We start from the raw sequence: 53474 nt of genomic DNA, 5'->3' as shown, positions 1-53474 counted from the left end.
TTTAAATTCTCTGTGATATTTGGACATAAAAAGACCCCCAGTAATTGGAATGTCCAACTATTGGGGGTCAGTTCATATACGGGGCTTTCAAGGATATTTTTTTACATTTTACTTTTTGTCTTTGGTTAGAACGGAATGTCGTCGTCGAAGTCGTCAAAGTTTGGCGCTTGTTGTGGCTTTTGCTGCTGCGGCGCTTTTTGTTGCGGAGCCTGTTGAGGTTGGTTGCCCCAGCTACCGAAAGATTGTGGCTGCGCTTGTTGTTGCGGAGCTTGTTGGTGTTGCTGAGGTTGTTGACCATAACCACCCTGCGCTGGCTGCTGGTTAAAGCCGCCCTGTGGCGCACGCTGTTGAGGTGCTTGTTATGGCTGCTGAGGTGCTTGGTTGAAGCCACCTTGTGGCGCTTGCTGCTGAGGTTGCTGACCGTAGCCACCACCTTGACCTTGCATGCTGTCGTAGCCGCCTGCAGAAGGGCTGCGCCCGTCTAGCAATTGCATTTCACTGGCGATGATTTCTGTGGTGTAACGCTTAATCACGCCTTTTCCCACTCACGGGTGCACAATGATCTTTCTATTTAGACTTTAGAGCCTTTTCCGCTTGCTGACTCAATTGAAATAAAGTCAGAGAGCGAGCAATAAAAAAACCGCTAAAGACACCATATAAAAATGACAAACTAGCAATCGCTTCAGGTTGTTCCAATACGGGGTTATGCATAGCCGTCATGACACCAACCGTATATTTGGTGATGAAGATCCCCATGATGATCAATAAGGGCACCCAACTGCCAGCAATATGAAATGTGTTATTGACCGTATCATAGCTTGCGCTCTGAAAGGGAAAGATCAGCTTACACAACAGCAAGGTACAGACCAAGCCCGCTCCCCAGAACAATACAGGTTCACTGCCGCTAGAGAAGCTTGACATCGCACCATGTAAAGAGAGCAGCACCATAATGATAGGGACTAATAGTACTCGTTTCTTAGGAACGTCTCGATCACGGCTTTGCTTCCATCCCAAGTAAACTAAGCCGGCAAACAAAACCCATACCCAAACGGGAGTGCCTGCCAAAATAGACAAAAACATACTCTTATACTCCTTCTTCTAAAAGATCAAACTATGGGTAAATACACGTCAGTAATCAGTTCATGTTCAGCTACTTCTGGGAAGTGGTTGTGGTGCTGCAAAAAACAGGGAGCATCTCGTAGCTCTTCACCACTATCTGGTAACCATTCGCCATATAAGAAGTACAGGCAGCGACTGATGTTGTGATAAGGGCCTAAATGACGAACCACGGCGTAGCGGCCACCAGCCAAAGTGCCATTAATCACACCATAATCGTTATCAGCCACCTCACTCTTAACTTCTGTCGCAATATCACAGCGAAAATCCTCAGGCATCACCTCCGTAGGATCCTCATAGATAATGTTGAACCTTCTACTTTTCGTGATTGGCAATAACCCCGTTGCCTTTCGCCACTCTCTGAATGTTGAGACCGATTCCATAATCCGGTCAGGGGAAGCTCGGTGTTTTAATAATGCTATTTTTGTCGTCTCAAAATGAACGACATCAACCTTCATGTGGCTCTCCAGCTGATTGTCAAACTTATGAAAATTCAGGCCCAATTTCTGTAAATCGGGCTGACGACGAAACTCACTAGGGGATTGTGAAAAGGCCTTCTTGAAGGCTCTGGAGAAGGACTCAGGGAATTCAAATTTTGCATCTATAGCAATATCGGTAATACGTTTTTCAGGCTGGAACACTAACTCATAAGCAGCACGTTTTAAGCGCAGTTGCTGAATAAATTTGAATACATTTTGCCCCATGTAAAGGGAAAACTGGCGGTGAAAATGATACTTAGAAAAGTGAGCGATTTGGCTAAGATCCTCAACCCTGAGATCATCATCAAGGTGCGCATATATATAGTCGCATACCACCTGCATTCGCTTTTTATAGTACTGTTTAGCGCCCACGTTTTAGTGCCCTTTCATGCTTAGTATTCGAGGAAGCTTCAGTATGACATTGATAGACACAAAAGCCTGACCAATATTGCTGATACCTCAAACCGACCAGAGTGACATTAAAGCCTCTCCATTACATCAGCATGCCTCAAAGTCCCCCACTCACCAAACAAAAAGCCCCGCATGTGCGAGGCTTTCTGGTCTATCTGACTGAACAACAAATTTTCCTCAGAACGGAATGTCGTCGTCGAAGTCGTCAAAGTTTGGCGCTTGTTGTGGCTTCTGTTGCTGCGGCGCTTTTTGTTGTGGCGCTTGCTGCTGAGGAGCCTGTTGCTGTGGCGCATTGCCCCAGCTGCCAAAAGACTGTGGTTGAGCCTGTGGTGCTTGCTGTTGTGGTGCCGCTGGTTGCTGAGGCTGTTGACCGTAGCCACCTTGAGCTGGTTGCTGGTTAAAGCCACCTTGTGGTGCTTGTTGTGGCGCGGCTTGTTGTGGTGCTTGGTTGAAGCCACCTTGTGGCGCTTGCTGCTGAGGTTGCTGACCGTAGCCGCCACCTTGACCTTGCATGCTGTCGTAGCCGCCTGCAGAAGGGGCTGCACCATCGTTGCGGCCGTCTAGCAACTGCATTTCGCTGGCGATGATTTCTGTGGTGTAACGCTTAATGCCGTCTTTTTCCCACTCACGAGTACGCAATGACCCTTCGACATAGACTTTTGAGCCTTTTTTGATGAAGTCACCGGCGATTTGACCTAGACGGTAGTTACCACGGTCCATGAAAGACACTCGGTGCCATTCGGTACGTTCTTGCATCTGGCCTGTTTGCTTGTCACGCCAGCTTTCGGTTGTCGCCAAGCTCACGTTTGCCACAGCGCCACCAGACGGCATGAAACGCACTTCGGCATCGTTGCCTGCGTTACCCACTAAAATTACTTTGTTTACTCCACGTGCCATGACGTTCTCCAACTAAAATAAGTTCTTTCTTTATACATTAGCTTGTGGCGCAAGTTGCACCAGGGCTGCTTTGTCTAATTGCTTTTTATCCACTTTGAGATAAGCGGTTTGTTCATCTTCGAATATTTGCATGCCTTCCACTCCTTGGACGTTTGCAAGTTGTTCGGCCAGCTCAGTGACTTCTGCGCTGGTCATATTAGGTAAACTGAAAGCCAAGCTGGTCAATTGACGTGGCGCGGGTTGCACCATACAAACCAAAGACCAAGCCAAAAAAATCGCACCCACGACAAAAAACACACCTTCATTTGCATGGTGCTGTAGTAGCCATCCACCGCCCACACCGCCAATAAAGGAACCGATAAATTGGTGGGTGGAAAATACGCCCATGGCCGTGCCGCGATAACCGACTGGGGCAAGTTTGCTAACGAGTGAGGGCAATACCGCTTCCATGGCATTAAAACCAATAAAGTAGCCCCACAGTAACACAGCAAACAACCAAAACAAGGATGCTCCTTGCAGACCAATGGAACAGATACCAAGCAAAATAAAGACGCCGATCAGCACTTCTTTCATCTTGCCTTTCGCTTCCGCGATAATCACCAATGGTAACATACCCACAAAGGCAAAACCCATGATTGCTAAGTAAAACCAACTATGTTGTGACAAGGCAAGATCAAACTCATTGATCAAGCGCCCTGGCACTACCACAAAGATGGCAGTTAAGCTGGCATGAACAAATAATACGCTAATATTCAGGAAGCGCAGGCGAGCGTTTTTCATCACCGAACCGAGTGCGGTGAGGCTCGGAGTGGTATCTCGTCGAAAGGTATGTTGTACGCTATTCGGCACCGCAAACAAAATAAGTGCAATGCCGACAAAGGACAAGGCCAACGAGAGGTAGAACAAGCCAGACAAGCCAACCAGTGCAAATAGCCAAGGTCCGAAGACCAGCGATAACATAAACGAGGCACCAATACTGATGCCCACACTGGCCATGGCTTTGGTACGATTTTGCTCTCGCGTGACGTCACTTAATAACGCCATTAAAGTACTGGCAATGGCGCCTGCTCCTTGCACGGCTCGCCCAATGATCAGCGTGTTAATGTCGTCGGCGTTAGCACAAATGAGACTACCCAACGCAAACAACAATAAACCAATGACAATCACACGTTTACGGCCGATTTTATCGGACCACATGCCCATAGGAATCTGCAGACAGGCTTGCGTTAATCCGTAAATCCCGATCGCGGTTCCAATTAACGCCGCATCGGCTCCCGTTAGGCCATCTGCTGCCACACTTATAACAGGCATGATGAGGAACAAACCCAACATGCGGAACAAATAAATCAGTGCTAGAGCAATAACTGAACGTCGTTCGAGTAGATCCATAAGGAGGTCACAACCACTTAACGTTGGGGGTTAAGAAAAAAAGATGCTAATTTTACCGAATTTACCGTTGAAGCTCCATTTCAACTACTGTAAAAATAGACAGTTATTTTATTAAATGCAGATTTACTTCTGTCGATCCGTTTTTATTGGAGACCCATGGATACTATTACCATACGCGGGGCCCGCACCCACAACCTGAAAAATGTGGATTTAGACATTCCAAGAGACAAGCTTGTGGTCATCACGGGGCTATCAGGCTCTGGTAAATCTTCTCTCGCTTTTGACACCTTGTATGCTGAAGGACAACGTCGCTACGTTGAATCTTTATCAACCTACGCGAGACAGTTTTTGTCCATGATGGAAAAGCCCGACATTGATCACATTGAAGGTTTGTCACCCGCCATTTCCATTGAACAAAAGTCCACGTCTCATAACCCAAGATCAACGGTCGGCACGATCACCGAAATCTACGATTATTTGCGTTTGCTGTTTGCCCGTGCTGGTCAACCTCGTTGTCCAGACCATGGCGAACCATTAGAAGCACAAACCATCTCGCAGATGGTGGATAAAGTCATTTCCTTGCCTGAAGACACTAAAATGATGTTGCTAGCGCCCATCGTTAAAGATCGTAAAGGTGAGCACTTACATACTATCAGTGACCTATTATCAAAAGGCTTTATTCGCGCTCGTATTGACGGCATTGTGGTCGACCTAGACGATGCGCCAGCGCTGGAAAAAAACAAAAAACACACCATTGAAGTGGTCATCGACCGCTTTAAAGTGCGTGCCGATTTACAGCTGCGTTTGGCGGAGTCTTTCGAAACCTGTTTGGAGCTGTCGGATGGCATTGCCAAAGCCATTAATATGGACGAGCCGGAGGAGGAATACATTTTTTCCAGTAAATTTGCTTGTCCTGTTTGTGGTTACAGCTTAACGGAACTGGAGCCTCGCCTGTTCTCATTCAACAACCCAAACGGCGCTTGTCAGACGTGTGATGGCTTAGGCACGCATCAGATGTTTGATCCTGAGCGTATTATTCAGGATGACACCCTAACCTTGGCAGAAGGCGCCATTCGCGGTTGGGGACGACGCAGTATTTTCTACTATCAACAGCTGACGGCAATGGCGAATCACTACGGCTTTGATATCGAAGCGCCTTACAAAGACATTCCTGACCATTTTAAAAAGCGCATTTTAAATGGCTCAGGCAGCGATAAGATCAGCTTCGTTTACATTAATGAGCGTGGCGATAAGATGACGCGCTCACACGCGTTTGAAGGTGTGATTCCGAATCTGCAACGCCGCTACCATGAAACTGAATCCGATAGTGTGCGTGATGACTTATCTCAATACATCAGTGTACAACCTTGTCCTGATTGTCACGGTTCACGCTTGAACCGTTCAGCACGCAATGTCTTTATTCAAGAACAAACCTTGCCTGAAATCGTCACCTATTCTATCTCTGACTGTTTGAATTACTTTGAGAACTTGCAGCTAACTGGCGCGAAAGGCGAAATCGCATCAAAAATCCTAAAAGAGATCCGTGACCGTCTGACCTTCTTAGTAAATGTGGGTTTAGAATACCTCACCCTAGATCGTAAGGCGGACTCCTTATCCGGTGGTGAGGCACAACGTATTCGATTAGCAAGCCAAATTGGCGCAGGCTTGGTCGGCGTTATGTACATTCTCGATGAACCTTCTATTGGCCTGCACCAACGAGATAATGAACGCCTTATTGCCACACTCACCCGTTTGCGAGATTTGGGCAATACCGTCATTGTGGTAGAACACGATGAAGATGCAATACGCATTGCCGACCACGTTGTGGACATTGGCCCCGGTGCTGGTGTGCACGGTGGACAAGTGATTGCCAGCGGCACACCACAAGACATTATGGATTGTGAATCGTCCATTACCGGCAAATTCCTAACCGGTGAACGCAAGATTGAAGTACCCGCGGTGCGCCATCCAGCAAAGGATGGCAAACACCTGAAACTCTTGGGGGCCACTGGCAATAATCTAAACAATGTGGATTTGAGCATTCCCCTTGGCGTCATGACCTGTGTCACTGGGGTGTCTGGGTCAGGTAAATCCACTTTAATCAATGGCACACTTTATCCATTGGCGGCGACGGCATTAAACGGTGCAACGACCTTAAAGCCAGCGCCACACAGTAAAGTGGAAGGCATGGACGAGTTTGACAAATGTGTTGATATTGACCAAAGCCCTATTGGTCGTACTCCGCGCTCTAACCCAGCGACTTACACGGGCATTTTCACGCCAATGCGGGAACTGTTCTCGGCCACTCAAGAAGCGCGCTCACGGGGTTATAAGCCAGGTCGTTTCAGCTTTAACGTCAAAGGCGGCCGCTGTGAAGCCTGTCAGGGTGATGGGGTGATCAAGGTGGAAATGCATTTCTTACCCGATGTGTATGTGCCTTGTGATGTGTGTAAAGGCAAACGCTATAACCGTGAAACCTTAGAAATTCATTACAAAGGTAAGAACATTCACCAATGCTTGGAAATGACCATTGAAGACGCACGCGAATTCTTTGACCCCGTTCCATCCATCGCTCGTAAACTGCAAACCTTAATTGATGTGGGTTTAGGCTATATTCGCTTGGGTCAAGCCGCCACGACCTTGTCTGGCGGTGAAGCACAGCGCGTTAAACTGGCCAAAGAGCTATCTAAGCGTGATACAGGTAAAACCTTGTATATTCTCGATGAGCCAACAACCGGATTGCACTTTGCCGACATTGAGCAACTATTAAAAGTACTGCATCGCTTACGTGACCACGGTAATACCATAGTGGTGATCGAGCATAATTTAGATGTGATCAAAACAGCAGATTGGATCGTCGATCTTGGCCCAGAAGGCGGCAGCGGTGGTGGCTACATCATTGCCGAAGGGACGCCGGAAGAAGTTGCTAAGAAAGACAACTCTCATACAGCACGCTTCCTAAAAATCATGCTTTGATAAAGACATAGTTATTGTTAAAAAAGCGCTAAGCAGGTATCTGCTTAGCGCTTTTTTTTTGTGGACAAGTCAGTTACTTATCCACTGTTTAAAACCATTGAAAGCCTGTCACTGTAAGCAACCGTGCTTTGATGGCACAAAAAAACCGGACTCAAGAGTCCGGTTTTTTTATTACATACTGATATTACTCAGCGGCTTCAGTTTCTGGTCGATCGACCAATTCCACGTAAGCCATAGGTGCGTTGTCACCTGTACGGAATCCACATTTCAAAATGCGAATGTAACCGCCAGGACGAGCTTGGTAACGAGGACCAAGTTCTGAGAACAATTTACCTACTGCGTCTTTGCTACGAGTACGAGCAAAGGCTAGGCGACGATTCGCTACGGAATCGATTTTCGCCAATGTGATCAAAGGCTCTGCAACACGGCGCAATTCTTTTGCTTTAGGCAACGTTGTTTTAATAACTTCGTGCTCAAACAAAGAAGCAGCCATATTTTTGAACATCGCTTTACGATGCGAGCTAGTACGGTTTAAGTGACGTCCACTCTTACGATGACGCATTATACATTCCTTACCAAACTACGGTGGTCAGGGAACAATGACCTAGCGAGCTAGAACTTTGCTATCGTCTTTCAAACTAGCTGGTGGCCAGTTTTCTAGACGCATTCCCAAAGACAAACCACGCTGTGCTAAAACATCTTTGATTTCAGTTAACGACTTCTTACCTAGGTTAGGCGTCTTAAGAAGCTCAACCTCAGTACGTTGAATCAAATCACCGATGTAATAAATGTTCTCTGCTTTTAAACAGTTAGCACTGCGAACGGTCAATTCAAGATCATCAACCGGGCGTAGCAAAATTGGATCAATCTCATCCTCTTCTTCTTCAACTGGTGCTTCGCTTTCGCTTTCAAGCGCAACGAATACCGCAATTTGTTGTTGAAGAATAGTCGCTGCACGACGAATCGCTTCTTCAGGATCGATCGTACCGTTGGATTCGATGTCTAGCACCAATTTATCCAAGTCTGTACGTTGCTCTACACGAGCATTATCGACACTGTAAGCCACACGACGAACAGGGCTGAATGAGGCATCCAGTTGCAAGCGACCAATTGGACGAGTCTCATCGTCGCCAGCAACACGAGCATCAGCAGGCTCATAACCACGGCCACGAGCGACTTTGATCTGCATAGTTAACTCTGCAGTATCATCCAAGTGCGCAATAACGTGATCCGGGTTAGCGATCTCTGCGTCAGCAACTAACTGGATGTCCCCAGCCGTTACGACACCAGGACCTTTTTTACTTAGAGTAAGAGTTGCTTCATCTTGCCCGTGTAGAGCGATCGCAACTCCTTTCAGGTTAAGAAGAATTTCAATTACATCTTCTTTAACCCCTTCGATTGCACTGTATTCGTGTAATACACCGTCGATTTCGACTTCAACAATCGCACAACCTGGCATAGAAGATAAAAGAATGCGACGCAACGCATTACCCAAAGTATGACCAAAACCACGTTCTAGCGGTTGTAGTGTAACTTTAGCGCGCGTTTTGCCTAATTCCTGAACTTCAATGTTGCGTGGGGTTAACAATTCGCTCACTGAACGCTGCATAGATCCACCTATTTCTTAATCCCAATCACCGACTTACTTAGAGTAAAGTTCGACGATCAGGTTCTCATTAATTTCAGCTGATAAATCGGCACGTTCTGGAGCAGCTTTGAAAGTTGCTTCCAATTTAGTTGCATCAACTTCGATCCAATGGATCGGCGCGCGATTTTTAGATAGCTCTAGTGCGCTTTGTACACGCAATTGCTTCTTAGCTTTTTCACGGATAGACACAACATCACCAGCTTTCACTTGGTAAGATGGAATGTTAACCGTTGCACCGTTTACTAGAATGCCTTTATGACCTACTAGCTGACGAGCTTCCGCACGTGTAGAACCAAAACCTGCGCGGTAAACAACGTTATCTAAACGTGATTCCAAAAGTTGCAAAAGGTTTTCGCCAGTTGCGCCTTTTAGACGAGCTGCAGATTTGTAGTAGTTACGGAATTGTTTTTCAAGAACACCGTACATACGACGTACTTTTTGTTTCTCACGTAATTGCAAGCCGTAATCAGAAAGACGTCCGCGACGTGCACCGTGCACACCAGGAACTGTTTCTGCTTTACATTTAGACTCAAGAGCGCGTGAACCGCTCTTCAATTGCAAGTCGGTACCTTCACGACGAGACAACTTACAAGTTGGACCTATATAACGAGCCATATGTCTGTCTCCTCAATTAAACGCGACGTTTCTTAGGTGGACGGCAACCGTTGTGCGGGATTGGCGTCACATCTGTGATGTTATTGATACGCAAGCCCAATGCATTCAATGCACGAACTGCGGACTCACGACCAGGACCAGGGCCCTTGATCATTACGTCTACGTTTTTAAGGCCGAATTCTTGTGCGACAGCACCGGCACGTTCCGCTGCTACTTGAGCTGCGAATGGTGTACTTTTTCGAGAACCGCGAAAACCAGAACCACCGGCAGTCGCCCAAGACAATGCATTGCCTTGACGGTCGGTGATAGTCACGATCGTGTTGTTAAATGACGCGTGTACATGAGCAACACCGTCGACAACCGTCTTTTTGACTTTTTTCTTGGTATTGCGCGTAGCTGGCTTAGCCATATTGCACTTTCCTATTTAATGCTCAGCTCTAGCGATTTTTTCAGCTAGAGCGAAACGCGTTTATATTACTTACGAATAGGCTTACGAGGGCCTTTTCGTGTACGAGCGTTCGTTTTGGTACGTTGACCACGAACTGGTAGGTTGCGGCGATGACGAATCCCGCGATTACAACCTAGGTCCATCAAACGTTTGATAGACATACTGACTTCACGACGTAAGTCACCCTCTACAGTATACTTAGCAACTTCGCCACGAAGTTCATCAAGGATATCATCACTTAATGAACCAATTTTCGCAGTTTCCGCAACACCTGTAGCGGCGCAAATAGCGCGCGAACGTGTGCGACCAATTCCGAAGATGTAAGTCAGAGAAATGACCGCATGTTTATTGTCAGGAATATTGACACCGGCTATACGAGCCATTCACTTTACTCCGTTGTTATTGATGATTAATTCATCACTTTACTTTCATGAGGGCGGCTGATTATGCCTACATTTGTAGGATAAATCAACCACCCATTCCCATCGTCGAGAAATCTCGTTATTAGCCTTGACGCTGCTTGTGACGAGGCTCAACACAAATCACTCGAACTGAACCGTTACGACGAACGATTTTGCAGTTACGACAGATTTTCTTTACAGATGCACGTACTTTCATGTTCAACTCCAACCTACGCTTAACGCATTAGGCCATTTGGACCATAACCAGTCAGATTAGACTTCTTCATTAATGATTCGTATTGCTGACTCATCAAATGACTTTGTACTTGCGACATAAAGTCCATAACAACCACCACTACGATTAACATAGAGGTGCCGCCAAAGTAGAACGGAACGTTCCACGCAACAACAAAGAATTGAGGCATCAGAGACACTAGCGTGATGTATAAAGCACCAAACAGTGTCAAACGAGTCATTACTCCATCAATATATCGAGCAGTATGATCGCCTGGACGAATACCCGGTAAAAAAGCACCGGATTTTTTCAAGTTATCTGCCACATCTTTAGGGTTGAACACTAGGGCTGTATAGAAAAAGCAAAAGAAAACAATTGCGATCGCAAACAACAGCACATAGAGCGGTTGCCCAGGAGCCAGTGCCAAAGAAATATTTTGCAACCATTCCATGCCTTCACCTTGACCGAACCATTGGCCGATCGAAGCTGGGAACAACAGAATACTGGAAGCAAAGATTGGCGGGATAACACCAGCCATATTTACTTTAAGAGGCAAATGACTCTTTTGTGCAGCAAACACCTTTTTGCCTTGCTGACGCTTAGCATAGTTAACCGTAATACGACGCTGACCACGTTCGATGAAAACAACGAATGCAATAGTCGCAATAGCTAAGATACCAATTAGCAACAAAGCCAATATATTAATATCGCCTTGACGAGCCGACTCAAATGAGCGACCTAGAGCAGAAGGCAGACCAGCAACGATACCAGCAAAGATCAGAATGGAAATACCATTACCAATGCCTTTTTCAGTAACTTGCTCACCTAACCACATTAAGAAAACTGTACCAGCGACCAAGGTCACAACAGCAACCGCATAGAATTCCATGCCAGTACTGAATGAGATGCCTTGACTCGCTAAGCCAACCGCCATAGAGGCTGATTGGACCAAAGCAAGTAATACGGTACCGTAACGGGTGTACTGGGTAATCTTACGACGACCCGCTTCACCTTCTTTCTTTAATTGCTCTAGCTGCGGACTCACGACCGTCAATAACTGCATAATAATTGAGGCAGAAATATAAGGCAGGATCCCAAGCGCGAAAATACTCATACGCTCAAGAGCGCCACCTGAGAATACGTTAAATAAACTCAGTATTGTGCCTTCATTTTGATCAAACAGTGCTGACAATCTATCTGGGTTAATACCCGGAACCGGAATGTGTGCACCAATTCGATATACAATAATTGCCAAGAACACAAAGCGGATGCGAGCCCAAAGCTCGCTCAATCCATTTTGCATACCGGCAGGTAGTGAGCCACGCTTTGCCATTTATTCCTCGACTTTTCCGCCAGCTGCTTCGATAGCGGCACGAGCACCTTTAGTCACTTTAAGACCACGTACGGTAATCGCTTTGTCGATAGAACCAGACAAGATTACACGAGCAGTTTTAATCTGATGACCTAGAATGTCGGCGCTTTTCAGAGCAGCCAAATCTACAACTTCAGCATTTACAGCAGCAAGCTCGTTTAAACGAACCTCAGCAACATACTTTGCCTGACGCGAAGTGAAACCAAATTTTGGCAGACGCTTCTGCAAAGGCATTTGACCGCCTTCAAAACCAGGTTTTACTGAGCCACCGGAGCGAGACTTAAGACCTTTATGGCCACGTCCACCCGTTTTGCCCAAGCCGCTACCAATGCCGCGACCTACACGTTTAGGAGCATGCTTGCTACCTTCGCCAGGACGAAGTGTATTTAAGAACATGTTACTCTCCTACCACTTTAACCATGTAATAAACTTTATTAACCATGCCACGTACAGATGGAGTATCTTCCAACTCACGTGTTTGGCCAACTTTACGCAAACCCAAGCCTTTAACTGTTTCACGGTGCTTTGGAAGACGACCGATCGGGCTACGGGTTAGTTGAACTGTGATGGTTTTATTCGCCATGACACATTACCCCAAAATTTGATCGACAGACTTGCCGCGTTTAGCCGCAATTTGCTCAGGCGCTTTCATGTCCTGCAGACCTTTAATCGTAGCGCGAACTACGTTTACTGGGTTTGTAGAACCGTAACATTTCGCCAATACGTTGTGTACGCCAGCAATTTCAAGAACCGCACGCATAGCACCACCGGCGATGATACCTGTACCTTGAGAAGCAGGTTGCATGTATACATTTGAAGAACCATGCGTTGCTTTCACAGGATACTGAAGAGTATCGCCATTTAATTTAACAGAAACCATGTTGCGGCGAGCCTGCTCCATTGCTTTCTGAATAGCTTGAGGCACTTCGCGCGCTTTACCGCGACCGAAGCCAACCTTGCCATTTCCATCACCAACGACTGTCAAAGCTGTGAAAGAGAAGATACGACCACCCTTTACAACTTTAGCAACGCGGTTTACTTGAACTAGCTTCTCTTGGAGGTCGCTAGTTTGTTGATCATTAACTGCCATTTGCTACCCCTTAGAACTCTAGACCGGCTTCACGTGCAGCATCAGCAAGAGCTTGAACGCGGCCATGGTATTTGAAGCCAGAACGGTCAAATGCGACCGAAGTGACGCCTGCTTCTTTAGCGCGAGTAGCAATCAAAGTACCAACTTGTGTAGCTGCTTCTTTGTTACCAGTCGCTGTAGCACGTAGAGTTTCTTCCACTGTAGAAGCGCTTGCTAGCACTTTAGTTCCACAAGGAGAAATTACTTGAGCATACATATGGCGTGGTGTGCGATGTACAGTAAGACGATTCGCACCTAATTCACGAATATGCAAACGCGCACGACGTGCACGACGAATTCGAGATTGTTTTTTAGTGTTCATGAATGCCTACCTACTTCTTCTTAGCTTCTTTACGACGAATAATTTCGTCAGCATAGCGAACACCTTTACCTTTATAAGGCTCAGGCGGACGGAAACCGCGAACTTCTGCAGCTACCTGACCAACGGCTTGTTTATCAATACCTTTGATCACGATTTCTGTTTGCGAAGCACATTCAGCTGTTACGCCTTCAGGTAGTTCATAATCTACTGGGTGAGAAAAACCCAAAGACAGGTTAAGTACTTTACCTTTTAGGGCAGCACGGTAACCAACACCTTGAAGAATCAATCGTTTCTCGAAACCTTGGCTTACACCAACAACCATGTTGTTAACCAGAGCACGAGTCGTACCAGCTAGGGCACGGCTTTGTTTAGCACCATCGCGTGCAGCGAAAGTGATAACGTTATCTTCTTTAGACACTTGTACGCTTGTGTGAACGTTAAACTCTAGAGAACCTTTACCGCCTTTTACAACAACGTTTTGGCCATTTAGAGTCAAATCTACACCACTAGGAAGCGTCACCGGACTATTAGCAACTCGAGACATACTAACTCCTAGAATACTGTGCAGATTACTTCGCCGCCGATACCAGCAGCACGGGCTGCACGATCTGTCATCACACCTTTAGAAGTAGAGATGATCGCAACACCAAGACCAGCTTCTACCTTAGGTAGGTTGCTAGTAGCTTTGTATTGACGCAAGCTTGGACGAGAAGCGCGTTTAATTTGTTCGATAACTGGCTTACCTTCGTAGTATTTCAACTCGATTGTAAGCGTTGGCTTAACTGCCTCATCTACTGAGAAGTTACCAACGTAACCTTCTTCGCGTAGAACTGCAGCAATTGATGCCTTCATTTTTGATGAAGGCATGCTCACAGATGTTTTTGAAGCCATCTGTGCATTACGAATACGTGTAAACATATCCGCAAGGGTATCTTGCATACTCATTTAAGAGCTCCTAATTAAAAAAACCATTGTGCAGCAAATAGAGCTCGCGCATAGTACACAGCAGCGAGCGGAATGTCCAGCTTTTAGACACCCCACTCACTGCCATGTATTATGATCGTGCTCTACTTGCTTACCAACTAGCTTTCTTCAAGCCTGGTACGTCGCCACGCATCGCTGCTTCACGCAACTTGATACGAGACAAACCGAAACGACGGTAAACACCGTGTGGACGGCCTGTTACTTGGCAACGATTACGCTGGCGAGAAGAAGATGAATCGCGTGGAAGCGCTTGCAATTTAAGCGTTGCTTCCCACTTTTCATCGTCCGATGCATTAACGTCGCTAATGATCGCCTTTAGAGCAGCACGCTTTTCAGCGTACTTAGCTACTAATTTGGTGCGTTTTGCTTCGCGCTGAACCATTGAAACTTTTGCCATGATTCCTACCTCTTATTTCTTGAAAGGGAAATTAAAGGCGGCTAACAAAGCACGACCTTCTTCGTCGGTACGAGCCGTTGTTGTGATAGTGATATCTAAACCACGCACACGATCAACTTTATCGTAATCGATCTCAGGGAAGATGATCTGCTCTTTAACACCCATGCTATAGTTACCACGACCGTCGAAAGACTTAGGGTTAAGTCCACGGAAGTCACGGATACGTGGGATAGCAACATCAACCAAACGGTCGAAGAAATCCCACATACGCTCACCACGTAGTGTCACTTTACAACCGATCGGGTAACCGTCACGGATTTTAAAGCCTGCTACTGATTTACGCGCCTTAGTCACTACAACTTTTTGGCCGCTAAGTGCTTGAAGATCATTTACCGCATGCTCAAGAAGTTTCTTGTCTGCGATAGCTTCACCAACACCCATATTTAAAGTGATTTTAGTGATTTTAGGCACTTCCATCACGTTACCGTAACTAAACTCTTCAGTTAGTTTTGCTACGACCTGATCTTTATAAACTTGCTTAAGTCTCGCCATGGCTATAATTCTCGCTCTTAGGCGTCGATCGCTTCACTGTTTGATTTAAAGATACGTACCTTAGTACCGTCTTCATTCAATTTAAAGCCGACGCGATCCGCTTTACCTGTAGCATTGTTAAAAATGGCTACGTTAGAAACCTGGATAGGTGCTTCTTTTTCAACGATGCCGCCAGTTGAACCCTTCATAGGGTTTGGTTTTTCGTGTTTCTTGACCATGTTAATGCCAGAAACAAGAACTCGGCTCTCGTCTAATACCTTAACAACTGTACCGCGCTTACCTTTGTCTTTACCGGCAATTACGATTACTTCGTCGTCACGTTTGATCTTACGCATAAATGTCCCCTCCCTCTTACAGCACTTCAGGTGCAAGAGAAACAATTTTCATGAATTGCTCAGTACGCAACTCACGTGTTACAGGGCCAAAGATACGAGTACCAATAGGCTGCCCAGACGCATTCAGTAGAACCGCAGAGTTTACATCAAAACGGATTACAGAACCATCAGGACGACGAACACCTTTCTTAGTTCTAACGACAACAGCGTTTAGAACCTGCCCTTTTTTAACACGACCGCGAGGGATCGCTTCTTTCACTGTGACCTTAATAATGTCACCGATAGCAGCATAACGACGATGTGAGCCACCCAGTACTTTAATACACTGAACACGCTTAGCGCCGCTGTTATCTGCTACATCAAGCATCGATTCCGTTTGAATCATTACTGCTCTCCAATCAAATTAGATAACAAGTCTCACGATGGAAGGAGCAGCTTAAACAGCTGCTGCTTTCTCAACAACCTGAACCAGATTCCAAGTCTTAGACTTAGAGTAAGGGCGTGTTTCTACGACCTTAACGGTATCACCGATCTGACACTCATTGTTTTCATCGTGAGCGTGTAATTTTGTTGAACGACGTACAAACTTACCGTATAGAGGGTGTTTTTCTGTACGCTCAACAAGTACTGTAATGGTTTTATCCATCTTATCGCTTACTACTTTACCAGTAGCTGTACGCGCTTTTGTTTCTGCCATCTTAGTTACCTGCCTTATCATTTAGCACGGTTTTCACACGTGCGATATTGCGGCGAACTTGCGAGAGCAAATGAGTTTGCGCTAACTGACCAGTGGCTTTCTGCATGCGCAGATTAAATTGCTCACGTAGTAGTTCGATCAAGGTCGCTTGTAGCTCAGCTACAGACTTTTCTTGCAGTTCTTTTGCTTTCATCTACATCACCGTACGCGTTACGAAAGTTGTGGACAGAGGAAGCTTAGCCGCGGCCAATGCAAATGCTTCGCGAGCCAACTGCTCAGAAACACCCTCAACTTCATAAAGCATCTTGCCAGGTTGAATTTGAGCAACCCAGTATTCTACGCTACCCTTACCTTTACCCTGACGAACCTCAAGAGGTTTCTGAGTAATCGGCTTATCAGGGAACACACGAATCCAAATCTTACCACCACGTTTGATGTGACGAGTCATTGCACGACGCGCCGCTTCAATTTGACGAGCAGTAATACGACCACGCTCGGTCGATTTCAATCCGAATTCACCAAAGCTAACCTGGTTGCCGCGAAGAGCAAGACCGCGGTTACGACCTTTTTGCATCTTACGGAACTTAGTACGTTTCGGCTGTAACATGACTTACCCCCTACTTAGACTTCTTCTTTTGTGCGCCTTTATCAGCACGCACTTGCTCAATACCGCCCAAGATTTCGCCTTTGAAGATCCACACTTTGACACCGATGATGCCGTAAGTTGTGCTTGCTTCATAAGTAGCGTAGTCAATGTCTGCGCGTAGAGTGTGAAGAGGTACACGACCTTCACGGTACCACTCAGCACGTGCGATTTCAGCACCGCCTAGACGACCACTCACCTGAACCTTGATACCTTTCGCGCCGGCACGCATAGCGTTTTGTACTGCACGCTTCATTGCACGACGGAACATAACACGACGCTCTAGTTGGCTTGCAATGTTTGCAGCAACCAATTTCGCGTCCATTTCAGGCTTACGAATTTCTTCGATGTTGATGTGAACAGGAACGCCCATCATCTCAGAAACTGCATTACGTAGTTTCTCAACATCTTCACCTTTCTTACCAATCACAATGCCCGGACGAGCTGTGTGAATCGTAATACGAGCTGTTTGAGCAGGACGCTGAATCTCAATACGAGAAACAGAAGCCTGAACCAATTTTTTCTCCAAGTACTCACGTACCTGAAGATCATTTAATAGCAGCTTAGAGTAGTTTTGATTGTTCGCATACCAAGTAGAAGTATGATCTTTAACTATCCCTAGGCGTATACCAGTTGGATGAACCTTCTGACCCATTGGGTTTCTCCTAATTAGTCAGCGACTTTAACTGTAATATGGCAACCGCGTTTTAAAATACGGTCAGCACGGCCTTTGGCACGTGGCATAATACGTTTCAGAGTCATAGCCTCGTCAACATACGCCGTAGATACACGCAAGTCATCGATATCAGCACCTTCGTTATGCTCTGCATTCGCAATAGCAGACTCAAGTACTTTCTTGACAATTACTGCCGCCTTCTTAGGACTGAACGTTAAGATGTTCAGTGCTTCGCTAACAGATTTGCCGCGGATTTGATCTATAACCAAACGGGCCTTCTGCGCAGAGAGGCGAGCACCCTTTAATGAAGCGCTTACTTCACTCATGTTAATACCCCTTATTACCGTTTGGCTTTCTTGTCCGCAGCATGACCACGATATGTACGGGTCGGAGCGAACTCACCCAATTTATGACCGACCATGTCTTCAGTTACTAGAACTGGAACATGTTGGCGACCATTATGGACAGCGATAGTCAACCCTACAAAATCAGGGAAGATAGTAGAACGGCGTGACCAAGTCTTAATTGGACGGCGTTCTTTTTTCTCTACCGCAGCCTCTACCTTTTTCAACAAATGAAGGTCGATAAAAGGACCTTTTTTTAGTGAACGTGGCACAGTCTATTCCTCTTATTACTTAGTACGACGACGTACAATAAGTTTATCAGTACGCTTGTTACTGCGTGTTTTGTAGCCTTTAGTTGGCACACCCCAAGGCGTAACTGGGTGACGACCACCTTTACTACGACCTTCACCACCACCATGTGGGTGATCAACTGGGTTCATCGCCGCACCGCGAACGGTAGGACGAATACCACGCCAACGCGTAGCACCAGCTTTACCAAGAACTCGCAAGCTATGCTCAGAGTTTGATACTTCACCCAAAGTAGCGCGACACTCAGTTAGGATCTTACGCATCTCACCTGAACGTAGGCGAAGAGTAACGTAACGACCTTCACGAGCGACTAGTTGAGCAGAGGCACCAGCTGAACGTGCAATTTGTGCACCTTTGCCTGGCTTAAGCTCAACACAGTGAACTGTGCTACCTACAGGAATATTTTGCAGTGGCAAAGTATTACCTGCTTTGATTGGCGCGTCAGCACCACTAAAGACAACATTGCCTGCCGCCATACCTTTGGAAGCGATAATGTAACGACGCTCACCATCAGCATATTTAATCAATGCAATATTTGCAGAACGGTTTGGATCATATTCCAAACGCTCAACTACCGCTGGAATTCCATCTTTGTTACGACGGAAGTCAACCATACGGTAATGCTGCTTATGACCACCACCTACGTGACGCGTAGTGATGCGTCCGTTATTGTTACGTCCACCAGATTTGCTTTTCTTATCAAGCAAAGGTGCATATGGTGCGCCTTTGTGCAAATCGTTGTTAGTAACTTTAACAACGTGACGACGGCCTGCAGACGTTGGCTTACTTTTTACAACAGCCATTGACCTATCTCCCCTTATTCAGCGACCATGAAATCAATGTCTTGACCTTCAGCCAAACGAACGTACGCTTTTTTCACGTCGCTACGCTTGCCAAGACCACGAACTGTACGCTTAGTTTTACCTTTATGGTTCAACGTGCGAACAGACTCAACTTTGACTTCAAATAGTGCTTCGATAGCTTGTTTGATTTCAGGTTTTGTTGCATCACCAGCTACACGAAAAACGTACTGACCATTACCTTCGGCAACGATAGTCGCTTTTTCAGAGATGTGTGGACCCAACAGAACTTTATAAATACGTTCGCCGATCATGCTAGTGTCTCCTCAACTTGTTTCAGAGCACCAACTGTCACCAACACTTTGTCGTAAGCAATCAAGCTAACAGGATCGATAGACGCTGCATCACGTACATCCACGTTAGGGATATTACGAGCTGCTAAAAACAGATTGTCGTCCAATTCGTGAGAAACAACCAAAACGTTTTCAACATTCAATTCTGCCATTTTTGCCGTGAAGAGCTTAGTTTTTGGAGCTTCCAATTTAAGTTCTTCAACTACAACAAGACGGTCTTGACGTACTAGTTCAGACCAGATGGTGCGCATTGCTGCACGGTACATCTTCTTGTTCACTTTCTGAGAGTGATCTTGTGGCTTAGCTGCAAACGTTACACCACCAGAGCGCCATAGAGGGCTACGGATAGTACCTGCACGCGCGCGACCAGAACCTTTCTGTTTCCAAGGTTTGCGTCCGCCACCGGCTACTTCAGAGCGTGTTTTCTGAGCACGAGAACCCTGACGAGCACCAGCCAAGTAAGATGTTACTACTTGGTGAACTAGCGCTTCGTTGTATTCACGAGCAAAGGCTACATCAGAAACTTCTACCGTTCCCTCTGCGCCTGTAAGATTCAAGTTCATTGTCTACCCCTCTTAGCGAGCTTTAACAGCTGATTGAAGAATAACATCACCGTTTACTGCACCAGGAACCGCACCTTTCACAAGGATAAGGTTACGTTCAGTATCAACACGAACCACTTCTAGTGATTGAGTTGTTACTTGAGCAGCGCCCATGTGGCCAGCCATTTTTTTGCCTTTCCAAACACGACCAGGTGTTTGACATTGGCCAATGGAACCAGGAGCACGGTGAGACAATGAGTTACCATGTGTTGCGTCTTGCGTACGGAAATTATGACGCTTAACGGCACCTTGAAACCCTTTACCCTTTGATTGACCAGTTACATCAACCATTTGGATAGATTCGAAATCAGCAACAGTTAGCTCATCACCAACATTGATTTCTTTTTCATCACCAGACAGGCGGAACTCCCACAAACCACGACCCGCTTCAACGTTCGCTTTTGCATAGTGTCCAGCAGCAGCTTTGTTTACACGGTTTGAACGGCGAGAGCCAACAGTAACCTGAACAGCTTGATAGCCATCAGTTTCTGCAGTTTTCACCTGAGTAACGCGGTTCGGTTCAACCTCGATGACGGTTACTGGCACGGATACACCGTCTTCATTGAAGATACGTGTCATTCCGGCTTTACGTCCGACTAATTGAATAGTCATTTTCTACCTCATTTGCCAGTTGTGTATGGGGCTATCACCCGCTACGGCTGACCATTCCAGATCATTCCACTAATGTGCATAAGCCGACTGATAACCAGCCGGTTCTCGCACCCCAAACTTTGAGCTATTAACCCAAAGAAATTTGTACTTCCACGCCTGCCGCAAGGTCTAGCTTCATTAGAGCATCAACAGTTTTTTCTGTTGGCTCAACGATGTCTAGAACGCGTTTATGTGTACGGATTTCATATTGATCACGCGCATCTTTGTTTACGTGTGGAGAAATCAATACTGTATAACGCTCTTTGCGAGTAGGAAGTGGAATCGGTCCACGCACTTGCGCACCTGTACGTTTCGCTGTGTCCACAATTTCTTGTGTTGAAGCATCAATCAGACGGTGATCAAACGCTTTCAGACGAATACGGATTTTTTGGCTTTGCATTTCCAACTCCAAATACAATGTTGTCATGACTTAACTGTACATTTATTAAGCCACAATCCTTTTTTAAGGACGGCGAATATTAGCCACTCCAAAACTGGTTGTCAAGTAACCAATTTCAAAGTAGTTAAATTAACCGCAAAATAAAAAGGCTGCCTGAAACAGACAGCCTTTTTCAAAAAGTAAGATTTAAAAATCGATTACTTGATGATTTTAGCTACAACGCCCGCACCAACTGTACGACCACCTTCACGGATCGCGAAACGTAGACCTTCGTCCATCGCGATTGGGTGAATTAGTTCAACAGTCATTTGGATGTTGTCACCAGGCATAACCATCTCAACACCTTCAGGTAGTGAACAAGCACCAGTTACGTCAGTTGTACGGAAGTAGAACTGTGGACGGTAACCTTTGAAGAAAGGAGTGTGACGACCACCTTCATCTTTACCTAGTACGTATACTTCGGCTTCGAATTCAGTGTGAGGTGTGATAGAGCCAGGCTTAGCCAATACTTGACCACGCTGAACGTCTTCACGCTTAGTACCACGTAGCAAGATACCACAGTTCTCACCAGCACGACCTTCGTCAAGAAGTTTACGGAACATCTCAACACCAGTACAAGTTGTTTTAGTAGTATCAACGATACCAACGATTTCAACTTCTTCTTGCACCTTGATGATACCGCGCTCAACACGACCAGTTACAACCGTACCACGACCTTGGATAGAGAATACGTCCTCGATAGGCATGATGAATGCACCGTCGATTGCACGCTCTGGCTCAGGAATGTACTCGTCTAGAGTTTCAACAAGCTTCTTAACCGCTGTTGTACCCATTTCGTTGTCGTCTTGACCGTTCAATGCCATCAAAGCAGAACCTGGGATGATTGGTGTATCATCACCCGGGAAGTCGTACTCAGATAGAAGGTCACGCAATTCCATCTCAACCAACTCTAGCATTTCAGCGTATTCTTCAGAATCCGCACCGCCACAGTCTTCAGCAAGAAGGTCAGCTTTGTTTAGGAAAACAACGATGTATGGTACACCTACCTGACGAGAAAGAAGGATGTGCTCACGAGTCTGAGGCATAGGACCGTCAGTCGCACCACATACTAGGATAGCGCCGTCCATTTGAGCCGCACCAGTGATCATGTTTTTAACATAATCCGCGTGTCCTGGGCAGTCTACGTGTGCGTAGTGACGAACGGTAGAATCATACTCAACGTGAGAAGTTGAGATAGTGATACCACGCTCACGCTCTTCAGGAGCGTTATCGATACCGTCGAAAGCAACGGCTTCACCGCCAAATACTTCTGCACATACGCGAGTCAGTGCTGCAGTTAGAGTTGTTTTACCGTGGTCAACGTGACCGATAGTACCAACGTTTACGTGTGGTTTATTACGTTCGAACTTTTCTTTTGCCATGATACATACACCTTAAGTATTAGTAAGTATGATGATTAATCTTCATTTTTGATGATCGCGTCTGCCACACTAGCTGGTGCTTCAGCGTATTTCTCAAACTCCATTGCATAACTTGCACGCCCTTGCGACAAGCTACGCACGTCAGTTGCATATCCGAACATCTCCCCGAGAGGAACTTCAGCACGAATAATCTTCCCTGACGGGGAATCGTCCATCCCCTGAACAATACCACGACGACGATTCAGGTCACCCATCACATCACCCATGTACTCTTCAGGAGTTACAACTTCCACTTTCATCACAGGCTCAAGAACGCAAGGGTCAGCATCTGCCGCACCTTTTCTCAAGCCTTGAGAAGCTGCAATTTTAAAGGCCATTTCATTAGAGTCAACATCATGGTATGAACCATCGAACAATACCACCTTCATACCCAACAAAGGGTAACCAGCGATAACACCGTTCTTCATTTGCTCTGAAACACCCTTTTCTACTGCAGGGATGTATTCTTTAGGAATAACACCACCAACAATCTCGTTGACGAACTCAAGCCCATCTTTATCCGATGGAATTAATTTCATCACGACGTGACCGTATTGACCACGACCACCAGATTGACGCACAAATTTGTGGTTAATCACCACTTCTTTGCGAATTTTTTCACGGTAAGACACTTGTGGCTTACCGATATTTGCATCCACCTTAAACTCACGCTTCATACGATCCACGAGAATATCAAGGTGCAGCTCGCCCATTCCGGAAATAATGGTTTGCCCTGTCTCTTCATGCGTTTCCACACGAAAAGAGGGGTCTTCTTGAGCTAATTTCCCTAGCGCCACAGCCATCTTTTCTTGGTCGGCTTGAGACTTAGGCTCAACCGCAACGGAAATAACCGGCTCTGGAAACTCCATCCGCTCTAGAACAACAACATCATTCATATCGCAAAGCGTATCACCCGTTGTCACGTATTTCATACCGACCGCAGCCGCTATGTCACCCGCCAACACCTCTTTGATCTCTTCGCGATTATTAGCATGCATCTGCACCATTCGACCAACACGCTCACGCTTCTGTTTAACAGAATTATAGACGGCATCACCCGATTTTAATGTACCCGAATACACACGAATAAAAGTTAATGTCCCAACAAATGGGTCTGTCGCTATTTTAAAAGCCAATGCCGAAAACGGTGCATCATCATTTGCTTCACGAGCAACGACTGTCTCACCATCTTCAAGCGTACCTTCAATCGCCTTTACTTCCAGCGGTGAAGGCATGTATTCAACAACGGCATCAAGTACCGCCTGAACACCTTTATTTTTAAAAGCAGAACCACACGTCACTAACACCACTTCATTATTTAGGGTGCGCGCTCGCAAACCTGCTTTTACATCCTCAACGGACAAATCCCCTTCTTCAAGGTATTTATCCATCAATTCTTCATTCGCCTCTGCTGCGGCTTCCAACATCTGCTCACGCCATTCTGTGGCGACATCAACAAGATCGGCAGGAATGTCTTCCAAACGGTAAGTCATCCCTTGATCTTCTTCATTCCACATGATGGCTTTCATCAGCACCAAATCCACCACGCCTTTGAAATCTTCTTCAGCGCCGATGTTAATTTGGATTGGAACAGCATTAGCCCCCAAACGAGACTTTAATTGCTCAACAACAGAAAAATAATCAGCCCCCGTACGGTCCATCTTGTTGACGAACACCATACGCGGCACTTCATATTTATTTGCCTGACGCCAAACTGTCTCAGTTTGAGGCTGAACGCCAGAAGAACCACAAAGCACAACGACCGCACCATCTAACACACGCAATGAACGCTCTACTTCAATCGTAAAGTCTACGTGCCCAGGCGTATCAATAATATTGATACGGTGCTGATCAAACTGCTGACTCATCCCACTCCAGAAGCAAGTTGTTGCTGCGGAAGTAATCGTAATACCGCGCTCTTGCTCTTGCTCCATCCAATCCATCGTTGCTGCACCATCGTGCACTTCACCGATTTTATGAGACAGACCCGTATAGAAAAGAACGCGTTCAGTCGTCGTCGTTTTACCTGCATCAACGTGCGCACAGATACCGATATTTCGGTAGCGGTTGATCGGGGTTTTACGTGCCACTGTGTATACTTCTCCGGACGATTAGAAACGGTAGTGAGAGAATGCTTTGTTCGCTTCTGCCATACGGTGAACGTCTTCACGTTTCTTAACAGCAGAACCTTTATTCTCAGCAGCATCTAGGATCTCGCCTGCTAGACGTAGAGCCATTGATTTTTCACCGCGCTTACGAGAAGACTCAACCAACCAACGCATAGACAATGCTGCACGACGAGCTGGACGAACTTCTACAGGTACTTGGTAGGTAGCACCACCAACACGGCGAGATTTAACCTCAACCATTGGCTGGATAGACTCTAACGCTTTTTCGAAGATAGCCATTGGCTCTTCAGTTTTAGCGCGCTCTGCTACAGTATTTAGGGCACTGTATACAATGTGCTCTGCAACAGATTTCTTGCCACTAACCATGACGTGGTTAATGAATTTTGCAAGTAACTGACTTCCATGCTTAGGATCTGGAAGTACTTCACGCTTAGCGACGACGCGTCTTCTAGGCATTTTTATATCCTCTTCAGGTTAGCCCGAGACAATAGGATTACTGCTCGGCCTTACTGTATTAAAAAATTGTGTCTAAACGATGAACTAAGTAATGAAACTTACTTAGGACGTTTAGTACCGTACTTAGAACGGCCTTGCTTACGATTTTGTACGCCTGAAGTATCCAAGCTACCACGAACTGTGTGATAACGAACACCTGGAAGGTCTTTTACACGACCGCCACGAATCAGCACGACGCTGTGTTCTTGCAGGTTGTGACCTTCACCACCGATGTAGGAAGTTACTTCGAAGCCGTTGGTCAAACGAACACGACATACTTTACGCAAAGCTGAGTTAGGCTTTTTAGGCGTAGTAGTATATACGCGTGTGCAGACACCGCGGCGTTGCGGACAAGCTTGTAACGCAGGAACGTCACTCTTTGCCACTTTACGTTTACGTGGTTTACGAACCAACTGGTTAACGGTTGCCATTAGACAAGCTCCAAAAATCCAATTCTTATGACGGAAATCGCCAAAATTAAGGAGGCGCAAGTTTAATTTGCGCCTATAAAACAGTCAATAGGGAGGCGACTAAAAAATCACCTCCCTATCGATTTAAAGCAAAGAATTAGTCTTTTAGTGCGGCACTTAATGCTTCTTCCACATCAGATGCACTTACTGTAGGACTTCCTTCATTTGCCATTTGCGCAGAATCTTTCTTCTTCTTACGCTCACTGTGGTAAGCCAAACCTGTACCCGCTGGGATCAGACGACCTACTACAACGTTTTCTTTCAAGCCACGCAAGTGGTCTTTCTTACCTGTTACCGCACCTTCGGTCAAGACACGAGTTGTCTCTTGGAAAGAGGCCGCAGAGATGAAGGACTCAGTTGCCAAAGAAGCTTTCGTGATACCTAGAAGCACACGCTCAAACTTAGCAGGGAATTTGCCTTCTGCTTCCGCTTTCTCGTTTGCATCTAGCAGTTGAGTCAACTCAACTTGGTCACCTTGGATCAGATCTGTATCACCAGACTCACCCACTTCTACTTTACGTAGCATTTGACGAACGATAACTTCAATGTGCTTATCGTTAATCACAACACCCTGTAAACGATATACTTCTTGCACTTCGTTAGTGATGTAGTCAGCCAGAGCCTCTACACCTTGAAGACGCAAGATATCGTGTGGGCTTAGAGGACCGTCGGCGATGATCTCACCTTTAGCCACTTCCTCACCATCGAAGATGTTGATTTGACGCCATTTCGGGATCAAAGTCTCGATTGGATCACTGCCATCTTGTGGTGTGATAACCAAACGAATCTTGCCCTTAGTTTCTTTACCGAAGCTCACCACACCAGTCGCTTCTGCCATCACAGCAGGGTCTTTAGGACGACGCGCTTCAAATAGATCAGCCACTCGTGGCAGACCACCGGTGATATCCTTGTTACCTTGCGATTCTTGCGGAATACGCGCCAGAACTTCACCAGACTTAACCGTTGCACCGTGATCCAAGCTCAATAACGCTTTTTCAGGCAACATGTACTGCACTGGAGAGTCGGTACCAGGGATGTGCACTGGGTTACCATCCGCATCAACAACAGAAATCATAGGACGAAGATCTTTACCTGCCGAAGGACGGTCTTTCACTTCCATGACTTCAATGGTAGTCAAGCCTGTCATTTCATCAGATTGGCGACGAATGGTAACATTCTCTTCCATTCCGCTGAATTCCAGGCGACCTTTCATCTCTGAAACGATTGGGTGAGTGTGTGGATCCCAGTTCGCAACGATCTGGCCAGCTTCAACAGCATCACCTTCACGCACGCTCAACACTGCACCATAAGGCAGTTTGTAACGCTCTTTCTCACGACCTGCTTCATCAGCAATCGCCAATTCAGAAGAACGAGATGCTACAACCAAATGACCCGTATCACGCTCGATACTCTTCATTTTGTGGAAACGAACGGTACCAGCACTCTTCACCTGCACACTATCAACGGCAGACGCTCGAGACGCCGCACCACCAATGTGGAAGGTACGCATGGTTAACTGTGTACCAGGCTCACCAATCGATTGTGCTGCAACAACACCGATTGCCTCACCAATGTTTACTTGATGTCCACGAGCCAAATCACGACCATAACACTTCGCACACACACCATGGCGGGTATCACAAGTGATAACAGAACGGATAAGCATCTCATCAACACCCGCAGCCTCGATATCGCGCACATCGTGCTCATCAATCAAAGTACCAGCAGCAAGCACTAGGTTACCTTTAGAATCATTTACATCTTGTGCAACCACACGACCAAGAACACGCTGACCTAGAGGGACAACAACATCGCCACCCTCGATCATTGCATTCACGACGATACCATTGGTTGATCCACAATCGACTTCCGTGATAACCAAATCCTGCGCAACATCAACAAGACGACGAGTTAGGTAACCCGAGTTAGCTGTTTTCAATGCGGTATCGGCTAGACCCTTACGAGCACCGTGAGTAGAGGTAAAGTACTGAAGTACAGATAGCCCCTCACGGAAGTTCGCTGTAATAGGTGTCTCGATGATGGAACCATCTGGTTTCGCCATCAGACCACGCATACCACCTAGCTGACGCATCTGAGCTACACTACCACGGGCGCCGGAGTCGGCCATCATGTAGACAGAGTTGAAAGATTGTTGCTCAACCTCTTCACCGTCTTTATTGATGGTGGTCTCTTTTGCCAAATTATCCATCATGGCTTCAGTCACGGTTTCGTTAGTACGAGACCACAAGTCAATAACCTTGTTGTATTTCTCGCCCTGCGTTACCAAACCATCAGCGTACTGATATTCAATTTCTTTAACTTCTTCTTCCGCTTTCGCAATGATTTCTGCTTTTTCTGGCGGAATTACGAAGTCATCCACACCAACAGAGGAACCGGATGCTGTTGCATACGCGAAGCCTGTGTACATCAACTGATCAGCAAAGATACAGCTCTCTTTCAAGCCCACTTTACGGTAACACTCGTTGATCAGGTTAGAGATCGCCTTTTTCTTCATTGGTTGGTTAACCACTGAGAACGGTAGGCCATCTGGCACGATATCAAACAACAACGCACGACCAACAGTGGTATCTGCAATGAAAGTAGAAGCGACTTTCTCGCCTTCTAGCGTGGTATCAACTTGGTTAATACGTACTTTTACTTTGGCATGCAAATCAACTTGTTTCGCGCCGTATGCACGGTGTACTTCTTTGATGTCAGAAAACGCCATGCCTTCACCTTTGGCATTGATTTTCTCACGAGTCATGTAGTACAAACCCAATACCACGTCCTGAGAAGGCACGATAATCGGCTCACCGTTTGCTGGTGATAAAATATTGTTCGTTGACATCATCAAAGCACGTGCTTCAAGCTGCGCTTCAATCGTCAAAGGAACGTGAACCGCCATTTGGTCACCGTCAAAGTCAGCGTTGTACGCCGCACAAACTAACGGATGCAATTGGATCGCTTTACCTTCAATCAACATAGGCTCAAACGCCTGGATACCCAAACGGTGAAGTGTTGGTGCACGGTTAAGCATTACTGGGTGTTCGCGGATAACTTCATCAAGAATATCCCACACCTCAGGTGTTTCACGCTCTACCATTTTCTTCGCTGCTTTGATGGTTGTCGCCATACCGCGCAACTCAAGCTTAGAGAAGATAAATGGTTTGAATAGTTCCAATGCCATCTTCTTAGGAAGACCACACTGATGTAGACGCAAGGACGGACCTACTGTGATTACAGAACGACCAGAGTAGTCTACACGCTTACCAAGTAGGTTCTGACGGAAACGACCTTGCTTACCTTTGATCATGTCTGCCAAAGATTTCAATGGACGCTTGTTAGAGCCTGTGATGGCACGACCACGACGACCGTTATCAAGCAAAGCATCAACAGACTCTTGCAACATACGTTTTTCGTTACGTACGATGATGTCTGGAGCCGATAGCTCTAGTAGACGCTTCAAACGGTTGTTACGGTTGATGACTCGACGGTACAAATCGTTCAAGTCAGATGTCGCAAAACGACCACCTTCTAGTGGCACCAATGGGCGCAAATCTGGTGGTAGAACGGGCAATACATCAAGCACCATCCACTCTGGGTTGTTACCCGAATGATAGAAAGCTTCAACCAATTTCAGACGCTTAGACAGCTTCTTGATACGAGTTTCAGAATTTGTGCTATTTAACTCTTCACGCATTCTGTTGATTTCTTCTGGCATGTCCAAATCGCGTAGTAGCATCTGAACCGCTTCAGCACCCATACGGGCATCAAACTCGTCACCAAACTCTTCCAGTGCTTCAAAGTACTGTTCGTCGTTTAGCAATTGGCCTTTTTCAAGCGTTGTCATACCTGGATCAATCACGATGAAAGATTCAAAGTACAAAACACGCTCAATATCACGCAAGGTCATATCCATGATAAGACCAATACGAGATGGCAAAGATTTCAGGAACCAAATGTGAGCCACTGGCGATGCAAGCTCGATATGCCCCATGCGTTCACGACGCACTTTAGACAGAGCCACTTCAACGCCACACTTCTCACAAATAACACCACGGTGTTTCAAACGCTTGTATTTACCACACAAGCACTCATAGTCCTTAATAGGACCAAAGATTTTGGCACAGAACAAACCGTCACGCTCAGGCTTGAACGTACGGTAGTTGATGGTCTCAGGCTTTTTAACTTCACCGTAAGACCATGAACGAATCATATCTGGTGATGCCAAGCCAATGCGGATCGCATCAAACTCGTCAGATTGTCCTTGTGATTTTAGAAGACCTAATAAGTCTTTCATGGATATTCGCCCCACTCATAAGGCTGGGGAAGTGTCTTCCCCAGCAGGTCAAATGTGATTCGTGCTTATTCGTTTTCCAACTCAATGTCGATACCAAGAGAACGGATCTCTTTTACCAACACGTTGAAGGACTCAGGCATGCCTGGTTCCATGCGGTGGTCGCCGTCTACGATGTTCTTATACATCTTAGTACGACCATTCACATCATCCGACTTAACCGTCAACATTTCTTGTAGCGTGTATGCTGCACCGTATGCTTCTAGTGCCCATACCTCCATCTCACCGAAACGCTGACCACCGAATTGCGCTTTACCACCCAGCGGCTGCTGAGTAACCAAGCTGTAAGAACCAGTAGAACGTGCGTGCATCTTGTCATCAACCAAGTGGTTCAATTTCAACATGTACATGTAACCAACCGTTACCGGACGCTCGAAAGCATCACCAGTACGACCGTTGTACAGAGTTACCTGACCACTTTCGTTCAAGCCAGCTAGACGCAACATACGTTTAATTTCTGCCTCTTTCGCACCATCAAAGGCACCAGACGCCATTGGAACACCACCTTTAAGGTTGGCTGCCAAGGTTAGAATTTCTTCGTCTGTAAAGCTGTCCAGATCTTCCGTACGCGCACATTGCAGATCACCTTCATAGCCATTGTAGATTTCATTTAAGAATCCACGTAGCTCAGTCACTGCTTCTGCTTTTTCACGCTCTGCCGCAAGCATTTCGTTGATCTTACGACCTAAACCTTTCGACGCCGCACCTAAGTGAGTCTCAAGAACCTGACCAACGTTCATACGTGAAGGAACACCTAGCGGGTTCAACACGATGTCCACAGGATCACCATTCTCATCGTATGGCATGTCTTCTACCGGCATGATTTTAGAGATTACACCCTTGTTACCATGACGGCCGGCCATTTTATCACCAGGCTGAATACGACGCTTAATCGCCACGTAAACTTTTACGATCTTAAGAACGCCAGGTGCTAAATCATCACCTGTTTGTAATTTACGTTTCTTGTCTTCAAATTTCGCATCTAGTTCTTTACGACGCTCGATCAAAGCCGCTTGCGCTTTCTCAAGCTGCTCACTTGCTTCTTCGTTTGCCACACGAATTTTGAACCACTCAGGGTGATCAAGATTCGCTAGGTAATCTTCAGTGATCACCGCATTACGCGCTAACCCTGGACCACCTTCGGCTTGCTGACCCACTAGGGCTTCAGCCAAACGTTCGAAAGTCGCTTTTTCAACAATACGGAACTCTTCGTTCAAATCTTTACGCACTTGATCCAATTGAGATTTCTCAATGGACTTCGCACGCTCATCTTTCTCGATACCATCACGAGTGAAGACTTGTACGTCAATTACCGTACCGCGAGTACCTGTTTTAACTCGCTGAGACGTATCTTTAACGTCTGATGCTTTTTCGCCGAAGATGGCACGCAACAGCTTCTCTTCAGGCGTCAGTTGAGTTTCACCTTTAGGGGTTACTTTACCAACCAAAATATCACCAGGCTCTACTTCAGCACCGATGTAAACGATACCGGAGGAATCCAGTTTAGACAGCGCACCTTCACCAACGTTTGGAATATCAGCGGTAATCTCTTCAGGCCCAAGCTTAGTATCACGAGCCACACACGTTAGCTCTTGAATGTGGATAGAAGTGAAGCGATCCTCTTCTACAACACGCTCAGATACAAGGATGGAATCCTCGAAGTTAAAACCATTCCAAGGCATGAAAGCGATACGCATGTTTTGGCCAAGTGCTAAGTCACCCATATCAACAGAAGGACCGTCCGCCATGATATCGCCAGACGCTACCTTTTCACCTTTCATCACCAAAGTACGCTGGTTAATACAGGTATTTTGGTTAGAACGAACGTATTTCGTTAAGCTGTAGATATCAACACCGGCTTCACCTGCTATCGTTTCTTCCGAGTTCACTCGAACAACGATGCGGCTGGCATCAACCGATTCAATTTCACCACCACGACGAGCAACGATACAAACGCCAGAGTCTTTCGCGACGTTTTTCTCCATACCGGTACCAACCACTGGCTTATCAGCCTTAAGCGTTGGTACGGCCTGACGTTGCATGTTCGATCCCATCAAAGCACGGTTGGCATCATCGTGCTCAAGGAACGGAATCAAAGACGCCGCAACCGATACAACCTGACGAGGTGATACATCCATCAAGTTTACTTTTTCTTTTGGAATCAGAGTGGTTTCGTGCATGTGACGAACCTGCACCAACTCGTCAACCAAACGCCCTTCTTCATCTACGTTTGCAGACGCTTGGGCAATAACATATTTCGCTTCATCAATCGCCGAAACGTAAACTGTTTCATCAGTGATCTTGCCATCAATTACCTTACGATAAGGCGTCTCTAAGAAACCGTAGCTGTTTGTACGAGCATAGGTAGACAAAGAGTTGATCAAACCGATGTTTGGACCTTCCGGTGTTTCGATAGGACAAACGCGACCGTAGTGAGTAGCGTGTACGTCACGTACCTCAAAGCCAGCACGTTCACGAGTCAGACCACCGGGCCCTAATGCAGAAACACGACGCTTGTGCGTGACCTCTGACAACGGGTTGTTTTGGTCCATGAACTGTGACAATTGGCTAGAACCGAAGAACTCTTTGATAGCAGCCGCAACAGGCTTAGCATTCAACAAATCCTGTGGCATTAGGCCATCTGCTTCTGCCATAGACAGACGCTCTTTAACCGCACGTTCAACACGTACTAAGCCAACACGGAATTGGTTTTCAGCCATTTCACCAACAGAACGAACACGACGGTTACCAAGGTGGTCGATGTCATCTACCATGCCGTTACCGTTACGGATATCCAGCAAGGTTTTTAGTACAGCAACGATGTCTTCGTTATCCAGAACGCCAGAACCCGTATCTTCATCACGACCAAGACGACGGTTGAACTTCATACGACCAACAGATGACAAGTCGTAACGATCTTCAGAGAAGAACAAGCCTTGGAATAGACCTTCAGCAGACTCTTTGGTTGGTGGCTCGCCTGGACGCATCATGCGATAGATCTCAACCAACGCCTCTAACTGATTGCTGGTCGGATCAATGCGTAATGTATCGGAAATGAATGGACCATTATCCAAGTCATTTGTATACAGGGTTTCCACTTCAGTAATGCCTGAAGAAACCAAAGCTTCTAGAAGATCAACAGACAACTCAGTGTTGGCTTCTGCGATCAATTCACCCGTTGATGGATGAACTAGGTTCTTCGCCGTAACTTTACCAAGCATGTATTCTAGTGGCACAGAAAGACGATCCAAACCGGCCTTCTCAAGAATACGAATGTGCTTAGCTGTAATACGACGGCCCTCTTCAACAATGACTTCGCCATTGCCGTCAGCAATATCAAACAATGCGGTATCACCACGAAGGCGATTCGCAATCAACTCCATTTCAAAACCATCACGATTCAAATAGAAACGTGTTGTTTCAAAGAAAGTATCTAGAATTTGCTCAGTACCATAGCCCAACGCACGCAACAAGATAGTTGCAGGCAATTTACGACGACGGTCAATACGAACAAAGACACAATCTTTTGGATCAAACTCGAAATCCAACCATGAACCACGGTATGGAATTACGCGAGCTGAATGTAGCAATTTACCTGAAGAGTGTGTCTTACCACGATCGTGATCGAAGAACACACCAGGAGAACGATGCAATTGAGAAACAATTACACGCTCAGTTCCGTTGATAACAAAAGTACCATTGTCTGTCATGAGCGGAATTTCGCCCATGTAAACTTCTTGCTCGCGGATGTCTTTGATGGCCTTGTTAGAGGACTCTTTATCATAAATGATGAGTCGAACTCGAACACGCAAAGGTGCCGCGTAGGTAACACCACGCAACTGACACTCTTTAACATCAAATACTGGCTTGCCTAAACGGTAATCGACGTATTCTAGCGCCGCATTGCCGGAAAAACTGACCATTGGAAAGACAGATTTAAAGGCCCCATGCAGACCTAATTCCCCACGCTCTGCAATCGCTTTACCTTCTTGCAGAAAATTGCGATAGGATTCAAGCTGAATTGCCAGCAAGTATGGCACATCCAAAACGGGCGGCAGTTTACCGAAATCCTTACGGATACGTTTTTTCTCAGTGTATGAGTAAGCCATCAGCATTCCCCAGCTTGTGCACATTGACGCAAAAGGCCCAAATCAGGCCTTACCATTGAATGAGAGAAAACTCTCTCATTTTAAAAAATTCTTTTCGGTTTATTTGAGTTTCAGAAACCCAAAAAGGCCGGTGACAATAATGTCACCAGCCATTTCGACTAGCGGTCGAAATCTGGAAATGCAAGTATCATTACTTGATTTCGACAGATGCACCAGCTTCTTCAAGAGCCGCTTTAAGTGCATCAGCGTCTTCTTTAGAAACGCCTTCTTTAACAGTCGCTGGAGCGCCGTCAACCATACCTTTAGCTTCTTTCAAGCCAAGACCAGTTGCTGCACGAACAGCTTTGATTACGTTAACTTTCTTATCGCCTGCAGCAGTAAGAACAACGTCAAATTCAGTTTGAGCTTCAGCAGAAGCACCCGCTTCAGCCGCTGGGCCAGCAGCAACAGCAGCTGCCGCAGTTACACCGAATTTTTCTTCCATTGCTTCAATCAGTTCAACAACGTCCATTACAGACATTTCTGCTACTGCATTGATGATATCTTCTTTAGTTAGAGCCATGACTCAGATTCCTAGCATTCTTTATAATCACCCGTAGGTGATAAAACAAAATATTTATCAAGAAGGGATACGGTAAATCGTATTAAGCCGCTTCTTGCTCTTTTTGATCGCGTACTGCTGCAAGAGTACGTACAAACTTGCTGGTTGCGCCCTGCATAACACTCATCAGTTTCGCAATCGCTTCGTCGTATGTAGGCAATGATGCCAAACGATCAATGTCGCCTGCCGCGATCAACTCACCGTTGAACGCCAATGCTTTCACTTCAAACTTGTCGTTTTGTTTCGCGAAAGATTTCAACAAACGAGCCGCCGCACCTGGGTGTTCGTTTGAGAAAGCAATCAACGTTGGACCAACAAAGCTCTCAGTTAAGCACTCGAAGTCAGTACCTTCAACTGCACGGCGAGCCAAAGTGTTACGTACGACACGTACGAATACACCTGCTTCACGCGCTTCTTTACGAAGTGCAGTCATGCTGCTCACGGTAACACCGCGAGAATCAGCAACTACCGCAGACAACGCAGTTTTAGCTACTTCACTAACTTCGGCGACAATGGCTTTTTTGTCTTCTAGACCTAATGCCACTGGTTTTCTCCTGGATTAGCAGGGAACGAATTCCCCTATTTTTACCAACTCTCCGATAAATCGAAGTACTTGCTGGTGAGTTAGATCCAGTATATCTGAATCGGGCCACACCATCTGCGCAGGACAAATATTTTTCAACATTTGATTAAACGTTTCGTTCCTGCGGTCTTTGACGGCCTGCTCAGTAAACGAATACTAGGCAGACCCCAAAGCGCATGATCTAGAAGCTTACTTAGCTGAGCTAAGTGCACCTAAATCAATTTGTAAACCTGGTCCCATTGTAGAAGACAAGGTTACTTTTTTCAGGTAAACACCTTTAGCAGACGCTGGTTTAGCACGACGTAAGTCCGCCAATAGCGCCTCTAAATTACCTTTGATAGCATCCGCTGCGAACTCAATAGAGCCAACACCTGTGTGGATGATACCATTTTTATCAGTACGGTAACGAGCTTGACCTGCTTTAGCGTTCTTAACCGCTGTTGCAACATCAGGCGTTACAGTGCCAACTTTCGGGTTAGGCATTAGACCGCGAGGACCAAGCACCTGACCTAGTTGACCAACGATGCGCATTGCGTCTGGAGAAGCAATAACCACATCAAAATCTAGGTTGCCAGCTTTAACTTGCTCAGCCAAATCTTCAAAACCTACAACGTCAGCACCCGCTTCTTTTGCAGCTTCAGCATTTGCACCTTGAGCAAATACAGCAACACGTACATCTTTACCTGCACCGTGCGGCAATACTGTAGAACCACGTACAACCTGATCAGATTTACGAGGATCAACACCTAGATTAACAGAGACATCAACTGACTCTTTGAATTTAACAGTAGATAACTCAGACAAAAGAGCAACAGCTTCTTCTACAGAGTACAACTTAGTTGCATCTACTTTTTCTGCGATCAAGCGAGCGCGTTTAGTTAACTTAGCCATTAGTTCACACCCTCAACATCTAGACCCATAGCGCGTGCACTACCAGCAATAGTACGAACTGCCGCATCCATATCTGAAGCAGTCAAATCTTCCTGCTTAGCATTAACGATCTCTTCTAGTTGAGCACGAGTAACCGTACCCACTTTCTGAGTGTTAGGACGTGGAGAACCGCTCTTGATGCCAGCCGCTTTCTTAAGAAGCACTGCAGCAGGAGTAGATTTAGTTTCAAATGTAAAACTACGGTCGTTGTAAACAGTAATAATTACAGGTGTTGGAAGACCAGGCTCAACGCTTTGAGTTTTTGCGTTGAATGCTTTACAGAATTCCATGATGTTCACACCGTGCTGACCCAATGCAGGACCAACTGGTGGACTTGGGTTCGCTTGACCCGCTTTAACTTGTAGCTTGATATAAGCTTCGACTTTCTTAGCCATTTTTAAACTCCAGATGGGTCACAGCCCCGAAGGCTACCCGTTTATAAAATCAGGCCTTTTCAACCTGACTAAATTCCAAATCAACTGGTGTAGAACGCCCAAAAATAAGCACCGCCACTTTGATTCGACTTTTATCGTAATCCACCTCTTCGACCACACCATTAAAGTCAGCGAATGGGCCTTCGTTAACACGAACCACTTCACCCACTTCGAACAATGTTTTCGGACGAGGCTTATCGACACCGTCGTTAACGCGCTGCAAGATTGCATCCGCTTCACGATCAGTAATTGGTGATGGCTTATCCGCTGTACCGCCAATAAAACCAAGTACACGAGACGTACCTTTCACCAAATGCCAAGAGTCGTCATTCATATCCATCTGCACTAAAACGTACCCTGGATAGAACTTTCTTTCGCTCTTGCGCTTTTTGCCATCTCGAATTTCAACCACTTCTTCAGTTGGAACCAAGATATCGCCAAAATTTTCTTCCTGCCCCATAACCTGCACTCGCTCTGTTAGCGAACGCATTACGTGCTTTTCGTACCCTGAGTACGCTTGTACTACATACCATCGTTTGGTCACGAGTAACTCCTAACTAATTACCGAGGACACAATCCAACTAAGGAGCGAGTCCACTCCCCATAGCACGAGGGACATAAAAACAACCACCGCTAATACTATCAAGGTTGTTTGAACTGTCTCTTGCCTAGTTGGCCACACTACCCTACGAATCTCAGTCTTAGCTTCTTTCGCCAAAGTGAAAAAAGCCTTACCTTTCGCAGTCTGAAGCGCGACAAAACCAGCAACAACAGCCAACACCAAAATAGCAATTAAGCGATACAATAGTGATTCGGTCGCATAATAATTATTACCAATTACGCCAACCGCAACCAACAAAACAACAATCGCCCACTTAAACACGTCTCCGCGAGACGCTTGAGCTTCAGCACTCGAACTCATACTTTAGGTGATCCCTAACTAAGAAATAGGATACGATTAATGGCAGGCCAAGAGGGACTCGAACCCCCAACAGCCGGTTTTGGAAACCGGTGCTCTACCAATTGAACTATTGGCCTACATTCGTATGGGCGGAGGATGATACCTAAACAAGCTTGATTAAGCAAGGGTATCTGCCCAAAAAACAGACAATAAAAAAGGCGGTCAAACCACCCATCTTTTGCGAAGAACTGGAGCTCATGAGCAGACTTGAACTGCCGACCTCACCCTTACCAAGGGTGTGCTCTACCAACTGAGCTACATGAGCATTGGAGCGGGTAGCGGGAATCGAACCCGCCTCTTCAGCTTGGAAGGCTGAGGTAATAGCCACTATACCATACCCGCAAATGGTGGAGGGAGGTGGATTCGAACCACCGAAACTTTCGTGGCAGATTTACAATCTGCTCCCTTTGGCCACTCGGGAACCCCTCCACTTACTCAGTGCTATAACGCAACACCCCAAAAGGTGGGAGCCATTATATGAATCACTTTGCTAATTGCAAGTACTAACAAGGATTTTTTTCTATTTTTATCATCATCTTGCTTAAATCAAAGCGTGAGATGAAAACTTGCCAATCTGCCGGCCTAACCGGCTGCTTAATATCAATTTGATGCAAAGGCACATTACGAAGATGTTCATAAGTATCGACCGAATACCCCGTCAGCTGCTCAATACGCTGACTCGCTTGCTCCGCTCGAGCTTGTGAAGAATACAATCCAAGCGAAATACGATTTTTCATTTCCGCTCGATTAATCACAAAACTGTCAATCGATTTACCAGCAAGGTCTTTTACAATTGCACTGGCTTTCTCCGGTGTTTCTGGTGCCGCGATGTATAACCAAAACTTAGGGCGCTTGCCCGTAATTTCATCATCATCATAAGACCAGCCCATCTCAGCTAACCCTGCTACGACCTCTTTCAGACTCGACTGGTGCTCTATTTCCATACGAGGACACAAAAGCGCCTCTTTTGCTTTCGTGTTGTTCTCTACAACCTTGTTTAACGCATCAACCAAATCGTCATTTGACATCACGCCGGCATTATAATCCTCTTCCGTTACCGCAGGTGCTTCTGACAAGAGGTGAATTTTCTCGCTGACAGGCGGGCCATAAACACTTTCCCTGTTTTGTTCAGGCTTATCCTGAACAAAACTATGCCAACTTAGAAAAGCGGCATTAAGTAATACAACAAATAGAAAAAGCCACTTCATTTACTGCCTCTTTATTAACTCATCACCAACTCGTTTAGCCCCTAGAGCCACTAAGTTTGGCTGATATTCCATTTCAATCTGCAAAGAATCCAGTAAAGCTCTACTGTCGCCTCCCGTCGCCACCCATTTAAAACCTGGATGCTGACGATTCATTCGCTCAACAAATGCCAGCGCCATCTCATGCACGCCTTCCGTCACCGCACGAGCCGTCGAATCCGGCAAACCTTGCGCCTCAATCACTTCCTTAGCGTCATAGCGAATGCGTGCTGTGTTTGCCAGCAACGCCGATTCCATCATATTCAAACCAGGCGTAATGTACCCACCAAGGTGGACACCTTTGCCATTAATAAAGTCGACTTTAATTGCCGTACCGGCATCTAATACCATGACATCACCCAGTTCCAGATGATAAGCCCCCACCACAGCCAGCCAACGATCCACACCTAAACGTTCAGGCTCATGATATGCATTGGTTACACCACATACTTGCGAAACACTCGCCAAAGTTAACCATTGGGCATTCGGATAAGCCGCCTGAATATCAGCATGCAACAATGCGCTTTGTTCTTTCGAACGCACACTGGCGAAATAAATTTGCTGTGGCTGAAACGCGTTATCCAATGGCGCACTTTCTCCGCGCTCAACCCACAACACTTGATCGCCTGCAAAAGCAGTAAATTTAATGCTGGTATTACCGGCATCGACCACCAGCAAATTAGACTCGTCGGACACTGACTTCCCCTCCATGCAAGGTCACCAGCTCACCACCCTCTTCCTCCATAAGCAAGGCTCCCTTCTCATCAATGCCTTTCGCAATACCTTGTCTTTGTTGCGAGACAGACATCACGTTAATAGCCTGATTATAGAGCACATCATAGGCTTGCCAATGAGACTGAAAATGTTTCATACCATTACCATCTGCGAACAACTCACAGACGCCAACTAACTCTTTTGTCAATTCCGCTAGAATAACATTTCGACTGGGACGCTGAGACAACCTTGATACCAAGTCGGTCCAGGGTTGGTCAACACTGGTCATAAAGCTTTCTTCCATTTCGACATTGAGACCAATGCCAATAATGACGTCACAAACATCTTGATCCGCCACCATTTCTAACAAAATGCCGCAGACTTTTTGACCATCGATTTGCGCATCATTTGGCCACTTCAAACCTGGGTTAGGAATCCCTATCTTTTTCAAAACGCGGGCCACCGCAACACCGGCAGCCAAGCTCAACCCTTCTACCACACTCGGGCCATTTTCGAAGCGCCAAACAAAGGAGAAGGTCAAATTCTTAGCCACACCCGATTCCCATTGACGGCCACGACGGCCACGACCATTGGTTTGTCGCTCTACCGAAAACAGTGCCGGTAACTGCCCCCCTTGTGCAATATAAGCTTTCGCGTCACCATTAGTAGACTCCGTCTCAAAGTCGAGGGCAATGCTAACCTGCTGGGGTACGCCATGATCTCGTAATGCTTGTTCTGACAGAAGCTCTAGAGGGCTTGGTAAACGATAACCTCGCCCCTTAACGGAATGCACTCTCACGCCAATCGACTCAAGTTTCTTTAGCTTTTTCCATACCGCCGCACGAGTCACACCTAACGCAGCGCCTAATTCTTCACCCGAGTGGAATTCATTATCACTAAGCAAGGCCAATACCGCTTGCATCTACGAACCTCTATTTAGTCTTTTCTGTATTAAGCCATTTTTTGAAAGGCAGGAAAGTTGTTACCAACACTTGGCTGAAGCCAATTCACCTCAGGGTAATCACATGCATTATCGACCGCGTGCACCGCATAAGCATGACGCGATTGCGTCGAACGGTTTGCATAACTCAAGTGTGGAAACTCACCGTTTAACAAAACTAATGACCCTTTTGGTACAGGCAAGGCAACCAATTCCTCTGCCTGCCACTGATGCTCTTTCAAAGTTACCATTTTGGTCTCTATCGATCCTACAGCATTTCTTTCAAAACGTTTTAACAAGCCTGTTGAGTGCCCCTTCGGCACCCCCCACAAGCAACCGTTTTCAAGCGTGGCATCCTCGATCGCAAACCATAATCCGATCACACTCATTGGATTGGTATACAAAAAGGTACTGTCTTGATGGCAATTCACCTCACCGCCAATGCTAGGCTGCTTGAAAATATACATGGATTGAGCCGCTCTTGGCTCTCGCATTCCCAGTTGTCGAAGCATACTCCCCCACACGGCCGATAATGAAAAATCACGAAACACATCATCCTGCGTATGCAAACCGTGGCCGACTTTATTAATAGACAAATCAAGGGACTGTTTTAATTCCCCTTTATCATCAAAAGCCTCCTCTTCAAAGAAAAACGATATTTTACCTGCCGAATCTATAAAATACTGATCGGTATGACGTGACTGCTCATTAGTGGTAAAAATACTACGATACTCGCTTGGGTCAAACGATGACAATAAAGACGACATTCTTGCCTTTAAAGCATCACAGATCGCCTCTGACACGAGCGACTCTAGGACCAAATAGCCGTCTGTATGATACTGCTCCACTTGCTGTTTTGTTAAAACAACAGAAGGTAATTCAATCGACATCCTCTTCACCTCATTTAACAAATTCAGGTTACGCTAATTCGCATTAGCCTGAAGAAAAAAGGCCACTTCTTTCATCAAAGACAAAAAATTAGGATTCCAAGACACTCTTGCGGCATGCAGACTTTTTTTAGTTAATTCATCAGAACCTTCACCAAACCAGTTGTCGGAATCATTTCGGCAGGTTTGGTAGCGTTCAGGGTCAGACAAGTACCAACCACAAATGCGATATTCACCGTGCGCACCATAATACGGGTTTTCAGGGCTGCCATGAACTGCCATATGCGAAAGGCCCAAAATATTACTTTCCGGCCAACGGGTATTATAAATCTTTAATCTATCGGTATTGGTACTTCTTTGATCCTTACTATAAAGCACCATTTGGCTTTTAGGACTAATCATCGCTTTTTGAAAAATAGCTTGTGTAACCTCCGAATCAACCGTTTGGTCCTCTGCTGATAACGCAATAAAGACAGGCAACTCCTTTGGGTTGTCAGAGACGTACTTACGCACTTCTTTTGCCAATTTGTACACCTCTGCTATGGCAGGAACAGGTATCGAGGCGTATTTAGCAAAGTCATCACTCGGATAATTATCTAGCCAATCTTTAAAAGGTGCTAACAATGGCGCGACCCAATCAATCGAACTATTTACTTTAAACAAGGGCGAAAACAACACCACACCTGCGACACTGTCGGCGTGTTGCCATGCATACTCAATGGCTAACGCTCCCCCTGTTGAAAATCCACCAACATAAAGTACATCAACCTCTTGTTGAAAGGCATCTGCAGCATGCCGAAAAGAGTCTCGCCATGTTTGTCTTGAAATAGGAATTAAATCCGCAGACTGAGTGCCATGCCCCGCCAACAAAACCACTCGAACTTGATAACAAGCTTGTTGTAATGCCCACGCTGGATCTCTCATGGAAAAAGGTGAGTCAGACAAGCCATGAGACAATAAAATCCCTATTTTTTCTGTACCACTACACTCCTGATCATCAGGCATCAATTCAAACGGAAGAACTGCCTGTAACTCTCGATCCTGTTGGCTCTCATCAACCCAAACTTTATGCTGCCTGACATAGTCTTTGGCGCGCTCAACATACTGTTGAAATGGCTCACTTTGTCGGTATTCTAGCTCAACTTCACTGCCAGCAGCCCAGATAGGACATAACCAACAACAAAAACCGAACATTAGAACTTTAGGCCACATTCTCATCCCCTTGAATTGTGTATTTGCATTATTCACCCGCTAGTCATAGCACATTATGCTAAAATGAGATATCCATCAGCCAACTAATAACTGTTATGCTACCACCATTTCCGAACGCTGAACTTGTCCCATCGTTATGGTTTCCATTAGTCAAAAAATTCTATCAAGCCCATTATCCGAGCGGCAAACCGAATAAAGCCGACCCAATTTGGGCCATTAAAGAACATGGCGTCATATTAGCCGCAGCTCGACTCAAGCAAATAGACAACCACCAGTTACTGACCGGTATGGTGACCACGCCGAACAAACGAAACACAGGGATAGGACAGCATCTTCTCCGCAATTTACAGCCCATCTTAAAACAAAAAAGCAGCTACTGCTTTGCCCTCGACCATCTAACTCATTTTTATCAACGCGCTCATTTTCAGGTGATTAACGAAAACGACTTACCAGATATTTTAAGAACCCGTTTTAGAACCTATCGATCGCAAGGGCGAAATATTACTCCTATGCAGTATTTTTCTCCTTAAAATGCGCTTAAATAATCTTAAATCACTAAATACAATCTCGCCATATTGACCTATTTCAACCCACTCCAGTACCTTAGTCCGCACCCAGAAATTACTTAATAACACTATAGACACTCGAGGTTCTCATGACCATCAACCTTCCCAAACATTCTAAAATGCTTGCGCCAGATTTTACCTTTGGCGTGGCGACGGCCTCTTTCCAAATTGAAGGAGCCAATACTACAGATGGTCGTTTAACCAGCATTTGGGATACCTTTTGCGCCACCCCTGGCAAAGTTTTGAATGGTGATGACGGCGCTATTGCCTGCGACCACTATCATCGTTGGGAAGAAGATATTGAATTAATCAACCATCTTGGAGTGGACGCATACCGACTGTCCATTGCTTGGCCAAGACTGATGGATGAAAAGGGGCAAGCTAATGAAAAGGGGTTGGCTTTTTACCGACAACTACTAACAGCATTAAAAGCCAAAGGGCTTAAAACGTTTGTGACGCTCTATCACTGGGATTTACCGCAATACCTTGAAGATCGTGGCGGCTGGGTAAACCGAGAAACCGCTTACCGTTTCATAGAATACGTAGAACTGGCAACTAAAGAATTAGGCGAATGGGTAGATTCTTGGGCCACCTTCAACGAGCCTTTCTGCGCCGCTATTCTAGGCTATGAGTATGGCATTCATGCGCCCGGGTTAACGTCACCACGATTTGGACGCCAAGCGGCGCACCATATATTACTGGCACACGGCTTAGCACTGCCAGTCATTCGCAAGAATAGCCCTAATAGCCAAGTAGGTATCGTACTCAATATGAATCAAACCTACCCCGCATCAATGAAAGCGGAAGATCAGTTTGCGGCGTTAGTGCGTGAATCTTTAGACAACCAGTTTTTCATCGAACCTCTGCTATCTGGCCAATACCCCAAATTATTAGAGAAAGTCTTACCCGACCACCTGCCCACCGTCTTACCGGGTGATTTAGACATCATCTCTCGACCAATCGATTTTTTAGGAATGAACTTCTACACCTGCAATCACAATGAGTACGATGACAAAACATTGTTCCGTGATGTCAAAAACACACAAAAAGTGGAATATACCGACATAGGATGGGAGATTGCCCCGCAGGCGTTTAGTGAACTGCTTATCAATTTAAACAAGCAGTATGATTTACCGCCTATGTACATTACTGAAAATGGTGCCGCCTGCGCGGATATCATGGAGAATGGTGAAGTCAATGATGAACAGCGTGTGCGCTACTTAAACGGCCACATTAACGCCGTTAATGATGCTATCGAAGCCGGTGTAGACATTCGCGGCTACTTTGCTTGGAGCCTAATGGATAACTTCGAATGGGCCGAAGGGTACAGCAAACGCTTTGGCTTGTATTATGTCGACTATGATACTCAAAAACGTACGATCAAACGCAGTGGCCATGCCTATAAAGCCTTACTAGCTAGCCGCTAATAAACCAGATAGACAAAATGACAATGCCTGCCATAGATTTACTCGGCAGGTAATGTCATGCCAAACATCACAAAATTCATCTATTACCGCCACCATTACGATCTTCGAATACGAAGCAATCATTAAGTTTTATTAACTCTATTGCAAATTAACACCCAAACCTGTAATTATTAATGATAAGCATTATCAATTGGGATTTACAGGCATGAACGCAAGTACTCAACTTGAGATTTCCGAGCTTTATAAATTGCACAAGAATTGGCTGAATCATTTTCTTCAAAAGCGATTAAATTGTTCACACAAAGCCGCAGATTTAGTGCAAGACACTTATTTAAGAATTCTAATTAATGGCACGCCTCCGCCGAAAGAATACGCACGTCAGTACCTAACCAAGATCGCCAAAGGACTTGTCATTGATCAATATCGGCGCTGGCGAGTCGAGCAGGCATATTTGGAGTCTCTAAAGGAATTACCGGAACAATTTGCCTCCTCTCCAGAAAGTCAGCAAGAGGTTGTCGAGACATTATTGTATTTAGATCGCCTCTTGTACAACCTCTCGAGTAAAGCTCGTCAAGCCTTTCTATTACGACGTATCGACGGACTTTCCTATCGCGACATTGCGATACAGCTCAACGTTTCCATATCTTCTGTTGAAAAATACATCGCCAAAGCATTACAAACCTGTGCCCTTGTAAGATTACAGGAGCTTTAAGTCATGCAGAGAAAACAAATTGAGATAGAACGAATCCAACAAGCGGCCACTTTAATGGCAAAACTTTGGGCCGATTCGCCCTCATCACAAGACCACAAACGTTCTGAAACTTGGCGCGCGGCTGACCCAGCCAATGAAAAGGCTTGGCAATGTTTAATCGAAGCGCAAAGTCAATTTGATGATGCACCAACAAAAACCACCAGCATCATCACGCACAGTGATAAATTAAAACGTCGACAATTTTTAAGTCTTATCGCGTTATCCGCAGGCGGCATCTTCCTTTTTAACAATGACACGATCAATAACTTAATATCCCAATCTGAACAACAAAAAATAGCCACTACAACAGGTGAAATAAAACACATTAAACTAGATGAACACACTCAGTTATCACTCAACACGAATACTGAAGTTAACTTTTTAACAGAGCGGCATCTGGTTATAGAAAGTGGCGGTGAATGCTATTTAAGCGCAACGAAAAAACACCCTTTCCACCTCACCACACCCAATGGAAAAATTCTCTTCACTCAAGGTGAAATGAACATTCGGTGTACGAATGATGTCACCAAAATAAGCGTATTTTCTGGCCAAGAAATACAGTATATGGGGCAAAAAATGCTCAATTTCATAGCCCTTTCCGCCGGCAACAGTGTGTCCTTTAACCACCAAAACGCCTCTCAAATAACCCACTCCAACATCAACTCGATAGGCTGGTTAACAGGAAGACTCATGGCTCAGAATATGCCTCTCGGTGACTTCTTATATGAGCTTAATCGCTATCGAAAAGGCCTAATGCGCATCTCACCGGAACTAAATACGCTGAACGTTTCTGGTGTTTTTTCACTAAACGAACCCGACATCATCTTGCAACAATTAGCAGCGACCTTTCCTATCAAAGTGCAGTTTTTCACACCTTTTTTAGCCAATATTTCGATTTCCTAAAAACAAACAGAAATAGTTTTCATTTTTATTTGAGGGTTTTGGCGTTCTGTTCGGTATTGAAGTTAGACACAACATTTATCGAGCAGTAACCATGACAGCAAAACACATTTTAAAACCCTTATTATTCACGATTCCAATCAGCCTCGTTAGCTTACCTTTTAGCCAAACCATTTTGGCTGAGGAAATCAGTAGCCGAACTCAGACACAGTCTTATTCGATACCAGCAGGCAGCTTGGATAGTGTGCTTAATCAATTTGCCATCACTGCTGGCGTTTCTTTGTCCATTGATGCCTCCGCGACTTCTGGGAAGCAGAGCAATGGATTAAAAGGCGAATACACCACTGACGAGGCCCTAAACCAGATACTAGCCACATCGAATTTGGTGTCGCAACAAATACAAAATGACAATTACATCGTAAAGTCACAGCTAGACAATGATGGTATTAACCTTTCCACCATTACCATAGAAGACAACACCGCGATATCAGACATGAGCGCCCGTGATCAAAAGGGCTACGATGACGTTTATGACAAGGACACATCCACTACCTTTATTGGTAAAACAGAAGTAGAACGCTATAAGGGCACCACGCCATCCGATTTACTGCAAGGTGTGCCCGGTGTATTCAGCGGTGAAGCTCGTAATTCAGGGGCACTTGATCTGAATATTCGCGGGGTTCAAGGCCCTGGCCGTGTTCCGGTAACAATAGATGGCACAGAACAAGCCCTCACTGTTTGGCGTGGCTACAATGGCGCCACCAATCGTAATTACATCGACCCGAACCTGATTGGCAACGTGCAAATTTACAAGGGTGCCACCAATGAGCGTGACGTACACAGTGGCGTTGGTGGTGCCATGGTGGTCAAAACCCTTTCCCCTGATGATTTAATACGTGACGGTGAAACCTTTGGTGCAGAATTTAAAATAGAAGGCAGCAGTAACGCCGTTGGCGAGCGAGTCCCCGCTCTTTCTACGGGTGAAAATTACAATGATGTGCCAGGCTACCCGACCAATAGTGATTCTAGCCCTAGTATTTATCCCTATGGCGACCCAACCTTGCGCGTCAATTTAAAAAGCAAATCCGCCAGTGACGACAACCCATTAAATGGTGGCGACTATGCCTACCGAGTCGCGGCGGCCAAAAAAAGTGAACACTTCGATGTGCTCGCTGCCTATGCCTACCGCGAACGTGGCAACTATTATTCAGGCACCAACAACACAGAGTACTACAACAACCCCAGCGCAGATGACACCCGAGACTACATTACCTCCCTCGCCCAATACTGGCAGCCCGGCGACGAAGTGACCAATACCTCCAGCTTAATGGAGTCTTGGTTATTCAAAACCACATGGCACATTGATGATGACCAAAAAATTAGCTTCAATTTCCGCCAATCTGATTCGACGTATGGCGAAATCATGCCATCCAGAATCAATAACCAAAGCGACCGCAGTGCCATCCAATGGCCACTCAGTGACGTCACGGCAAAGGCCTATAATATTGAATACAACCACAACCCCATAGATAACCGCTGGATCGATTTTAATGCTAACCTTTGGCGGACCGACACCGTCAGTGACACCTATACATCCGGTGGCTTCCCTAACCAAACATTGCCTGATGACACTTCTGGTATTCTTTATAACAATGCCATTGCCAACGCCAACAGCACCCGCGACGGTATCACCCTTAGTAACAAAATGAACCTTACCGATACTCTAGACCTAACACTGGGTGGGCGCTTCCAGCATGAAAAGCTCACTTCCGATGACGAATATGATGAAGCGGCCAGTGCTGGCTGGCGAATGCTACCCCGTGCTGGTCGACGGGAAGAATGGGAAACCAACTTTGATTTTGCTTGGCGACCTACCGATAAGCTTAAACTCAATGCTGGCATGACCTATTCCGCTTATTGGGCGTTTGATGACTTCCTCGCAGCTCACCCAGGTGAGTTTAGCCAAAGTACTACTGATTATTACAACATAAGCTATAGAACGGAAGAAACCATTACTAGAACAGAAGCTGAAATACAAGCAGAACGTGATGACCTCATTCAGAATGCAATAGATATTGCCGCTTTATTTGCAATGTTCAATCCAGCTTTTGCTCCAGGCGGTAGTGAATATAACACCTTAGTTAATAATGCGACCAATCAAGTAATAGAGCCCACTTATGTCGTATCTAACACTTTCGATGCAGGCACCTGGGAGCCAGATGCCGATGGCAATTACGACCGTGCTGACAACCCTTGTCTAAATGGTGAATTGGCTGATGAAAATATTGCTTCATGTAATACTAGCCGAGTAGCCAGTATAACGACGGCGGAGGCAGAAAAAGTAAAGGACCATGGTTGGGTGCCCCATGCTGGTGTCAGTTATCAATTCACCGATTACAGCCGAGCTTATCTAACCTATGCAGAAACCTTGCGCTACCCAAGCATGTTTGAAAGCACCATGGCCTTTTCGGCATCTCAAAATCCTTATGGCGTCAAACCAGAACACGCCCATAACTGGGAGCTGGCTTATGTACATGACCTCACCCAATGGTTTACCAGTGCCGAACATGCCGACATCAAAATAGCTTATTACGATAACCTCACTAAAGACGTTATCGAACGAGACAACAATTTTAAATTTAACAATGTTGACGAGCAAAAAATTCGAGGTATAGAACTCAGTGCCCGTTATGACAATGGTCGATTTTTCACCGGTTTAGGCGTGAATTACACCTTGCAAAATGAAATCTGTGATGAAGACACCGCGGCGATTCTGTCCACCAATGATATAGCACGAGCTGTTGATAATCCGATTCCTCGCTGTTTCAAATACGGTTTTCCTAATGGTTACCAACTCGCCCAAGCCACCCCAGAGCTTTCCGCCAACTTATCACTAGGAGGCCGTTTTATGGAGCGTCGTTTAGAAATCGGCGGACGAGCCACCTATTATAAAGGCTACGAAAACAGCGACTTAGATTGGTATATAGAGAATGCTGTTGGCTATGGTGGCAACACCCAAGGCTATGTTTATTTCTATAACACGCCTTATAGCTGGGGCGACACGCTCATCTTCGACGCCTACGTACGCTACAAAATTAATGACTTCTTTGATGCGGAGCTCACCGGTTCAAATCTAAGCGATCAATACTATGTCGACCCCGCAACTCGATCCGCCGTGGCCGCGCCGGGACGTACCTTTAAACTGGGTTTAACAGGCCGCTTCTAGCGACCCGTTAGCAAGGATGGCGTCGCATAAGCGACGTCATAGCAACCGTGTTTTCATTGGGAAAACACACAATACAATGGAGTAATACAATGAAAAAGTTACAACTAGTAAGCGCAATGTCTCTCGCTCTTGGCACTTTCGCATTCTCTGGTATGGCAAGTGCAGCCGTTGTTGGTGAATCCAGCAATACGAACTATGTAAAAGTAGGGACAGCCACCGTCAATGGTGGTCCTCATACCTCTGGCGGCGCCGGTATTGGTGTGAATGCAACCGGTATTGACAATCTAGTGAACTTTCAAGGTTTAACCGTCTACGGAGCAGAAGATGCTCAAGGTGTTTACAACTTGAACTTCCCTTACACTGGCTCACCTACCAGCCACGATAACCTCGGAGTATTCAACTTCGCTCAAGTAGGTACCAGTGATGTATGGGTCGGTGAATGGTCTGCTTATGGCACAAGCGGCGATTCGACTCGTACCGTTTATTATTCAGGAGCAAATGCGGATACGTCTGTACCAACCTCTGGCACGGCCACTTATACGGTCGTGGGTATCAATAACTACGATGGCACAGCAGCAAGCTTGCTAAACGGTACATTAACCGCTGACTTTGGCGCGGCAACCTTAACTGGAGCAATGACTAATAGTTCCTTCAGTAAAATCGTCAGTATTGGAACTGCCAATATCAACAGTGATGCTTCAGTTACTGGCTCTAATGCAGCCGGTATCTTTAACGGCACAAATGTCTCTGAAGGTACTGTCTCTGCTCAGTTCTACAATGGCCAAGCGGATCTAGCGGGGTTGGTAGACTTTGCTGGAACGGAATACGACACCGCATTTGGTGGTACACAAGACTAAATCATTTTGATGATTTGATCTTAGTCGAGCATGGTGATCATGCTCGACTACCCTCTTTACCACCAATAACGAGCGATTCACATGGGTTTCTCTAACGACAGACATCGAAATACTCTCAATTGCGTTACTTTCGGATTGACCACGCTGTTTCTGCTCCCATTCTCTGCACAAGCAGACGATCACGACCTAGACACACAATTACGTTTAAACCAAAGCATAGAACAACAAAACAATTCAAAGGAAAGTGAATTACTCAAAGATGAAGATTACTTGCCAGGAAAACGCCCAGAGTTGATTCTTGATGGCAAGGCTTATCCTGTCGGGCACAATGCTAATGATTTAGGGCGTGCGCTCTACGTTTCCATTAAACAAAAACAATGGAGTGCCGTTGTTTATTTTCTCGATGAATATCAAACACTCCCTGATGCTGACCCACTTTTACTGGCTTATGCGAAAGGTGCATTGGCTCGAATCCAAGGAAACATGGCGCAAGCTGCAATCGAATATCAGCAGCTCCTAGACCTGAACCCTGATTTTTTACCTGGTCAATTAGAGCTGGCGAGGGTCTTATTTGAAGACCATCAAGACAAAGAAGCTGAGATAATTTTTACGCAAATATCGGCAAAGCTTGATCCAGATAACGCGCAACAAGCGGGCGTAAACCGCACGGTAGAAAGTTTTTTAACCGCACTAGATCAACGCAATGATTGGTCTGTTTCTGTCGCGCTTGGTGCGGTATGGAATGATAACCTTAACCAATCTTCAGAAAGCAGAACGTGCTTACTTCTCTACCAAGGCCAATGTATTTATGAACGTAACATCCCCGACGCCATTTCAGCAACAGGGCTTGATTACGAACTGACACTCAACAAGTACACACCTATTTCTGGTCATAATGGACTGTATTCTCGCGCTTTGCTGTACGGTAAAAGTTATGACGATTACCCTGATTACAATGAAAGCACACTAGTAACGCAATTAGGTTATCGCTATCAAGACCTCGATGATCAAATACAATTTTCGCCTTCTTTTGAGTTTTCTGCCTATGGAAATAAAGCCATGTACAGTGCCTTAGGCCTGCATGGCGAATGGACTCGTCGCTTTTCTAATAAGCAAATGCTCAAACTCCAAGGCGATTACAAAGAACTGCGCTATAAAAAGCAAAACTACGAACGTTATAACGGGCCATCCTACTCAGCAAACGCGACCATGTGGCACGTCTTACCAAACAGCTGGACGTTATTTGGAGGCATCGATGGGTTAGATAGACAAGCGGATGATAAACCCTATGGTTATTTACAACTTGGCGTAAGGCTGGGTGTATCAAAATCATTTTCTGACACTCTAAATGCAACCTTTTTCACCTCTTTCCGCGAACAGACCTACAAAGCCTACAGCAACATTCTTGGCGCAAAACGCAATGATCATGAAAGTAGCTACACACTGATTTTGAAATCACCAACACTGTCCATATTAGGCTTTACCCCAAACCTAACCATCAAACACACCAACATAAACAGCAATGTAGATTGGCTGTATAGCCGTGAAAGCAACCAAGTCAGCCTAAAACTGGAGAAAAACTTCTAACATGAAAAAACTGCATCACTTAGCCACTTTTGTCACTCTTTGCGCCCTATTATTCAGCTCTGTGTCTTTGGCGGCAGGTAACTGGCAATACTACCAAGATAAAGCCATGGCACTTTACCAAAAAGGCGATTACATCAAGGCAGAAAAGAGCGCCAAATATGCCCTTAAGTTTGCAAAAAAAGCCGACAACGGTACCGCGTTTCGTGCCAGCAGTCTTAACCTATTGGCTTTTATCCAAATTGCAAAAGGCGAACCTGACACGGCACTTCTATCAATCAATCGCGCTATCGAACTAACGAAAAACGCCTACAATGACGAACACCCTCAAGTAGCCACTCTGCTATTTAATAAAGGTAATTTTCTTGAGCAGATAGGTCAGCCTCAACATGCTATTGACGCTTATTCCCAAGCTTGGCAAATACAACAATTTGAGCATGTTCAAGCGAATGACGTTTTAAAAACCGTAAACGCGTTAACTCGTCTTTATAATGAATCGAAGAATTATGCCGAAACCATATCCATCGTCGAAACCTTGCTAAAAAGCAAAGGCCAGCAAGAATTCAGTGATCTGTTTCGTCACATAAATTATGCTTTGGCTGATGCGCACATACAACAAAACCAAGCAGAAGCTGCGCAACGTACATTAGAAAAAGAACTCGAACGAGAACAAAACACATTAGAAAACAATGATGTTCGTCTCGCTGAAACACTGGAACACCTCGCTGCGCTTTACGATGAACAAGGCCTACAAAATTTAGCCATATCCTCTCGTGAACAAGCACTGAATATTCGAGAAAAATCAGGACATTCATCACTCGCCAACGTAATGAATTTAAATGAATTAGCTCTGAACAGCCAACAAAAAAAAGACTATAGAAAAGCAGAAGCGCTTTACCAAAAAGCGTTAGTGGGGTTGCGTGAACTGAATCAAGACAAAGGTATAGAACAAGCCCTTATTCTGGGTAATTTAGGTAGCCTGGAAGATGAGCAAGGCAATACAAAAAAAGCCCTAACACTTTATCAACAGAGTCTAACACTTCATGGCAAGATCCCAACACAGCCATTACAAGCCGCTTATACTGCAGCAAGGGCGGGGGCTATTTTCTATGGTGAAAGAGACTACCTACAAGCAGAGCCTCTCTTTCTGCAATCACTATCCTTAATGGAAAAAGCACAAGCACCAGCAGCATCCAAAAAAATTGCATTGGAAAATCTGATAGCGCTCTACGACGCTTGGAATAAAAGCAGAGAAAAATCGAAGTTCCTAAGGCAATTAAAGGCATTAAATGAGTAATTAAAGCAAACTGCTTATAGCCATCTGCTACGCTATCTATACTTCACCTGAAGACATAAGAGGTAGAAAAACCCTAATGCACGCCACCTTGGCATTGGAGTCGTGCTGACGCGTTGAACTTGCGAAACAGGCGCAAGCGAAGGCAATGGTAAGATGGCA

The 53474-nt window shown here is 45.7% G+C and carries 57 protein-coding genes, 4 tRNA genes and 2 pseudogenes; 9 read left to right on the top strand and 54 right to left on the bottom strand.

The genetic code is table 11. The features are described 5' to 3' along the window. Positions 1-125 precede the first annotated feature (125 nt). The 5 genes and pseudogenes from ACHUFM_RS16880 to ACHUFM_RS16860 all read right to left on the bottom strand — a co-directional run. A pseudogene (locus tag ACHUFM_RS16880) lies at positions 126-589 on the bottom strand (single-stranded DNA-binding protein); the annotation flags it as partial. Between the two features lie 17 nt (positions 590-606). Then, a pseudogene (locus tag ACHUFM_RS16875) lies at positions 607-1080 on the bottom strand (DUF6622 family protein); the annotation flags it as partial. Between the two features lie 26 nt (positions 1081-1106). After that, on the bottom strand, positions 1107-1967 hold the full coding sequence (locus ACHUFM_RS16870; RefSeq protein ID WP_394183694.1) for an AraC family transcriptional regulator: 861 nt from the start codon (positions 1965-1967) through the stop codon (positions 1107-1109). 216 nt (positions 1968-2183) lie between these two features. Next, complete coding sequence (gene ssb, locus ACHUFM_RS16865; RefSeq protein WP_394183692.1) at positions 2184-2903, bottom strand: single-stranded DNA-binding protein; 720 nt, start codon at positions 2901-2903, stop codon at positions 2184-2186. Between the two features lie 30 nt (positions 2904-2933). Continuing rightward, complete coding sequence (locus tag ACHUFM_RS16860; protein ID WP_394183690.1) at positions 2934-4292, bottom strand: MFS transporter; 1359 nt, start codon at positions 4290-4292, stop codon at positions 2934-2936. Between the two features lie 156 nt (positions 4293-4448). On the opposite strand from ACHUFM_RS16860, the gene uvrA reads away from it, so the two are divergent. After that, entirely contained in the window at positions 4449-7268 is a 2820-nt protein-coding gene (uvrA, locus tag ACHUFM_RS16855) for an excinuclease ABC subunit UvrA (protein WP_394183688.1), read from the top strand. 184 nt (positions 7269-7452) lie between these two features. On the opposite strand, the gene rplQ is transcribed toward uvrA, so the two are convergent. From rplQ to ACHUFM_RS16610, 49 genes are all read right to left on the bottom strand, one after another. Next, complete coding sequence (gene rplQ, locus ACHUFM_RS16850; RefSeq protein ID WP_063334241.1) at positions 7453-7830, bottom strand: 50S ribosomal protein L17; 378 nt, start codon at positions 7828-7830, stop codon at positions 7453-7455. Between the two features lie 42 nt (positions 7831-7872). Further along, the gene (locus tag ACHUFM_RS16845) at positions 7873-8877 is read right to left on the bottom strand and encodes a DNA-directed RNA polymerase subunit alpha (protein WP_013797819.1); all 1005 of its coding nucleotides are present in this window, start codon (positions 8875-8877) and stop codon (positions 7873-7875) included. A gap of 33 nt (positions 8878-8910) precedes the next feature. After that, on the bottom strand, positions 8911-9531 hold the full coding sequence (gene rpsD / locus ACHUFM_RS16840) for a 30S ribosomal protein S4 (protein ID WP_013797820.1): 621 nt from the start codon (positions 9529-9531) through the stop codon (positions 8911-8913). A gap of 16 nt (positions 9532-9547) precedes the next feature. After that, positions 9548-9940 carry a 30S ribosomal protein S11 gene (gene rpsK, locus ACHUFM_RS16835; RefSeq protein ID WP_009836290.1) on the bottom strand — a complete coding sequence of 131 codons (393 nt, stop codon included), beginning with the start codon at positions 9938-9940 and terminating at the stop codon, positions 9548-9550. Between the two features lie 65 nt (positions 9941-10005). Next, positions 10006-10362, bottom strand: coding sequence for a 30S ribosomal protein S13 (gene rpsM, locus ACHUFM_RS16830; RefSeq protein ID WP_394183685.1), 357 nt, complete (start codon positions 10360-10362; stop codon positions 10006-10008). A gap of 121 nt (positions 10363-10483) precedes the next feature. Beyond that, on the bottom strand, positions 10484-10597 hold the full coding sequence (gene rpmJ / locus ACHUFM_RS16825; protein WP_012071915.1) for a 50S ribosomal protein L36: 114 nt from the start codon (positions 10595-10597) through the stop codon (positions 10484-10486). A 19-nt stretch (positions 10598-10616) separates the two neighbouring features. Continuing rightward, on the bottom strand, positions 10617-11948 hold the full coding sequence (gene secY, locus ACHUFM_RS16820) for a preprotein translocase subunit SecY (protein ID WP_013797822.1): 1332 nt from the start codon (positions 11946-11948) through the stop codon (positions 10617-10619). Continuing rightward, entirely contained in the window at positions 11949-12383 is a 435-nt protein-coding gene (gene rplO, locus ACHUFM_RS16815) for a 50S ribosomal protein L15 (RefSeq protein WP_063334244.1), read from the bottom strand. Between the two features lies 1 nt (position 12384). Further along, positions 12385-12570: a 50S ribosomal protein L30 gene (rpmD, locus tag ACHUFM_RS16810; RefSeq protein WP_013797824.1), complete on the bottom strand. Its 186-nt coding sequence runs from the start codon at positions 12568-12570 to the stop codon at positions 12385-12387. 6 nt (positions 12571-12576) lie between these two features. Beyond that, complete coding sequence (rpsE, locus tag ACHUFM_RS16805) at positions 12577-13077, bottom strand: 30S ribosomal protein S5 (protein ID WP_113875588.1); 501 nt, start codon at positions 13075-13077, stop codon at positions 12577-12579. Positions 13078-13087: 10 nt separating this feature from the next. After that, positions 13088-13438: a 50S ribosomal protein L18 gene (rplR, locus tag ACHUFM_RS16800; protein WP_113875589.1), complete on the bottom strand. Its 351-nt coding sequence runs from the start codon at positions 13436-13438 to the stop codon at positions 13088-13090. 10 nt (positions 13439-13448) lie between these two features. Continuing rightward, entirely contained in the window at positions 13449-13982 is a 534-nt protein-coding gene (rplF, locus tag ACHUFM_RS16795; RefSeq protein WP_113875590.1) for a 50S ribosomal protein L6, read from the bottom strand. Positions 13983-13990: 8 nt separating this feature from the next. Then, complete coding sequence (rpsH, locus tag ACHUFM_RS16790; protein ID WP_013797828.1) at positions 13991-14383, bottom strand: 30S ribosomal protein S8; 393 nt, start codon at positions 14381-14383, stop codon at positions 13991-13993. Between the two features lie 130 nt (positions 14384-14513). Continuing rightward, a complete protein-coding gene (gene rpsN / locus ACHUFM_RS16785) occupies positions 14514-14819 on the bottom strand; it encodes a 30S ribosomal protein S14 (protein WP_013797829.1) in 306 nt (101 codons plus the stop codon). Between the two features lie 12 nt (positions 14820-14831). After that, on the bottom strand, positions 14832-15371 hold the full coding sequence (gene rplE / locus ACHUFM_RS16780) for a 50S ribosomal protein L5 (protein ID WP_013797830.1): 540 nt from the start codon (positions 15369-15371) through the stop codon (positions 14832-14834). Between the two features lie 17 nt (positions 15372-15388). Continuing rightward, a complete protein-coding gene (gene rplX / locus ACHUFM_RS16775; RefSeq protein ID WP_013797831.1) occupies positions 15389-15706 on the bottom strand; it encodes a 50S ribosomal protein L24 in 318 nt (105 codons plus the stop codon). A 16-nt stretch (positions 15707-15722) separates the two neighbouring features. Next, the gene (gene rplN, locus ACHUFM_RS16770; protein WP_113875592.1) at positions 15723-16091 is read right to left on the bottom strand and encodes a 50S ribosomal protein L14; all 369 of its coding nucleotides are present in this window, start codon (positions 16089-16091) and stop codon (positions 15723-15725) included. Between the two features lie 51 nt (positions 16092-16142). Then, positions 16143-16403: a 30S ribosomal protein S17 gene (gene rpsQ / locus ACHUFM_RS16765; protein WP_013797833.1), complete on the bottom strand. Its 261-nt coding sequence runs from the start codon at positions 16401-16403 to the stop codon at positions 16143-16145. A 1-nt stretch (position 16404) separates the two neighbouring features. Continuing rightward, on the bottom strand, positions 16405-16596 hold the full coding sequence (gene rpmC / locus ACHUFM_RS16760) for a 50S ribosomal protein L29 (protein WP_013797834.1): 192 nt from the start codon (positions 16594-16596) through the stop codon (positions 16405-16407). Then, positions 16597-17010: a 50S ribosomal protein L16 gene (gene rplP, locus ACHUFM_RS16755; RefSeq protein WP_013797835.1), complete on the bottom strand. Its 414-nt coding sequence runs from the start codon at positions 17008-17010 to the stop codon at positions 16597-16599. A 10-nt stretch (positions 17011-17020) separates the two neighbouring features. Further along, positions 17021-17701, bottom strand: coding sequence for a 30S ribosomal protein S3 (gene rpsC / locus ACHUFM_RS16750; protein WP_013797836.1), 681 nt, complete (start codon positions 17699-17701; stop codon positions 17021-17023). A gap of 14 nt (positions 17702-17715) precedes the next feature. Continuing rightward, a complete protein-coding gene (rplV, locus tag ACHUFM_RS16745) occupies positions 17716-18048 on the bottom strand; it encodes a 50S ribosomal protein L22 (protein ID WP_063334248.1) in 333 nt (110 codons plus the stop codon). Positions 18049-18062: 14 nt separating this feature from the next. After that, positions 18063-18338, bottom strand: a complete 276-nt coding sequence (gene rpsS / locus ACHUFM_RS16740; protein WP_013797838.1) for a 30S ribosomal protein S19 — start codon at positions 18336-18338, stop codon at positions 18063-18065. Between the two features lie 15 nt (positions 18339-18353). Continuing rightward, a complete protein-coding gene (gene rplB / locus ACHUFM_RS16735) occupies positions 18354-19178 on the bottom strand; it encodes a 50S ribosomal protein L2 (RefSeq protein WP_063334249.1) in 825 nt (274 codons plus the stop codon). Positions 19179-19192: 14 nt separating this feature from the next. Next, the gene (rplW, locus tag ACHUFM_RS16730; protein ID WP_013797840.1) at positions 19193-19489 is read right to left on the bottom strand and encodes a 50S ribosomal protein L23; all 297 of its coding nucleotides are present in this window, start codon (positions 19487-19489) and stop codon (positions 19193-19195) included. After that, complete coding sequence (gene rplD, locus ACHUFM_RS16725; protein ID WP_063334250.1) at positions 19486-20091, bottom strand: 50S ribosomal protein L4; 606 nt, start codon at positions 20089-20091, stop codon at positions 19486-19488. Before rplD ends, rplW begins: the two co-directional genes overlap by 4 nt. Before the next feature lie 12 nt (positions 20092-20103). Then, positions 20104-20742, bottom strand: coding sequence for a 50S ribosomal protein L3 (gene rplC, locus ACHUFM_RS16720; RefSeq protein WP_394183675.1), 639 nt, complete (start codon positions 20740-20742; stop codon positions 20104-20106). 127 nt (positions 20743-20869) lie between these two features. Beyond that, complete coding sequence (gene rpsJ / locus ACHUFM_RS16715; protein WP_012071937.1) at positions 20870-21181, bottom strand: 30S ribosomal protein S10; 312 nt, start codon at positions 21179-21181, stop codon at positions 20870-20872. Positions 21182-21378: 197 nt separating this feature from the next. Continuing rightward, complete coding sequence (gene tuf, locus ACHUFM_RS16710; protein ID WP_394183673.1) at positions 21379-22602, bottom strand: elongation factor Tu; 1224 nt, start codon at positions 22600-22602, stop codon at positions 21379-21381. A 35-nt stretch (positions 22603-22637) separates the two neighbouring features. Then, the gene (gene fusA, locus ACHUFM_RS16705; RefSeq protein ID WP_394183671.1) at positions 22638-24731 is read right to left on the bottom strand and encodes an elongation factor G; all 2094 of its coding nucleotides are present in this window, start codon (positions 24729-24731) and stop codon (positions 22638-22640) included. A gap of 21 nt (positions 24732-24752) precedes the next feature. Next, positions 24753-25226: a 30S ribosomal protein S7 gene (rpsG, locus tag ACHUFM_RS16700; protein WP_013797845.1), complete on the bottom strand. Its 474-nt coding sequence runs from the start codon at positions 25224-25226 to the stop codon at positions 24753-24755. A gap of 98 nt (positions 25227-25324) precedes the next feature. Continuing rightward, a complete protein-coding gene (gene rpsL / locus ACHUFM_RS16695) occupies positions 25325-25696 on the bottom strand; it encodes a 30S ribosomal protein S12 (RefSeq protein WP_013659444.1) in 372 nt (123 codons plus the stop codon). Positions 25697-25832: 136 nt separating this feature from the next. Next, positions 25833-30035 carry a DNA-directed RNA polymerase subunit beta' gene (gene rpoC / locus ACHUFM_RS16690; RefSeq protein WP_394183668.1) on the bottom strand — a complete coding sequence of 1401 codons (4203 nt, stop codon included), beginning with the start codon at positions 30033-30035 and terminating at the stop codon, positions 25833-25835. A gap of 65 nt (positions 30036-30100) precedes the next feature. Further along, positions 30101-34201, bottom strand: coding sequence for a DNA-directed RNA polymerase subunit beta (rpoB, locus tag ACHUFM_RS16685; RefSeq protein ID WP_394183666.1), 4101 nt, complete (start codon positions 34199-34201; stop codon positions 30101-30103). 190 nt (positions 34202-34391) lie between these two features. Beyond that, complete coding sequence (gene rplL / locus ACHUFM_RS16680; protein ID WP_013797848.1) at positions 34392-34763, bottom strand: 50S ribosomal protein L7/L12; 372 nt, start codon at positions 34761-34763, stop codon at positions 34392-34394. A gap of 82 nt (positions 34764-34845) precedes the next feature. Next, positions 34846-35346, bottom strand: a complete 501-nt coding sequence (gene rplJ / locus ACHUFM_RS16675) for a 50S ribosomal protein L10 (RefSeq protein ID WP_013797849.1) — start codon at positions 35344-35346, stop codon at positions 34846-34848. A 228-nt stretch (positions 35347-35574) separates the two neighbouring features. Continuing rightward, a complete protein-coding gene (gene rplA, locus ACHUFM_RS16670; protein ID WP_113875599.1) occupies positions 35575-36276 on the bottom strand; it encodes a 50S ribosomal protein L1 in 702 nt (233 codons plus the stop codon). After that, positions 36276-36710, bottom strand: coding sequence for a 50S ribosomal protein L11 (gene rplK / locus ACHUFM_RS16665; protein WP_013797851.1), 435 nt, complete (start codon positions 36708-36710; stop codon positions 36276-36278). Before rplK ends, rplA begins: the two co-directional genes overlap by 1 nt. 49 nt (positions 36711-36759) lie before the next feature. Further along, positions 36760-37293 carry a transcription termination/antitermination protein NusG gene (gene nusG, locus ACHUFM_RS16660; protein ID WP_113875600.1) on the bottom strand — a complete coding sequence of 178 codons (534 nt, stop codon included), beginning with the start codon at positions 37291-37293 and terminating at the stop codon, positions 36760-36762. A gap of 9 nt (positions 37294-37302) precedes the next feature. Then, positions 37303-37671: a preprotein translocase subunit SecE gene (gene secE / locus ACHUFM_RS16655; protein WP_013797853.1), complete on the bottom strand. Its 369-nt coding sequence runs from the start codon at positions 37669-37671 to the stop codon at positions 37303-37305. A 40-nt stretch (positions 37672-37711) separates the two neighbouring features. After that, positions 37712-37787, bottom strand: a tRNA-Trp gene (locus ACHUFM_RS16650). Positions 37788-37899: 112 nt separating this feature from the next. Continuing rightward, a tRNA-Thr gene (locus ACHUFM_RS16645) sits at positions 37900-37975 on the bottom strand. A gap of 2 nt (positions 37976-37977) precedes the next feature. Continuing rightward, positions 37978-38052, bottom strand: a tRNA-Gly gene (locus ACHUFM_RS16640). 3 nt (positions 38053-38055) lie between these two features. Continuing rightward, a tRNA-Tyr gene (locus ACHUFM_RS16635) sits at positions 38056-38139 on the bottom strand. Positions 38140-38213: 74 nt separating this feature from the next. After that, complete coding sequence (locus ACHUFM_RS16630; protein ID WP_394183661.1) at positions 38214-38918, bottom strand: SPOR domain-containing protein; 705 nt, start codon at positions 38916-38918, stop codon at positions 38214-38216. Continuing rightward, positions 38919-39650, bottom strand: a complete 732-nt coding sequence (locus tag ACHUFM_RS16625) for a type III pantothenate kinase (protein ID WP_394183659.1) — start codon at positions 39648-39650, stop codon at positions 38919-38921. After that, positions 39634-40590, bottom strand: a complete 957-nt coding sequence (locus ACHUFM_RS16620) for a biotin--[acetyl-CoA-carboxylase] ligase (protein WP_394183657.1) — start codon at positions 40588-40590, stop codon at positions 39634-39636. Before ACHUFM_RS16620 ends, ACHUFM_RS16625 begins: the two co-directional genes overlap by 17 nt. A 29-nt stretch (positions 40591-40619) precedes the next feature. After that, positions 40620-41498, bottom strand: coding sequence for a phytanoyl-CoA dioxygenase family protein (locus ACHUFM_RS16615; RefSeq protein WP_394183655.1), 879 nt, complete (start codon positions 41496-41498; stop codon positions 40620-40622). 33 nt (positions 41499-41531) lie between these two features. Beyond that, positions 41532-42707: an alpha/beta hydrolase gene (locus ACHUFM_RS16610; protein WP_394183653.1), complete on the bottom strand. Its 1176-nt coding sequence runs from the start codon at positions 42705-42707 to the stop codon at positions 41532-41534. 95 nt (positions 42708-42802) lie between these two features. Here ACHUFM_RS16610 and ACHUFM_RS16605 point away from each other — a divergent pair, with 95 nt between their 5' ends. The 8 genes from ACHUFM_RS16605 (at position 42803) to ACHUFM_RS16570 (ending at position 53315) form a co-directional block, all read left to right on the top strand. Beyond that, positions 42803-43237, top strand: coding sequence for a GNAT family N-acetyltransferase (locus ACHUFM_RS16605; RefSeq protein WP_394183651.1), 435 nt, complete (start codon positions 42803-42805; stop codon positions 43235-43237). Between the two features lie 125 nt (positions 43238-43362). Further along, entirely contained in the window at positions 43363-44700 is a 1338-nt protein-coding gene (locus ACHUFM_RS16600) for a GH1 family beta-glucosidase (RefSeq protein ID WP_394183649.1), read from the top strand. A gap of 205 nt (positions 44701-44905) precedes the next feature. Next, positions 44906-45412, top strand: a complete 507-nt coding sequence (locus ACHUFM_RS16595; RefSeq protein WP_394183647.1) for a sigma-70 family RNA polymerase sigma factor — start codon at positions 44906-44908, stop codon at positions 45410-45412. Between the two features lie 3 nt (positions 45413-45415). Further along, positions 45416-46354, top strand: a complete 939-nt coding sequence (locus ACHUFM_RS16590) for a FecR domain-containing protein (RefSeq protein ID WP_394183645.1) — start codon at positions 45416-45418, stop codon at positions 46352-46354. Between the two features lie 91 nt (positions 46355-46445). Next, positions 46446-49577, top strand: coding sequence for a TonB-dependent receptor (locus tag ACHUFM_RS16585; RefSeq protein ID WP_394183643.1), 3132 nt, complete (start codon positions 46446-46448; stop codon positions 49575-49577). Positions 49578-49666: 89 nt separating this feature from the next. After that, entirely contained in the window at positions 49667-50434 is a 768-nt protein-coding gene (locus ACHUFM_RS16580) for a Slam-dependent surface lipoprotein (RefSeq protein WP_394183642.1), read from the top strand. Between the two features lie 81 nt (positions 50435-50515). Beyond that, positions 50516-52021 carry a surface lipoprotein assembly modifier gene (locus tag ACHUFM_RS16575; protein WP_394183640.1) on the top strand — a complete coding sequence of 502 codons (1506 nt, stop codon included), beginning with the start codon at positions 50516-50518 and terminating at the stop codon, positions 52019-52021. A 1-nt stretch (position 52022) separates the two neighbouring features. Further along, positions 52023-53315 carry a tetratricopeptide repeat protein gene (locus tag ACHUFM_RS16570; RefSeq protein WP_394183638.1) on the top strand — a complete coding sequence of 431 codons (1293 nt, stop codon included), beginning with the start codon at positions 52023-52025 and terminating at the stop codon, positions 53313-53315. Positions 53316-53474 lie beyond the last annotated feature (159 nt).

It is taken from the genome of Marinomonas posidonica (genome assembly GCF_043643765.1).
Taxonomy (GTDB): domain Bacteria; phylum Pseudomonadota; class Gammaproteobacteria; order Pseudomonadales; family Marinomonadaceae; genus Marinomonas; species Marinomonas posidonica_A.
Note: the sequence above shows the minus strand (reverse complement) of the source record. Positions and strands in the feature narration are given on the sequence as shown.

Excerpts from the sequence above, each read along its gene's own strand:
- rpsQ (WP_013797833.1), bottom strand. The coding sequence starts at position 16,403 with ATGGCAGAAACAAAAGCGCGTACAGCTACTGGTAAAGTAGTAAGCGAT.
- ACHUFM_RS16595 (WP_394183647.1), top strand. The coding sequence starts at position 44,906 with ATGAACGCAAGTACTCAACTTGAGATTTCCGAGCTTTATAAATTGCAC.
- rpsK (WP_009836290.1), bottom strand. The coding sequence starts at position 9,940 with ATGGCTAAGCCAGCTACGCGCAATACCAAGAAAAAAGTCAAAAAGACG.
- ACHUFM_RS16570 (WP_394183638.1), top strand. The coding sequence starts at position 52,023 with ATGAAAAAACTGCATCACTTAGCCACTTTTGTCACTCTTTGCGCCCTA.
- rpmD (WP_013797824.1), bottom strand. The coding sequence starts at position 12,570 with ATGGCGAATAAAACCATCACAGTTCAACTAACCCGTAGCCCGATCGGT.
- rplA (WP_113875599.1), bottom strand. The coding sequence starts at position 36,276 with ATGGCTAAGTTAACTAAACGCGCTCGCTTGATCGCAGAAAAAGTAGAT.
- rplV (WP_063334248.1), bottom strand. The coding sequence starts at position 18,048 with ATGAGTGAAGTAAGCGCTTCATTAAAGGGTGCTCGCCTCTCTGCGCAG.
- rplB (WP_063334249.1), bottom strand. The coding sequence starts at position 19,178 with ATGGCTGTTGTAAAAAGTAAGCCAACGTCTGCAGGCCGTCGTCACGTT.
- rpsC (WP_013797836.1), bottom strand. The coding sequence starts at position 17,701 with ATGGGTCAGAAGGTTCATCCAACTGGTATACGCCTAGGGATAGTTAAA.
- rpoC (WP_394183668.1), bottom strand. The coding sequence starts at position 30,035 with ATGAAAGACTTATTAGGTCTTCTAAAATCACAAGGACAATCTGACGAG.
- rpsE (WP_113875588.1), bottom strand. The coding sequence starts at position 13,077 with ATGGCAGTTAATGATCAACAAACTAGCGACCTCCAAGAGAAGCTAGTT.
- ACHUFM_RS16860 (WP_394183690.1), bottom strand. The coding sequence starts at position 4,292 with ATGGATCTACTCGAACGACGTTCAGTTATTGCTCTAGCACTGATTTAT.
- ACHUFM_RS16630 (WP_394183661.1), bottom strand. The coding sequence starts at position 38,918 with ATGAAGTGGCTTTTTCTATTTGTTGTATTACTTAATGCCGCTTTTCTA.
- rpmJ (WP_012071915.1), bottom strand. The coding sequence starts at position 10,597 with ATGAAAGTACGTGCATCTGTAAAGAAAATCTGTCGTAACTGCAAAATC.
- rpsG (WP_013797845.1), bottom strand. The coding sequence starts at position 25,226 with ATGCCTAGAAGACGCGTCGTCGCTAAGCGTGAAGTACTTCCAGATCCT.
- rplK (WP_013797851.1), bottom strand. The coding sequence starts at position 36,710 with ATGGCTAAGAAAGTCGAAGCTTATATCAAGCTACAAGTTAAAGCGGGT.
- rplO (WP_063334244.1), bottom strand. The coding sequence starts at position 12,383 with ATGTTCTTAAATACACTTCGTCCTGGCGAAGGTAGCAAGCATGCTCCT.
- rplF (WP_113875590.1), bottom strand. The coding sequence starts at position 13,982 with ATGTCTCGAGTTGCTAATAGTCCGGTGACGCTTCCTAGTGGTGTAGAT.
- ACHUFM_RS16620 (WP_394183657.1), bottom strand. The coding sequence starts at position 40,590 with ATGCAAGCGGTATTGGCCTTGCTTAGTGATAATGAATTCCACTCGGGT.
- rpsJ (WP_012071937.1), bottom strand. The coding sequence starts at position 21,181 with ATGCAAAGCCAAAAAATCCGTATTCGTCTGAAAGCGTTTGATCACCGT.
- rplL (WP_013797848.1), bottom strand. The coding sequence starts at position 34,763 with ATGGCTCTAACTAAAGAAGATATCATCAATGCAGTAGCAGAAATGTCT.
- rplN (WP_113875592.1), bottom strand. The coding sequence starts at position 16,091 with ATGATTCAAACGGAATCGATGCTTGATGTAGCAGATAACAGCGGCGCT.
- ssb (WP_394183692.1), bottom strand. The coding sequence starts at position 2,903 with ATGGCACGTGGAGTAAACAAAGTAATTTTAGTGGGTAACGCAGGCAAC.
- secY (WP_013797822.1), bottom strand. The coding sequence starts at position 11,948 with ATGGCAAAGCGTGGCTCACTACCTGCCGGTATGCAAAATGGATTGAGC.
- rplC (WP_394183675.1), bottom strand. The coding sequence starts at position 20,742 with ATGACTATTCAATTAGTCGGACGTAAAGCCGGAATGACACGTATCTTC.
- rpoB (WP_394183666.1), bottom strand. The coding sequence starts at position 34,201 with ATGGCTTACTCATACACTGAGAAAAAACGTATCCGTAAGGATTTCGGT.
- rpsM (WP_394183685.1), bottom strand. The coding sequence starts at position 10,362 with ATGGCTCGTATAGCCGGTGTCAATATTCCTGACAATAAACATGCGGTC.
- uvrA (WP_394183688.1), top strand. The coding sequence starts at position 4,449 with ATGGATACTATTACCATACGCGGGGCCCGCACCCACAACCTGAAAAAT.
- rplD (WP_063334250.1), bottom strand. The coding sequence starts at position 20,091 with ATGAACTTGAATCTTACAGGCGCAGAGGGAACGGTAGAAGTTTCTGAT.
- ACHUFM_RS16575 (WP_394183640.1), top strand. The coding sequence starts at position 50,516 with ATGGGTTTCTCTAACGACAGACATCGAAATACTCTCAATTGCGTTACT.
- rplR (WP_113875589.1), bottom strand. The coding sequence starts at position 13,438 with ATGAACACTAAAAAACAATCTCGAATTCGTCGTGCACGTCGTGCGCGT.
- rpsN (WP_013797829.1), bottom strand. The coding sequence starts at position 14,819 with ATGGCAAAAGTTTCAATGGTTCAGCGCGAAGCAAAACGCACCAAATTA.
- ACHUFM_RS16610 (WP_394183653.1), bottom strand. The coding sequence starts at position 42,707 with ATGTGGCCTAAAGTTCTAATGTTCGGTTTTTGTTGTTGGTTATGTCCT.
- rpmC (WP_013797834.1), bottom strand. The coding sequence starts at position 16,596 with ATGAAAGCAAAAGAACTGCAAGAAAAGTCTGTAGCTGAGCTACAAGCG.
- ACHUFM_RS16615 (WP_394183655.1), bottom strand. The coding sequence starts at position 41,498 with ATGTCGATTGAATTACCTTCTGTTGTTTTAACAAAACAGCAAGTGGAG.
- ACHUFM_RS16845 (WP_013797819.1), bottom strand. The coding sequence starts at position 8,877 with ATGCAGCGTTCAGTGAGCGAATTGTTAACCCCACGCAACATTGAAGTT.
- secE (WP_013797853.1), bottom strand. The coding sequence starts at position 37,671 with ATGAGTTCGAGTGCTGAAGCTCAAGCGTCTCGCGGAGACGTGTTTAAG.
- rpsD (WP_013797820.1), bottom strand. The coding sequence starts at position 9,531 with ATGGCTCGTTATATAGGTCCAACTTGTAAGTTGTCTCGTCGTGAAGGT.
- ACHUFM_RS16590 (WP_394183645.1), top strand. The coding sequence starts at position 45,416 with ATGCAGAGAAAACAAATTGAGATAGAACGAATCCAACAAGCGGCCACT.
- rplP (WP_013797835.1), bottom strand. The coding sequence starts at position 17,010 with ATGTTACAGCCGAAACGTACTAAGTTCCGTAAGATGCAAAAAGGTCGT.
- ACHUFM_RS16585 (WP_394183643.1), top strand. The coding sequence starts at position 46,446 with ATGACAGCAAAACACATTTTAAAACCCTTATTATTCACGATTCCAATC.
- rplX (WP_013797831.1), bottom strand. The coding sequence starts at position 15,706 with ATGCGTAAGATCAAACGTGACGACGAAGTAATCGTAATTGCCGGTAAA.
- rplQ (WP_063334241.1), bottom strand. The coding sequence starts at position 7,830 with ATGCGTCATCGTAAGAGTGGACGTCACTTAAACCGTACTAGCTCGCAT.
- ACHUFM_RS16605 (WP_394183651.1), top strand. The coding sequence starts at position 42,803 with ATGCTACCACCATTTCCGAACGCTGAACTTGTCCCATCGTTATGGTTT.
- ACHUFM_RS16600 (WP_394183649.1), top strand. The coding sequence starts at position 43,363 with ATGACCATCAACCTTCCCAAACATTCTAAAATGCTTGCGCCAGATTTT.
- tuf (WP_394183673.1), bottom strand. The coding sequence starts at position 22,602 with ATGGCAAAAGAAAAGTTCGAACGTAATAAACCACACGTAAACGTTGGT.
- rpsH (WP_013797828.1), bottom strand. The coding sequence starts at position 14,383 with ATGAGTATGCAAGATACCCTTGCGGATATGTTTACACGTATTCGTAAT.
- ACHUFM_RS16580 (WP_394183642.1), top strand. The coding sequence starts at position 49,667 with ATGAAAAAGTTACAACTAGTAAGCGCAATGTCTCTCGCTCTTGGCACT.
- rplE (WP_013797830.1), bottom strand. The coding sequence starts at position 15,371 with ATGGCGAGACTTAAGCAAGTTTATAAAGATCAGGTCGTAGCAAAACTA.
- rplW (WP_013797840.1), bottom strand. The coding sequence starts at position 19,489 with ATGATCGGCGAACGTATTTATAAAGTTCTGTTGGGTCCACACATCTCT.
- rpsL (WP_013659444.1), bottom strand. The coding sequence starts at position 25,696 with ATGGCAACCGTTAACCAGTTGGTTCGTAAACCACGTAAACGTAAAGTG.